This is a genomic window from Microbulbifer agarilyticus, assembly GCF_020171345.1.
Classification (GTDB): domain Bacteria; phylum Pseudomonadota; class Gammaproteobacteria; order Pseudomonadales; family Cellvibrionaceae; genus Microbulbifer; species Microbulbifer agarilyticus_D.
Genome location: NZ_JAIUZM010000002.1, coordinates 749,727 through 792,738, shown reverse-complemented (window position 1 = coordinate 792,738; position 43,012 = coordinate 749,727). Strand labels below are relative to the sequence as shown.

40 protein-coding genes and 1 riboswitch (1 of these 41 running past the window's edge) are annotated in these 43,012 nt (G+C 54.2%); of the genes, 19 read left to right on the top strand and 21 right to left on the bottom strand.

Annotated elements, in window-relative coordinates:
* Positions 1-267: 267 nt before the first annotated feature.
* From LCM31_RS10480 to LCM31_RS10435, 10 genes are all read left to right on the top strand, one after another.
* The gene (locus LCM31_RS10480; RefSeq protein WP_224869828.1) at positions 268-642 is read left to right on the top strand and encodes a hypothetical protein; all 375 of its coding nucleotides are present in this window, start codon (positions 268-270) and stop codon (positions 640-642) included.
* A 161-nt stretch (positions 643-803) separates the two neighbouring features.
* Positions 804-1,184, top strand: a complete 381-nt coding sequence (locus LCM31_RS10475; protein ID WP_224869826.1) for a hypothetical protein — start codon at positions 804-806, stop codon at positions 1,182-1,184.
* Between the two features lie 156 nt (positions 1,185-1,340).
* Positions 1,341-1,709, top strand: coding sequence for a DUF6559 family protein (locus LCM31_RS10470; RefSeq protein WP_224869825.1), 369 nt, complete (start codon positions 1,341-1,343; stop codon positions 1,707-1,709).
* Positions 1,710-1,722: 13 nt separating this feature from the next.
* Complete coding sequence (locus tag LCM31_RS10465; protein WP_224869823.1) at positions 1,723-2,520, top strand: alpha/beta fold hydrolase; 798 nt, start codon at positions 1,723-1,725, stop codon at positions 2,518-2,520.
* A 504-nt stretch (positions 2,521-3,024) separates the two neighbouring features.
* Positions 3,025-3,354 carry a transposase gene (locus LCM31_RS10460; protein WP_224869821.1) on the top strand — a complete coding sequence of 110 codons (330 nt, stop codon included), beginning with the start codon at positions 3,025-3,027 and terminating at the stop codon, positions 3,352-3,354.
* Positions 3,315-4,193, top strand: a complete 879-nt coding sequence (locus LCM31_RS16445) for an IS3 family transposase (RefSeq protein ID WP_224869858.1) — start codon at positions 3,315-3,317, stop codon at positions 4,191-4,193. The genes LCM31_RS10460 and LCM31_RS16445 overlap by 40 nt, the downstream gene beginning before the upstream one ends.
* Before the next feature lie 147 nt (positions 4,194-4,340).
* Complete coding sequence (locus LCM31_RS10450) at positions 4,341-5,258, top strand: prolyl oligopeptidase family serine peptidase (RefSeq protein WP_224869819.1); 918 nt, start codon at positions 4,341-4,343, stop codon at positions 5,256-5,258.
* Positions 5,259-5,353: 95 nt separating this feature from the next.
* The gene (locus LCM31_RS10445) at positions 5,354-5,656 is read left to right on the top strand and encodes a hypothetical protein (RefSeq protein WP_224869817.1); all 303 of its coding nucleotides are present in this window, start codon (positions 5,354-5,356) and stop codon (positions 5,654-5,656) included.
* A 230-nt stretch (positions 5,657-5,886) separates the two neighbouring features.
* Positions 5,887-7,503, top strand: coding sequence for a DUF1254 domain-containing protein (locus LCM31_RS10440; RefSeq protein ID WP_224869815.1), 1,617 nt, complete (start codon positions 5,887-5,889; stop codon positions 7,501-7,503).
* 150 nt (positions 7,504-7,653) lie between these two features.
* Positions 7,654-8,898, top strand: a complete 1,245-nt coding sequence (locus LCM31_RS10435; RefSeq protein WP_224869813.1) for a tyrosine-type recombinase/integrase — start codon at positions 7,654-7,656, stop codon at positions 8,896-8,898.
* Positions 8,899-8,924: 26 nt separating this feature from the next.
* Here LCM31_RS10435 and LCM31_RS10430 read toward each other — a convergent pair whose 3' ends face one another.
* From LCM31_RS10430 to LCM31_RS10345, 18 genes are all read right to left on the bottom strand, one after another.
* Entirely contained in the window at positions 8,925-9,830 is a 906-nt protein-coding gene (locus LCM31_RS10430) for a cobalamin-binding protein (RefSeq protein ID WP_224869811.1), read from the bottom strand.
* Positions 9,811-11,286: a cobyric acid synthase gene (locus tag LCM31_RS10425; protein ID WP_224869809.1), complete on the bottom strand. Its 1,476-nt coding sequence runs from the start codon at positions 11,284-11,286 to the stop codon at positions 9,811-9,813. Before LCM31_RS10425 ends, LCM31_RS10430 begins: the two co-directional genes overlap by 20 nt.
* Positions 11,287-11,301: 15 nt before the next feature.
* Positions 11,302-11,916, bottom strand: a complete 615-nt coding sequence (gene cobO / locus LCM31_RS10420; protein WP_224869807.1) for a cob(I)yrinic acid a,c-diamide adenosyltransferase — start codon at positions 11,914-11,916, stop codon at positions 11,302-11,304.
* A 30-nt stretch (positions 11,917-11,946) separates the two neighbouring features.
* Positions 11,947-13,785 (bottom strand): TonB-dependent receptor plug domain-containing protein, encoded by a 1,839-nt coding sequence (locus LCM31_RS10415; RefSeq protein WP_224869805.1) that lies wholly within the window; start codon positions 13,783-13,785, stop codon positions 11,947-11,949.
* Between the two features lie 118 nt (positions 13,786-13,903).
* Positions 13,904-14,046, bottom strand: a riboswitch (cobalamin riboswitch).
* 91 nt (positions 14,047-14,137) lie between these two features.
* Positions 14,138-14,665, bottom strand: coding sequence for a hypothetical protein (locus LCM31_RS10410; RefSeq protein WP_224869803.1), 528 nt, complete (start codon positions 14,663-14,665; stop codon positions 14,138-14,140).
* On the bottom strand, positions 14,662-15,507 hold the full coding sequence (locus LCM31_RS10405; protein WP_224869802.1) for a DUF2092 domain-containing protein: 846 nt from the start codon (positions 15,505-15,507) through the stop codon (positions 14,662-14,664). The genes LCM31_RS10410 and LCM31_RS10405 overlap by 4 nt, the downstream gene beginning before the upstream one ends.
* Before the next feature lie 184 nt (positions 15,508-15,691).
* Positions 15,692-16,699 carry a hydrolase gene (locus LCM31_RS10400; protein ID WP_224869800.1) on the bottom strand — a complete coding sequence of 336 codons (1,008 nt, stop codon included), beginning with the start codon at positions 16,697-16,699 and terminating at the stop codon, positions 15,692-15,694.
* A gap of 88 nt (positions 16,700-16,787) precedes the next feature.
* Positions 16,788-17,285, bottom strand: coding sequence for a DUF411 domain-containing protein (locus tag LCM31_RS10395; protein ID WP_224869798.1), 498 nt, complete (start codon positions 17,283-17,285; stop codon positions 16,788-16,790).
* Between the two features lies 1 nt (position 17,286).
* Positions 17,287-18,240 carry an L-histidine N(alpha)-methyltransferase gene (gene egtD, locus LCM31_RS10390; protein WP_224869796.1) on the bottom strand — a complete coding sequence of 318 codons (954 nt, stop codon included), beginning with the start codon at positions 18,238-18,240 and terminating at the stop codon, positions 17,287-17,289.
* Complete coding sequence (egtB, locus tag LCM31_RS10385; protein WP_224869794.1) at positions 18,237-19,646, bottom strand: ergothioneine biosynthesis protein EgtB; 1,410 nt, start codon at positions 19,644-19,646, stop codon at positions 18,237-18,239. The genes egtD and egtB overlap by 4 nt, the downstream gene beginning before the upstream one ends.
* Before the next feature lie 181 nt (positions 19,647-19,827).
* Complete coding sequence (locus tag LCM31_RS10380; RefSeq protein ID WP_224869792.1) at positions 19,828-22,407, bottom strand: TonB-dependent receptor; 2,580 nt, start codon at positions 22,405-22,407, stop codon at positions 19,828-19,830.
* Between the two features lie 574 nt (positions 22,408-22,981).
* Positions 22,982-23,245 (bottom strand): hypothetical protein, encoded by a 264-nt coding sequence (locus tag LCM31_RS10375; RefSeq protein WP_077403487.1) that lies wholly within the window; start codon positions 23,243-23,245, stop codon positions 22,982-22,984.
* A 112-nt stretch (positions 23,246-23,357) separates the two neighbouring features.
* Positions 23,358-24,737 (bottom strand): siroheme synthase CysG, encoded by a 1,380-nt coding sequence (cysG, locus tag LCM31_RS10370; protein ID WP_224869790.1) that lies wholly within the window; start codon positions 24,735-24,737, stop codon positions 23,358-23,360.
* 18 nt (positions 24,738-24,755) lie between these two features.
* On the bottom strand, positions 24,756-26,030 hold the full coding sequence (serS, locus tag LCM31_RS10365; RefSeq protein ID WP_224869788.1) for a serine--tRNA ligase: 1,275 nt from the start codon (positions 26,028-26,030) through the stop codon (positions 24,756-24,758).
* Positions 26,031-26,048: 18 nt separating this feature from the next.
* Positions 26,049-26,423 (bottom strand): fluoride efflux transporter CrcB, encoded by a 375-nt coding sequence (gene crcB, locus LCM31_RS10360; protein WP_224869786.1) that lies wholly within the window; start codon positions 26,421-26,423, stop codon positions 26,049-26,051.
* An 88-nt stretch (positions 26,424-26,511) separates the two neighbouring features.
* Positions 26,512-27,861 carry a replication-associated recombination protein A gene (locus LCM31_RS10355; protein ID WP_224869784.1) on the bottom strand — a complete coding sequence of 450 codons (1,350 nt, stop codon included), beginning with the start codon at positions 27,859-27,861 and terminating at the stop codon, positions 26,512-26,514.
* The gene (gene lolA / locus LCM31_RS10350) at positions 27,854-28,471 is read right to left on the bottom strand and encodes an outer membrane lipoprotein chaperone LolA (RefSeq protein WP_222246573.1); all 618 of its coding nucleotides are present in this window, start codon (positions 28,469-28,471) and stop codon (positions 27,854-27,856) included. Before lolA ends, LCM31_RS10355 begins: the two co-directional genes overlap by 8 nt.
* 100 nt (positions 28,472-28,571) lie before the next feature.
* Positions 28,572-30,896, bottom strand: a complete 2,325-nt coding sequence (locus LCM31_RS10345) for a DNA translocase FtsK (protein WP_224869782.1) — start codon at positions 30,894-30,896, stop codon at positions 28,572-28,574.
* A gap of 568 nt (positions 30,897-31,464) precedes the next feature.
* On the opposite strand from LCM31_RS10345, the gene trxB reads away from it, so the two are divergent.
* The 4 genes from trxB to infA all read left to right on the top strand — a co-directional run bounded on the left by trxB (position 31,465) and on the right by infA (position 34,589).
* A complete protein-coding gene (gene trxB / locus LCM31_RS10340) occupies positions 31,465-32,406 on the top strand; it encodes a thioredoxin-disulfide reductase (RefSeq protein WP_222228234.1) in 942 nt (313 codons plus the stop codon).
* A gap of 105 nt (positions 32,407-32,511) precedes the next feature.
* Entirely contained in the window at positions 32,512-33,237 is a 726-nt protein-coding gene (gene aat, locus LCM31_RS10335; RefSeq protein ID WP_224869780.1) for a leucyl/phenylalanyl-tRNA--protein transferase, read from the top strand.
* Positions 33,238-33,432: 195 nt separating this feature from the next.
* On the top strand, positions 33,433-34,152 hold the full coding sequence (locus LCM31_RS10330; RefSeq protein WP_224869778.1) for an arginyltransferase: 720 nt from the start codon (positions 33,433-33,435) through the stop codon (positions 34,150-34,152).
* Positions 34,153-34,370: 218 nt separating this feature from the next.
* Positions 34,371-34,589 (top strand): translation initiation factor IF-1, encoded by a 219-nt coding sequence (gene infA, locus LCM31_RS10325; protein ID WP_010130378.1) that lies wholly within the window; start codon positions 34,371-34,373, stop codon positions 34,587-34,589.
* 84 nt (positions 34,590-34,673) lie between these two features.
* On the opposite strand, the gene clpA is transcribed toward infA, so the two are convergent.
* Both clpA and clpS read right to left on the bottom strand, forming a co-directional pair.
* Entirely contained in the window at positions 34,674-36,959 is a 2,286-nt protein-coding gene (gene clpA, locus LCM31_RS10320; RefSeq protein ID WP_224869776.1) for an ATP-dependent Clp protease ATP-binding subunit ClpA, read from the bottom strand.
* A gap of 131 nt (positions 36,960-37,090) precedes the next feature.
* Positions 37,091-37,486, bottom strand: coding sequence for an ATP-dependent Clp protease adapter ClpS (gene clpS / locus LCM31_RS10315; protein WP_224869774.1), 396 nt, complete (start codon positions 37,484-37,486; stop codon positions 37,091-37,093).
* Between the two features lie 347 nt (positions 37,487-37,833).
* On the opposite strand from clpS, the gene cspD reads away from it, so the two are divergent.
* On the top strand, positions 37,834-38,121 hold the full coding sequence (gene cspD, locus LCM31_RS10310) for a cold shock domain-containing protein CspD (protein ID WP_318247442.1): 288 nt from the start codon (positions 37,834-37,836) through the stop codon (positions 38,119-38,121).
* A 229-nt stretch (positions 38,122-38,350) separates the two neighbouring features.
* On the opposite strand, the gene icd is transcribed toward cspD, so the two are convergent.
* Positions 38,351-39,601: an NADP-dependent isocitrate dehydrogenase gene (icd, locus tag LCM31_RS10305; protein ID WP_224869772.1), complete on the bottom strand. Its 1,251-nt coding sequence runs from the start codon at positions 39,599-39,601 to the stop codon at positions 38,351-38,353.
* A gap of 276 nt (positions 39,602-39,877) precedes the next feature.
* Here icd and LCM31_RS10300 point away from each other — a divergent pair, with 276 nt between their 5' ends.
* The 4 genes from LCM31_RS10300 to purB form a co-directional block, all read left to right on the top strand.
* Positions 39,878-40,564, top strand: coding sequence for a pseudouridine synthase (locus tag LCM31_RS10300; RefSeq protein WP_224869770.1), 687 nt, complete (start codon positions 39,878-39,880; stop codon positions 40,562-40,564).
* Positions 40,565-40,776: 212 nt separating this feature from the next.
* Entirely contained in the window at positions 40,777-41,982 is a 1,206-nt protein-coding gene (gene mnmA, locus LCM31_RS10295; protein WP_318247441.1) for a tRNA 2-thiouridine(34) synthase MnmA, read from the top strand.
* Positions 41,979-42,614, top strand: a complete 636-nt coding sequence (gene hflD, locus LCM31_RS10290; RefSeq protein ID WP_224869768.1) for a high frequency lysogenization protein HflD — start codon at positions 41,979-41,981, stop codon at positions 42,612-42,614. Before mnmA ends, hflD begins: the two co-directional genes overlap by 4 nt.
* Positions 42,615-42,683: 69 nt before the next feature.
* On the top strand, positions 42,684-43,012 hold the 5' portion of the coding sequence (purB, locus tag LCM31_RS10285; RefSeq protein ID WP_224869766.1) for an adenylosuccinate lyase. Its footprint extends 1,045 nt past the window's final position; 329 of the gene's 1,374 nt are visible here — the first part of the coding sequence; it begins with the start codon at positions 42,684-42,686; its stop codon lies off the right edge, out of view.

Genomic DNA, 43,012 nt, shown 5'->3' with positions numbered 1-43,012 from the left:
CCGGCCAGGCAGCGAACTGTGATAAACAAGGCCTTCGGTGGCCGCCGAAGGTGGGTCTCAATTTACCCGTTAGCGAGAAGGGCGTAAAACGCCAAAATACGATAAGAACAACCATACAAAGCCAGGCAATGAAGCTACGGGCCTGTGGCCCTCCGCGGGACAGCTTACCTTGTGCACCTTTTGCGCAGGTCGCTGCGCTCCCATTTTCGCGCAAAACGCGCACAAGGTAAGCTGCCCCTGCTGGCGGCGTTATGGAAGATACCAATAATGAAGATGCTGATAATAATTTTTTCGACGCTCGCAGCTGCATGTAGTGGTATAACATTCAGTACAAATTTAGGCCCGTATGCTGAAAATAGAGTGAAAGGTACTGTTGTAAAAGAGTACTCGCCCGCTCAAATTGCTAAGTATGATGCCGTGATGCTGGGCTTTGTTGAGGCTTCATATTGTCAAGAGCGTATAGATCAACCAAAGCCGAACAAGCGTGGATTGGTAAAAGATCTAAAAGTAAGGACACACAGTTTGGGCGGGAATGGTGTCGTTGTAGAGGCTTGCAGTAAAGTAGCAAGCGGAATGTGCAATCAGTATATGGAGTGCCGTGGTGTTGCTTACTCCGTTCCTCAGCGACAGAGTAAACCATAACAAAGCGCTGCAGGTGACGGCTTACTTTGTACACTTTATTGGGCTGTCGCTACGCTCGCATTCTCGCCCAAAAAGTGCACAAAGTAAGCCGCCCCTGAGCGCGCCGTTATGCATAAATATACCAAAACAATAATGTTCAATTTCTTATGAGGAAAATTTGAATGAGCTATGAAGTAATAAAACTTGCCAGCGATAAGCTTACGTATCGAGAGAAAATGAAGCTCGCTCAGTATCTTATTCAGGCTGCTATAAAAGAAGAAGAAACCTTGCGTCCTACTGAAAGGTCAGTTGACACCTCAGAAAGCAAGCAGAGTAAGGTGTCAGAAAACAACAAAGATCTTAGTGGCAAAGAACTCATTTTGTATGCTAAAGAGCGGTTGGCAAAGTCAAAACCAGCTAAAACTCAGTCTTTAAATAATTTCATTGCTGCAATGTTTCAGTTTCAAGGCGGCATAGAAGAATCAAAAATTGAAAACATAGTTAAAGGCCTTGAGAAAGATGGGTTTTTATCCATAAATGGCACTAAAGTCAGCTATGCATAACAAACACAGGCAGTAAAGCTATGGCCCTACGGGCCTCTGCGGGACGTCTTACCTTATGCACGTTTTGCGCGGTCGCTACGCTCCCATTTTCGCGCAAAACGCGCATAAGGTAAGCCGCCCCTGCTGTGGGCGTTAAATGGCCAAAAGGAATTAGCAATGCAATTTATCCGAAAGATAAAACGAAATAGAGCAATAAAATCGTATTTACGTAAATTGCCAAGATTGCTAGCGAAAGACTATGGGAAGTCTAAAAGATATCGCCCGAAACAGGTGAGGGCTACGATTGAGCGAAATGGGCTGCCAGTCATTTACACCTGCTACGCAATTGCAATTTTTTGCTCAAAGAAGGACTTTGATGAGTTTCACAATGAAATTGGCGAGGCATGTGACTATGGAGTAATGCGTGGTGAAGTGGGAAATCTTCACTTTTATGGAAATTCGAACTTTAGCAGCAATGATGTAGCATCTGTTGGTTCGGATTTTGGTAGTGGTTCCCATAGTATGGATGCTGGCGGCATAGATTGATGCATTTAACAAGGTGCGGCAGACCGACGTCTTACTTTATGCACTTTTTGCGCAGTCGCTTCGCTCCTATTTTTGCGCAAAAAATTTACAAAGTAAGCCGCCGCTGCGCACGGCGTTACGTGATGGTAGCCAACCATTGAAAATTGTATTTCTACCAGGAATGGATGGAACAGGTTTGCTCTTCAAAGGGCTAATTCAGAATATTCCTAAAGAAATAGACCGCGAAGTGGTTTGCCTCAATGAAATAGAGGGCGAGAGCTACCACCAGCAAGCTGAAGAGGTAGCTGAACACATTGGATCTTCAAGCGTTGTGTTGGTTGCTGAATCATACTCCGGAAGAATTGCGTATGAACTATGCAATATCCTTGGCCGCAGAGTTTCGAGGGTGGTTTTTATAGCTAGCTTTATTTCCTGCCCCGGAAGGCTTGGAAGACTTGCTGCACTACTGCCGGAGTTGTTTCTTAAGCCAAATTTTTTTCCAGATTGGCTTATGAAAACGCTATGTTTTGACGGTCGTGGTAATAGGGTGCTAATAGAGCAAGTTCGCCAAGCCATTACAGAGGTTGAGCCAAGTGTGTTAAAACGACGTTTATTGAATATTGCCGAACTTGATAGGCCTAAAGGTCATCTATCAACTGAGGCCGTGTATATTCGACCGACAAATGATCGCTTGGTTGGATATGATGCGATCAAAGTTTTGGGTAATGTTTATCCGAAGTTAAGTATTGAATCTTTAGAAGGTGGGCATTTCATTGCTCAAACGGCCCCGGAACGATGTGCGAGAGTCATAGTCCGTGCCATAACCACGTAACAAGGTGCTGCAGGGGACGTCTTACCTCATGCACCTTTTGCGCAGTCGCTGCGCTCCTATTTTCGCGCAAAAGGCGCACGAGGTAAGCCGTCCCTGAGCACGGCGTTATGAGTACGTACTGACGGCATGCTAGTTATTGGAATAATTTGTTTTGCTTTGGGGTTTGGGTTGTTTCTGTTTGCCACGGTTTCAGGCAGGAGCCTCTTAAAGGCTGTAAAGAACGAACGTCCGGATCTTCACAAAAAGTATTTTTCGCTTTTCAACCGTTCCTACTATTATTGGGGGCTGATATTTGGCAATGCGGAACTTGAGCGAGAGGATCTACCAAAGGAAGTGTTAGCGTCTAAAAGACGAGTAAAAAGAAGGTATGAAACATCATTCATATTCTTTTTTCTCTTCGTTGCGCTGCTACTCCTGGAGGTACTCATAACAAGCGCAAGCAGTTGACTCGGAACCTAACCCGCTTTTGCACACACCTCCACCTAACTGGAATGGAGGTGTCTTATGGCACGAAGAAAGCACTACAACCGCTACGACGACGATTTTAAAGCAACAGCAGTTTCGCTAACCGATATCCCCGGTGTACTAGCCAAACATGTGGCTGAAGCTCTCGATATCCATGAAGTGATGCTTTATCGTTGGTGCATGGAGATGCGACGGGGGCAGATCATGGCTAAGAAGAAAAACATCCACATAGATCCTGAGGTAAAGTCGGAGCTGAAACGTCTCAGGAAGTTGGAGCGGGAGCATAGCCTGCTTCAAGAAGAGTATGCCCTTTTAAAAAAAGCCATCCAATTCTCTTTGCGACAAAAAGGGAAATCTTCGAGTTCATAAATCAAAATCGAGAGAAACATAGCATCGCCATGATGTGCCGTATCTATGGCGTCATTCGAGATGGTTACAATTCTTGGCGTCGACGTGGTGTATGTGAGCGTCGCCAAGAAGATAGCGAGCTATTTATACATATAAGATCAATTTTTAACCGGCATGATGGCTGCTACGGCAGTCCCAAGATCACCCAAGAGCTAAAAAAGAAAGGTATTAACGTAGGTCAAAAACGGGTGGCTAGGATCATGCGAAATCATGGTCTCAGGGCCGTAAAATCGCGGATCTACACAGCTAGGCCAGGTACCTACAGGCATGTTTACGGGATCACATGTAAGATAGAGGGGATTAAGCTGACGCGACCGAACCAGCTGTGGGTGGGTGATGTTACCTATATAAAACTCAGGGATGGCAGCTGGCAGTATTTGTCGGTGATCATGGATCGCTACAGCAGGAAGGTCGTCTCTTGGTCCCTTAGTGATAGAAGGGATGTCTCACTGACACTAGCTAGTATCGATCGGGCGGTGAGAAACCGTGGGCATCATTCGGAGCTGATCTTTCACTCTGACCGTGGCAGTGAGTACTTGTCGGGCCAATATCGTGAGCGATTGCGTCGATATGGAATCTGTCAGAGTATGAATCGGGTGAAGAATATGAATGACAATGCATTCATTGAATCATTCTTTCATCAATTCAAGACAGAGCGTATTAAGCGCCAGGTGTTCGATTCTGCACAACAGTTAAGATCGACAGTGGTCGAATATATGCGCTACTACAATAATCAGAGATCGCACTCGTCAATAGGGTATATTTCACCTGAAGAATTTGAGTGTAAAATCAAATGCTAACAACTAGGTGTGTGCAAAAGCGGGTTAAGTCCCAAAGGGGTTCAATAGCCGCTGGGGTTCGGATTAGATCGTGCATAGATAGCTGAACTGTTTCACAGAAAAGAGTCAAAAATATTAGATTTCTTACAAGTCAAAACGGAGAATCGCATGCGCATTCTTTCAGTCCTTATCTGCACCTGTCTTGCTGCACTTCTTGTGAACAATGCCAACGCCCAGTCCCGGGTTGATAGAAATGTCGTATTCGGTATGCATTCCGGATTGGCGCTATTGATGGATATACACTACCCTGACTCGCCTAACGGTAAAGGTGTCGTATTCATCATGGGTAATGGTTGGCATCAGGAACTGTCATATGATGCTAAGCCGCTGAGGGAAGCGGCGATGTTTCCGGAATTCGGTGCACCGGCTTTGGTTGATGCGGGCTATACGGTGTTTGCAATTAGTCATCGCGCGGCACCACGTTTCCATTACCCTGCAGCCGTCGAAGATGTCAGGCGCGCTATGCGTTTTATCCGCCGTAACAGTGAGCAGTATAGGGTTGACCCCGATCGTCTCGGGGCCGCGGGCATGTCGTCAGGTGCTTACCTTGCCCATATGCTCGGAACCCTCGACGAGGATAGTGCCATCGATGGACGCCGTCTGCACAATGAAAGCTCAAGGGCACAGGCTGTAGTGGCACTCGCGGGACCGGGTGATTTACTTTCATTCGCTGGTTCCCCCGAAGGTGCCCGCCATGTGGTTGCCTCATTTTTAGGCGCGGTGTACTGGCAGAAGATGAGGCCAGATTCCGCTGAAGGTAAGCTCTACCGTGAAGCGTCTCCGGTAGGACATGTCACAGTGGATGATGCTCCCGTGCTATTGGTCCATGGTACAAAGGACAACGTGGTGCCATACGGCCAGAGCGAAGCTATGTACCGTGCCCTCCAGGAGGCGGGGGTGGAATCACGGCTGATCACAATACCGGATGCTGGCCATGATCTGGGTCTGTTCCAAGAAGCACCGCCCATAAATGTCTCACAGGAGATGATCGATTGGTTTGACCGTCATCTGAAGAGCGGCGGCTAGCGGAAAGAGTGATGGTATGATGGAATGGGTCAGTCGCATAGATCATGCCAATTTCTTTGCGTTGGGCGTTATGTAATCGACGAGGAGGGAGGGGAATGAGTCAGCAGGCGTTACTGGAATATTTCATATCGAATCAGTGGGTCACGATTCCGGCATTTGTCATTTTCGTTGTTGGAATTACTTTGTGCTGGTTTGGGGGTTTGATGGCTGCGCTCACAGCAATAGGAAACCAGCGCTGGCTCTGGGGGCTGGTTACCATCTTTCTAGGGCCCGTTACCGGAATACCTTACTCCCTCCTGTACCGTGAGGCAGAATATCCACGATCCCTGATGATGCGAGGGCTATTGATCATACTCGCTGCGGCAGTAATCTTTGGTCTGGGCTGGTTGGTTTCGTAGCAAGGCCTGGATCGAGCGCTGTTTCTTGGCATCCAGTAGATGTGGGAGTTCGCTCTGTTGTTCAGCTATGTAGATCTAGCTGCCACTATTGACTTCATATCGCATTTTCTAGGCATTTTGCCCTCACACGAAAGCCCACCAATTGAAGCCTCTTTTTCGAGCTGGGGTCGATTAGTACGCTAGTTGTCGGTTCATATACACCCATTCAGCCTAGTATTGACTTGTGATACATGATTATTTTGCCCGGTGGCGGCCGGGTTGAAGGGTGGTTAAAGTACATGCGTGCGACTTCTTATTCCATTTTGATCGTTTTGTGCCTGTTTTTGATCGAGGCGATGGCAACGGAGCCCGTTAGACCTGGCTACAATACACCTATCCCTGAGAACATATTGACGCCAGAGCGCGTGGAAACATCAATCGGTGTACTCGAGTTTCAAGATGGCAGGCCGACGCCAGAAACCGCTGAAAAGCTCTACAACCACCTAGATTTTATCCGCGGAACCGAAGTGTTCCTCAACTTCATTCCTATGGCATCGCTGCAGGCACTTTATCTTGGCCACCAATCGGTTGGTGTGGATGCCATGAACAAAGTTGGAGTCATGACAAAGCTCATGGACTCTACACCATTATTTCTAACCGGTAATACTGACACTGTTTACGCTTCGGCTTTCTTCGATCTGAAGAAGGCGGGTCCCGTGGTGGTTGAGATACCCCCGGGGATCGGCCCGAGTACCGTGAATGATGCCTTCTTCCGCTTTGTAGTCGACATGGGTGCGCCAGGGCTAGATAAGGGGCAGGGCGGTCGCTACCTGATACTTCCGCCGGATTACCAGGGGGAGCTTGATCCGCCGGAGGGTGGGTATGCCGCTAAGGTGGATGGGGAGGAATACTTCGTTGCCAAATCCACGAGCTACGTCAATTGGCTGATCGCTCGGGGATTTCTTGTCGATGGTAAAACGGATGCAGCGGTTCGAAGCTATGAAGAGGGGCTCCGTATCTATCCATACGCGCAAAGAAAGCGGCCCCAAAAAATGGAGTTTATTTCCTTATCTGAGATTCCGTTTAACACGATCCACGCAAATAATTATGATTTTTATGAAGAAATTGACGACGTGATTCAGCGTGAGCCGATCTCGATGCTGGACCCAGAATTACGCGGACTTGCGTCCTCGATTGGTATCGAAAAAGGTATACCTTTTCGTCCAGATGATCGCATGCGGAAGATATTGACAGACGCTGTTGCCATCGGAAACGGTACGGCAAGGGCGATCATGTTTGACAACCGATATGAGAAGGCACGTGTTTACGATGACCGGCAATGGTACAGCGCTTTTGTTGGTGGGAATTATCAATGGTTGCGCGGTGAGAAGGGTGAAGGTGGGCGCAACCTTGATGCTCGCACAGTTTTCTTCTATCAGGCCACGGTGAATACGCCAGCAATGGTGCTTAAGATTCCAGGTGCAGGCTCACAGTACGCAATTGGATATCGCGATTCGAAGGGCGCGTTTCTCGATGGAGGTCGCCACTACAAACTAAAAGTACCCAAGAATGTTCCCGCCAAAGATTTCTGGTCAGTTGTGATTTATGACCCGCAAACCCGATCTGAGTTACAAACCGATCAGGCCTTTCCTTCAAAGAACAATAAACGAGACAACCTAAAGACGAACCCTGACGGATCGGTTGATCTCTACTTTGGCCCCAAGCCGCCCACGGGCTCGAAAACGAACTGGATACAAACAGTGCCCGGCAAAGGTTGGTTTGCGATTCTTAGGCTCTACGGTCCCACTGAAGGATGGTTTTCGAAGGAGTGGAAGCCCGGCGATTTTGAGGTTTTAGATATCGAATGATTTCTGGGGCTGCGGCCGTGGTACGGAGAATTGGTTAAGCTGGGGGTCCTTATACCGTATTTTAATTCCGATACCCTTTAGTATTCGACATAGCGTATTTAAGGCCTTAGAATGGTTTCTTTACTGAAATCCGGACTTTCAGGCGTATCTATGGCTATCCCACAACCCGTCCCGCTGTATCCCACATACAGTGAGCTTAAGGATCTGAGCTTTAACGATTATCCCGATCTACATACGTTTCTCCAGAATGGCGAATCCTGGTGGCGGCCGCACTGGCTCTGGGGCCAGGAGTTTCTCAGTTATACCGGCCGCAACAAGTCTGAACATACCTACACACGTTTCCGTAACGAAACCGAGCGTTTTCTCCTGTGGCTGTTCCTGGTTAAGGGCCTGCCCATGGAGCGGCTACGTAAGGCAGACATTCTGGAGTACGCAGATTTCTGCTGGCAGCCACCGGTTGATTGGATCTGTCTGGCAAATCACGACAAGTTTCAGTTCAACAATGGTCGCTTTGTAGCCAATCCTGCCTGGGCTCCATTTAAGCTGAAAGTGCCGAAAAGTCTCGAAAACACCAATTCTGAGCCGGATAAGCGCAAATACAAGCCATCCCAACAGACCTTAACAGCGACCTTTACCGGGATTGTCGCGTTCTATAAGTACTTAATGAATGAGGAGCATCTGTACGGTAATCCCGCGCAGATTGCCAAGCGCGATTGCCGACATTTCATCAAGGACGCACAGGTTAAGGAAGTCCGTCGGTTAACCGAAGCGCAGTGGCAATACGTGTTCGATGTCGCGTTGACCATGGCCGATGAAGATCCGATCTATGAGCGCAGCTTGTTTGTAATCTGTGCCTTAAAGACACTGTTTTTGCGGATTTCCGAGCTGTCTGAGCGTGCGCAATGGAGTCCGGTCATGAGCCATTTTTGGCAGGATTCAGACGCCAACTGGTGGCTAAAGATCTTCGGAAAAGGCCGTAAATTACGCGATATCACAGTGCCAGATAGCTTTATCCCGTTCCTCAAGCGTTACCGCGCATACCGCGGCATGAGCCCTTTTCCCTCCACGGGCGAAAATCAGCCGATCGTGGAGAAGATTCGCGGTCAGGGCGGCATGACGTCCAGACAACTTACCCGTGTGGTGCAACAGGTTTTCGACCGTGCCTATGAAGAAATGCGGCAGGCTGAGGGAGAAGATCATGCGTACAAGCTGAAAGAGGCTTCCAGCCACTGGTTGCGGCATACCGGCGCAAGTATGGAGGTGGAGCGCGGCCGCGCGCTAAAAGATCTTTCAGAGGATTTGGGTCACTCGAGTATGGCGATCACCGACACGGTCTATGTCCACACGGAAAGTCGAGTTCGCGCGAAAAGTGGTAAGCAGCGGGATGTGAAATAGATGCGAGTGGCTTAATTATCAGCTGGTCACATAGTTCTATCGCGGGCTTGATCGAGCTGGTCACAGACCAGCTGCATACCATCCAGAACGCGCATTGTGTGGCGTTGGATGATATCTGGTGGTACATGGTAGAGATTGTTGTTTTTGACCGCGGTGAGTCCCGGGTAACGTCTCCAATCATCCAGTGATTGGGGGCGTGTTTCGCCGAGACCACTGGCGATAATGACTTCGGGATCTCGATCCAGTACCGATTCAACACTGATTTGAGGCGCGAGTACGGCGGCGTCGGCGTAGGCATTGCGGCCGCCGCAAGCCTCGATGATATCACTGATCAAATGGTCGCCATTTAGTGTCTGTAACGGCTTGTGCCAAACCTGATATAGCACGCTTACATTTTGTTTATCTTTGCTGCCGCGCATCAGATTTTGCAGGCGCCGGGTCCAATCATTTGCCGCTCGGTTTGCAACGCTGCTGGTGCCGGCGATTTCGCCAAAGGTGCGAACGTTACCCGCAATATCTTGCAGGGACTTTGTTTCGGTGACGAACACCGTGAAGCCGAGTTCTCTCAGCTTTTCTATTTTGCGGCTGCCTGTCCCTGACGACCAGGCGATAATAAGGTCAGGCTTTAGAACAAGCAGCGCTTCGTAATTGATGATTTGATGGTTGCCGATTTCGGGTAGCTGACGCGCAGCTTCGGGATAATCGCTGCCGATTGCGGCGATGAGCTTATCCCCTGCTCCCGCGCTGTAAATGTTTTCGACAATACTTGGCGCCAGCGCAATGATTCGCTCTGCTGGCTGCTTCAGTTCCAACCACACGCCATCAGCGCCTTGCACACGTATTGACGCATTTGCCAGCTCAGTGCCGGAAACGGTGCTTGCGATAGCGAGGATCCAGGCAGTAATTACAAGTTTAAAAAGTGTGCGCTGCATATTCCTTGAGCCAATCTTTGCACATGTGCTCTTCGACCATATCTGCGAGACGGTCGAGTTGGTGTTGCCGATGCTTGGTTAGATCCACCGCAACACTGGACTCCAGTCCCGCCCAGTGCAAAATGGTTTGCTGGATTTTTGGCAGGTCGAACAGGCCGTGGATGTAAGTAGCAAGAATCTGATTGTCGGCACTGACGGCCCCTTCTGCCCTCATCCCGCTTTCATCTCGAATAAATATGGCCGGGTTGTTCAGAGCATTCCCATGGGAAATGCCGCAATGGATTTCATATCCCTGTACAGGAATGTCCGTCGAATTACCCTTCAGGGCGAGTACACCGGAAACATTCTTCAGGGCTTTTTGTGGGGTAAGCGTCGTCGTGTAGTCGAGATAACCGAAGCCTGCTTGCGTGCCAGGCAAATCTTCGACACCTTTTGGATCGCATACGTTGCGACCAAGCATTTGCAGTCCGCCACAAATACCAATCAGTTTGCCACCATAGCGCAGGTGGCGATCAAGCTGAGATTGCCAGTCGTTTTCTTTCAGGTGGTTTAAGTCTGCGCGCACATTTTTACTGCCCGGCAGGATAACCAGGTCACTCGCGGGCAGTGGCTCGCGGACGCTCACAAACTGCAGATCAACCTCTGGATGCAAACGCAGCGTGTCAAAGTCGGTGTGATTGCTGATGCGAGGCAATACCGGTACAACCACCTTCAATTTCGGTGTGTGACGCGCTTGCTGGGTGCTAATCGCGTCTTCTGCATCGAGATACAAATCATGCAGATATGGAAGTACGCCGAGTACCGGTTTGCCGGTCCGTTCTTCCAGCCAATCCAGGCCCGACTGTAACAACGCCAAGTCACCCCGAAACCGGTTGATGACGAATCCCACGACCCGGTCACGTTCAGATTGGGAAAGTAATTCGAGTGTGCCTACGAGGTGCGCGAATACGCCACCGCGATCGATGTCGGCAATGAGTACCACCGGACAATCGACGGCCTCGGCGAAGCCCATGTTGGCGATATCGTTGTCGCGAAGGTTGATCTCCGCGGGGCTCCCGGCGCCCTCAACGAGGACCAAATCGTACTCATTCGTGAGCCTTGCGAAGGACTCCAGTACCGCATTTTTTGCGGTCGTTTTGTATTGGTGGTAATCCAGGGCCTGCATATTGCCGAGCACCTTGCCCTGGATAATCACCTGCGCGCCGGTATCCGATGCGGGCTTCAGTAATACCGGGTTCATATCTGTATGCGGATCGACCCCGCAGGCCTGAGCCTGCAATGCTTGCGCGCGACCAATCTCGCCGCCGTCAGCGGTAACCGCACTGTTTAAAGCCATGTTTTGCGGCTTGAAGGGGGCAACCCGAACACCTCGGCGTGCAAAAAGGCGGCCGAGCGCACCGACCAGGGTGCTCTTACCTGCGTCTGAAGTTGTCCCTTGGATCATTAAAGCGGGCATGGTCAATATGCTGTGTTAGTAGTCGACGCCCTGTCGCGCCTTAATTCCAGCCTTGAACGCGTGCTTGATGTCTTTTACTTCGGACACCGTATCCATAATTTCCTGCAGCGCGCTGCCACCGCCGCGCCCGGTAACGACCACGCTTTGTTCGGTGGGTCTGTGTGTGAGGGCGTTGAGTACCAGATCCTGATCCAGATATTTGTATCCCAGCATATAGGTCAGTTCGTCGAGGACAACCAAGTCATAACTCGGGTCTTGCAATAGTTCCGCTGCTACCGCCCAAGTTTTTTCCGCTTCCGCCATGTCGCCGGTGCGGTCCTGGGTATTCCAGGTAAAGCCCGTGCCCATCTGGTACAAGGTAACCTCCGGGCAGTGATTTTTCAGGTATAGCTCCTCGCCAGAGAGCTGAGCGCCTTTGATAAACTGCACTACGCCGACTTTGTGTCCGTAGCCGAGTGCGCGGATGACCATGCCGAAAGCAGAGCTCGACTTGCCTTTGCCATTGCCGGTCAGCAGGATCGACACACCCCGCTCGGTACTGGCGGCAGCAATGTTCGCGTCTACCTTGGCTTTTTGCTTTTGCATGGCTTTCTTATGCCGTGCATTTTTGTCTTGCTGTTGTTCCGACATGGTCATCTCTATCAAGTTGTCGCGGTGTGATCAGTAACGCAGCTCAACACCGGCGTAGGCAGCACGTTCTGCGGTATTGAAGCCTGCGGCCTCCACGTAGTCTTCGTCCAGCAAATTTTCTGCACGGACATAGAAGGTGGCGGCATTGTTGAGTTGGTAACGCAAACTGGCATCGACTACTTGGTAGTCATCCATCTCCGAGCCATCAATATCGTTCGCATCGATACTCGTGCGGGTGTTCAGTGCGAGACTCAGGGCCTCCATGGGCGTATAGGTCACCCCGAGGTTTGCCATGTGTTTAGGACGGCGTGGTCGCGCGATATCGTCTGTCGTTTCTGCGTCGGTGTAGGTGTAGTTTGCAGAGAGCGATAAGGCTTCACTCAACGTCACCGCTCCGATCAGCTCCACGCCGCGGGATTCACTGCGGCCACCCTGGCGGTAGCTATAGTCTGCGAGGTTAAACCAGATTTCGTCTTCCACGATTTGATCGAACACAACAAACTCAAGATGCAGTGCATCTTGATAGAAGTACTCAGCGCCCACATCAAGTCCGCGGCTTTCTTCGGGCGCGAGTGCCGGGAGGTTCGGATAGTAATTGCGGTTGTAGTTGATCTCCGAAAGGCTGGGCGCACGGAAACCCGTACCATAGCTCGCTTTTAGTTTGAACGACCCCTCGCCGATCTCGTCGAAAACGTAGGCTGCACTTGCGCGGAAACTATTGTGACTACCAAAGTCTGAATTATCGTCGTGGCGCAGGCCGAGGGTCACAAATGCCTGTTCGGAAAGGCTGCCTTGATATTCGGAGTACGCCGCCCATTGATCACGGGACAGGTCTAAGGACGTTTCTTCTCGACGCTCTAGCCCGTAAACAACGCCGTGGTTGCCGGTAATGTCTGCGCTACCATTCAGATTCAGTTGCTCGCGATCGCCTTCGACCTCGTAAGACGCTGCGCCCTCAGTGAAATAGGTGCGGCTGAGATCAGAATGGGTATAAGCGAGCTCGTGCTGAGTATTTTCGGTGTTGTGAGCCAGGCTGAGGCGCTGGTTTTTCTGCTTATATTCCGACGAGCAGTCATCGACCTGCGGCGACCAGCCACAGCGATCGTACTCAGAGGTTGCATCTGTATCCCGTACCACGGCTTCGACACGCCACTGCTCAGAAAAATCGAATCCAACACGTGAATGCACGGTACCGTTGTTGTAGCCGTCGTCATCTTTCAGTATCACGTCACCCGTACTGGTGTTGAAACCATCGGTATAGGCCTTTGCTGCTGATACATAAAAGTCTGCGCGCCCGATAGCGCCACCGCTGCTCAGGTTGTAGCGATGAGAGTCGTAACTTCCCGCTTCCGCGCCCGCATTAAATTCGACTGCGCCATTGTCTTTGCGCGTTGAAATGTCCAGGACACCACCGGCATCTGCACCGTACAGCATACCTTGTGGGCCACGCAGTAACTCTACTCTGGCCAGGTTGCTGCTAAGAATATGTTCTACATGGGCGCCGCCTTGGGTGCTTGTAGGGTCGGATATGTCGATACCGTCAATGCGTACCAGGGTGCGGAAGCCGGATTCTCCGCGAACCTGTAGCGAGGTGGTTTTACCCATGCCGCCAGTATTGGAAACGGAAACCGAAGGTACGCTGCGCAGAATTTCAGACAAAGAGGAATAGCCGCGCGCCTTGATTTGCTCTTCATCAAGGGTAGTTACCGAGGTCGCTACATGGCGCAATGGCGTAGCCTGGCGCGAGCTGACGACGATCACCGTTTCCAGATTCGGAATCGAGGCGGCTTCTTTTTCGTCAGAAGATTGTGCGAGCGCGGGTGCGCTGCTGGCGGCCAATATGGCCGAGGAAAGTAAGATCTTATTCAAGTTCAACCCCTAAGGACAAAAGTACATGGGATCGAGGGAGGAATAGCAAAACACCACGCCTGGGCGTGGGAAAGGGTCTTGCAGGATGGTAGCCCTCCGCTCCATCGTAGTTCGATTAGAGGCCGGTATCGGGCTGACCACTCCTAACGAAAAATGTAGAAGCGGATCACCGTTGCGGGGGCAGCGCCGGAATTCCGGACTTCCCGTTTAACCTTCCCAACCTGCTGGCGTGTGGCCGAAGAGACAAGTAGAAGGCACCTCAGATCGCGGGTGCGACGTTAGGGGAAAGGGACTGTGAAGTCAATGGCCGGTCGAGCGGCGCGCGGTATCCCTCAGCCCAACCAACAGGAGGTCAGCGGGGCGGTGCAACCACTTCATAGACAATCTGCGAGCCGGCATACTTTGGTCGATACCAGGTATTGCTGCAGTTCTCATAGGTCACGCCGTTCACGCTGACTGCGGCACAGGACTCCGGTAGTGTGTAGGTCCAGGCTCCCACCGCTGCTGTGGCTGCGGCACCTGCCGCCGCGCCGGCCCAATAGCCGGGCCAGTATGGATGGCGTGGATGATGATGCCCTCCTCCACCATGGTGCCCGCCACCACCATGTTCTGGAATTGGCCGCAGGCGCTCCTCTGGTCGGAGCTCTCGCCTGAGGCCAGGTCTGGGGCCGTGGTATGCCGTACCGTCACGGAGCCCGGGCTCCGGGCGAAATCCTCCGCGGAAATGCGGAGCGATATTCATAAAGCCACCGCCAAAATGCATACCGCCCGCGTGAAAGCCTGGGCGGGCCCCAGCGTCCGGGGCAATGCTCAACAAGCCGGCGAGGATTGCTCCACTGGCGATGCCCCCATGTATGAATCGCTTCAATGTGCGCGTCATTGGCCGGCCTCCGGTGCAGGTTGCATCTTGTTGAACGTGATGGGCTTCAGGTCGCTGGACAGGTGTGGTGAAAACATCGTGTCATTGAACGAGCTCGCATCGCGCCAGCGCACTTCGGCCGTAAACTGGGGCTTTTCCGGTAGGTGGTTATTGGTGGTAATGAGCTTCATCGGTAGGCGCTTTTCACCGGTCGTGATCCAGATTTCCCAATCCAGACCGCCGCTATGTAACGCCCAGTGCTCCACGGGTTTGCCATCCAACGTGGTTTCGCCCACGCGTTTCGCTTTCTTGAGGTCAATGTTGCGCGCTTCTGGCGTCCCCCACTCGAGTAAGTCCACGACAGGTATCTCGATGCCGTAATCTTTTGCCGTGCTGATCAGTACCTCGCGGGTACTCGCCGATGCGGGCAGTTGCCCGTAGTAGCCATCTTTTTTTGCGATGACTGTGAATTGATTGCCATCGTGGTAGAACTGGCGCTCCATGGTGTCCGTCTTCAAATCCACGAACAAGTGGTCCGGGCGTTCGAAGCGTACCGATGCGGTGCCGTTGACGGCCATCTTTTTGCCTTTCCCGGTGATCACATCAGTGACCATTTTGAGGTCGTAGGCGAGCTTCTGCTGGCTGGCGAGGGTTTTCCCCATTGCATTGAGCGCTTCATAGGCAGCCTTAATCGATGCCTGATCGCTTTGTGCGGCATTTTCTGCCTGCGACGCGTGCCGGCCAATTGCAGCGAATACGGAAGGTGTAGCTGCGGCACCAATGCCTGTGATGAGTGCAGCTCCCAGGGCAAGAGTTAAAAGTCGATGCCCTGACCGTCGAGCGCACTTGGTCCGGTTTCTCATTAGCTACTCCTGTCCGGTACAGCCCGGGAAAGTGCAAATCGAAATTCGATACACCTAACAGAATAGCTAGTAGATTCGGGCGCCGAGGGAAATTGCTGCTTTACGTCAACGAAATTTTGCGCCGACCGTGTGACCGTGCGCAAAATGGTTGCAATCGAACGTGTTCACATAGCGAAACTGAATATCAGGCAGCCAATTGTGCACGCAAGAATCCTGGAATGGCGTCTTCAAGCCAGTAACGCGGCTGCCATAGGCTTCCACTGATAAAACCCACGTGCCCTCCCCGCTTGCTGATTCCCAACGTGACAGAACTGCTCACGTCTGTGGCAGCAGGAATGGCTTTGGGTGAAACGAACGGATCGTCCACCGCGTGGATCAGATAGGTCGGACGCGCGATATTGATAAGATGGGGGCGGCTGGACGCACGATCATAGTAGTCGTCTACATCTCGAAATCCGTGCAGGGGCGCGGTGAAATGATCGTCGAAATACCGAAAATTACTGAATGCACGAGGGGCATCCAGTTGCGGCATTCTTTGTGCGATCGCTGGGTCCTGCGCTTTACGCTTCAGGCTTTTCTTGAGGCTGTCCAGCAAGTGCTTCTGGTAAATCCGTGAGAAACCGGTATCCATGCGCTTGCTCGACAGATGCAGGTCCAGTGGCGCCGACACCGAGACCGCGGCCTTAAGTGGGCTGGTCTCGCCGTCTTCACCCAACCACTTAAGTAATACATTCCCGCCCAGAGAATAGCCCACGGCCATCAGAGGGGTATTTGCGTAGTGCTCTGCCAGTTTGCCGGCAACCCAGCGAGGGTCTTCGGTATCACCGCTGTGGTAGGCGCGCGGTAAAAGGTTTGGGATACCACCACAACCACGGAAATGCATCACCGCCACCTGAAAGCCAGCAGACAGCAGTGCTGGCATCAGCCCCTGAATGTAAGACGATTCTACAGAGCCTTCCAGCCCATGGAGCACCAGTACGATCGGTTGCGTTGGGTCATCTCTCAAGCGCGCGGGCGTATGCAGGCCAATGCGGTCGCCATCCGGCGTTGCCAGCCATTGCAACTGGGTGCGAATCCAGGGCTTGGGGCGGTTAAAGACCGGAAAGATCGTTTGCAGGTGGCAATTTGCCAGCCCCGTTGCGGGCTTAAATGGCTGTGACGTTGGGTGGTCTGAAATGGAGGCGGTATTCAAAATGCGTGCAGCCCTGATACGGTTTTGCGTAATGGCTGCAAGCGTATCGGCTGGCGCGTATGGAATCCAGTCTGCGTAGCAGAATTGGCTAACTCGCCTCCGGCGCGGTTACTTTTTCGTAAAAGCGATATTCACCGTCGGGCAGTATTGCGTAGACCACGTAGGGCTCAAAATCTTTACCGCGATACATTCCTGGGCTGCCTTTGGGCATTCCCGGTACGGCAAGACCAATGCTGCCTTTGGGTGGATTGGCGAGGAATTGACGGATCAGGCGTGCAGGGACATGCCCTTCAAACACGTACTGGTTGTTCCAGACACCGGTATGGCAGCCTTGCATGGTGGCGGGTACACCCCATCGCTGCTTCACGCTCGCCGTATCCAGGCCATTTTCGCTGGCAACGGAAAACGCATTGTTTTCCAGGTGGGTAATCCAGTCGTTACAACACAGGCAGAACGGTGACTTATAGACCGTAATGCTGTTGGCATCACCCCGTGGGGCTTGGCCTTCTGGTGTACTAGCTGTATTGCTGCAACCAGCGAGTAGCAGCGTAATGAGTGCAAATGGCAGGAGCTTGAGTGGAATCACTTTATTCGATCTCGGCATAGAAAATGGCGTAATGTTGTTTGTTATCGGTCCAGTGCTGCCGCGGTGTAAAACCGGCGCTGTTTAGCTGTGCCTCTAACCCCGCGAGGGTGTATTTATGGCTGTTTTCCGTGTGGATGGTTTCACCCTCATCAAATCGGAATGTGTGGCCGCAAATCTCCACACTTTGCTGTTCGAGACTGACTAAATGCATTTCTACCCGTTGGCGTCGGCTGTGATAAAACGCGCGGTGGGCGAAATTGTCGACGTTGAAAGATCCATCCAATTCACGATTGATACGATGAAGGAGGTTTTTGTTGAATGCTTCGGTGACGTGCTCGCTGTCGTGGTAGGCGCGCTCAAGCACAATGGAGTCTTTAACCAGATCCGCTCCCAGTAACAGCCCGTCCCCCGGGCGCAGTCGAGCGGCAAACAAATCGAGCAGTTCCGAGGCAGACTGCGGTGTGAAGTTGCCAATCGTGGAGCCTGGAAAGAACACCACTTTACGACCGGTCGTATTTGGTAAATGCTGCCAGATAAATGCGCTGGTAAAGTCGCCAACGGCCGGCACGACGTCCAAGTCGGGGAGCTTATTCTGCATGCGCTCTCGCGCCGCGAGTAAAATCTCAGGAGAGATATCCATCGGCAAATAGGCACTGGGCGCATCCATTTGTTGCAGAAGCGGTTCCGCTTTCTCGCAGTTACCCGCACCCGGCTCAATCAGAACAACATTCTCCCCAAGCTGTGCCGCAATATCATCGAGTTGCTCCGTGAAGATCTGTGCTTCGGTGCGCGTTAGATAGTAGTCATCAAGATCACAGATTTGTTCAAAGATGCGGGACCCCGCTTCATCGTAAAGATACTTACAGGGTAAGGTTTTCTGCGCTGCGGACAGACCACTCAACACATCTTGCTCGAATGCTTCTACTGCTGCGATTTGCTGTGCTGCCATATTCATAGGTCATCTCCCGCTAAGCGGATACCGGTAAACTGCCAGGCTTGGTGAGGATAAAAGAAGTTGCGGTAGCTGATACGAATATGGCTACGTGGTGTTACGCAGGAACCGCCACGCAATACCATCTGATTGCACATAAATTTACCGTTGTACTCCCCTACCGCGTCGGCACTGGCCTTAAACCCTGGATAAGGCTGATACGCGCTACTGGTCCATTGCCAGACATTGCCGAGCAGTTGGGCACCCTGCGCCGTAGAACTGTCTGATGCGTTTAGATCATCATGTTCGGGCTGCGGATGAAAATGACCGGAATCGAGCATGTTGCCAGCGGCTGTGGCACTTTTTTGGCAGTGTAGCCACGCGGCTATTTCCCACTCGAACTCGGTGGGCAGGCGGAAACCGGCCCATGTGGCAAATGCATCGGCCTCGTAGAAGTTCACATGGCAGACGGGCGCATCCGGGTTGATAGGCTGTGATCCGGACAGCGTGAATTCATACCAAGCACCTTCGACCTCCCGCCAATACAGTGGTGCCCTCATGCCGCTCTGGTTCACATGCGCCCAACCGTCCGAAAGCCACAGGCGCGACTGTTGGTAGCCGCCCTCGTTCATGAACGCCAGATACTCAGCATTTGTGACGAGACGAGAAGCGATACGAAACGCCGGCTGATAGCGTTGATGCGCGGGCCCTTCGTTATCGAATGAAAAGACTTTGCCATCGCTGCCAAGGGTATAGGTATCTTCCGGCACCCTCAGCCAGCTGAGTTCTGCAAGACCGTCGCGATCTTCTATCGGCATTTCCTGGTGTAGTTCACCATGCCCCTGCTTATAAGCGGGGGCCATAGGATTTATGGATAGGGCGTGCTTGATGTCGGTAAGCAGCAGTTCCTGGTGCTGCTGCTCATGATTGAGTCCGAGAACGAGCAAATTCGCGAGGTCGCTGTCGACTTCTTCCTCGGTAAGCCAGCGTTCTATTTCTCTGTCGATATGTTGGCGGTAGGAAAAGACCTGATCGAGCGATGGCCTGGAGAGAAGTCCCCGTTGCGGCCGCGCAAACGGCGTCCCGAGAGCGTTGTAATAGGAGTTGAACAGGTGGTGAAAGTCGGGATGAAAACAGTCGTAGTCGGGGCAATGGGGCTGCAGAATGAAGGTTTCAAAAAACCAGCTGGTGTGTGCCAAATGCCATTTACCAGGGCTTGCATCTGGCATTGACTGAATCTGGAGGTCTTCGGCAGACAGTGGCTCCACGATACGTTCAGTCTGCTGACGAACGCCCTGATATTTGATCAGCAGCGCATTGCGCTCATTCAAGCTCAAGGGGTGGGGTTCGTCCGAACACCAGTAGAGCGTCGATTGGTTACCGGCTGTGTCTTCGTATACTGCTGGGTCCAACTCTGAAATCAGGTTCATTCCTTGTCCCGAGAACGGCATCGAGTGCTTTGATCATACAAGTATTTACGTCGAATCCCATGGCAGAGGCCTGTTTCAGGAAGAGTCGGGCGCCACTTATTGCAGAGCAAAAAAAAGGGCCGGCAAAGCCGACCCTTTTTCGCAGGCGCTAGGCGCCTTGTGTCACGACTGACTTGTGCGATTAGAAGCGCACAGTGAAGTCGGCACCGTACATGCGCGGCATGTAACGCCAGGCCGGGCTTGCACCGATGGCTGCACCGGTACCGCCGTAGCCGCCAGCGATCTCTTCGTCAGTGACGTTCTGTACCCACAGAGCAGCAGAGTACTGATCAGAGGCGCTGTTCCAGCCGGCACGCAGGTTCATCAGCTGGTAATCCGGAATTACACGAGCCGGATCGCTGATGGAACCAACACGCTCGTCGGTCCAGTTGTAGTCACCACGGATGGACACGTCGCCACCTGCAGCCAGTTCCCAAGTGTATTCAGCCATGATGTTGAACTTGTTCTCAGGAGTGCCTACACGAGGCTGGCCAACACGCGAGTTTTCCTCTTCGGTTTCACCGATAGACTCGATGATCTGGTAGCGAGTGTACTCGGTATCCAGGTAAGAGTAGTTACCAGCGATGAACAGGTTGTCGGTTGCAGCCCACTGAACTTCGAACTCAGCGCCCTGACCTTCTGCATCGGCGTTACGCAGGTAGTAGTTCGGGATCGGTGCGCCAACGAGATCCAACTGCTGCAGGTTCTTGTAGTCGTAGGCGAATACAGAAGCGTTGAAGCGCACCGCGTTGTCGAACAGGCTGCTCTTCAGGCCGATTTCCAGGTTGGTAACGTCTTCCTGATCAAAGGAAGGGTCGATGCCGTCGGCAACAGTGAAGCTGTTGAAACCACCCGCCTTGAAGCCATCGGCCAAAGAGACGAAGGTCATTACATCATCGTTCCAGCGGTAATCAAGAACGAGTCGGCCGGAAAGGTCGCTCCAGGAATCGCTCAGGGATTCGTTGAGGTCCGGGTTACCACTGTTGTTAAACGCGATACCAAAGCGCGAGGAAGGTAGTACGCCTTCAGGGATAGATGGAACGCCGATCTGGGTCAGTACGCTGCCATCTGGGGCCATCACGTCAACCATGCCGCCAGTCAGCGCCAGAGGCAACTCGTTCTGGTAGGAGCTAGTCAGGGTGAAGTCTTTCTCGTCTGCGGTGTAGCGAACACCTACAGTCAGGTCCAGCTTGTCGGTCAGGCTCCAGGTCGCGTCGCCGTATACGGCGGCCGAACGGTAGTCACCAGTGTTGAATACGGATTCATCCCACTGGGTGTCGGCCATTACCCAAGGGGCGATACCGGCCATCAGCTGAGCGGCCATCTGCTCGCGGTTCAGCATGCTGGCAGTGATAGTAGGCGGTACACCCAGGCTTTGAATCAACTGGTCAGCCTGACCAGACTGAACCATCAGATCGTATACAAAGGTAGATACAGCCGCGCCTTCAAGGCCACCAGCGATCATCTGCTGACGAGTCTGGTATGCGATGTCTTCCAGCTGGGTGGTGGTGAAGCCTGCACCCGCGTAGGCAGCTTGAACGCCTTCGTAAACGGCGAAGGATTCCAGGGAGCCGGCGGTGAAGTATGCGTCGGTGGTGTGCTCCAGCTCTTCACGAGAGAAGGAAGCACCCAGAGTCCACTTCAGGGTGTCGGAAGCGCCGTTCAGACGGAACTCCTGCGAGAACTGAGTCTGATCATCGAAGTTGGCAGAACCAAACTTGTAATCTGGGTCAGCAGTACCGTCCTCATCCTGCTGCAGGTGGGCTTCGAAGCCACGATACGCAGTGATAGAGGTGAAGGTAAAGTTCTCGAAATCGTGCACGATGGACAGAGAGGTGCCCCAGGAATCACGATCTTCGATGGTCGGGGTGTCCAGCGCGAAATCACCGAATACATCGGTGCCGCCGTCAGCCGCCTGCAGAGACGGTACGATGGAGCTACGCAGCGCGCTGCCCTGGTCCATGATGCCGTAGTCTGCGCGGAACAGTACCTCGGTATCCGGAGTCGGTTCCCACAGCAGGGATGCGCGGTAAGTCTGGGTATCGATGTTACCCACTTCGAAATCGTTCGCCAGGTTGTCAGCGAAGGAGTCACGACGGTTGGTGGACGCGGTGAAACGGCCATACAGGTTGTCGCTCAGCTGCTTGTTGAACAGCAGGTCGCTGGAAACACGGCCGTAGTTACCTGCTGTCATGTTCAGTTCAGCAGTATCTTCGGCCTGAGGCTTGGTAGAAATAATGTGGATGGCACCACCGGTAGCGTTACGGCCGAACAGAGTGCCCTGCGGGCCCTTCAGTACTTCGACACGCTCGATGTCTGCCAGCGGGATTTCAGCACCAGCGCCACGGCCGGTGTAAACACCGTCTACGTAAACGGCTACTGCAGGGTCGGAACCTACAGTGAAGTCACCGGTTTCGATACCACGTACGCTGTAGGTCGGCTGCAGCGGGGTATCGTTGTTCATCTCTACGCCCGGGGTGAATTTACCCAGGTCGGTCAGATTTTTGACACCCATGGCTTTCATGCTGTCACCGGTGAATGCGGAGATAGCAATAGGCACGTCTTGCAGGTTCTCTGCACGTTTCTGGGCGGTTACAACTACTTCTTCGATTTCGGCGGCGTAGGCAGCGCTACTCAGAGCCGTGGTAACGGCAATCGCAGCTGAAAGCGTCGAAAGTGTAAAGGAACGGTTTTTTCCGGACTGGTCGGCGTTGTACATCATCGCGTCCTCGCGTTTTAGTTATTGGTAAAGCGTGATGGAAAATGGTTGTTATTGATAGTTATGTTGGGCCATCTTACGTGGCCCTCGGTCCTATTAAAAGCTTGTGATGACCTTTTTATCGTGACTGGTCAGTTTTTTGGGCAGGAAGTGTGATCTAGTGCGCCAAATTGGCGCATTATTCTTTAAATGAGCCGATATTGTGACTGAGACGGAGAAGCCAGTACTGTGAATCCGCCCGGCATAGGCCGTGAAGCGCAGCGCTCTGTGGTTGGTACGGTTTTACCACATTGCGTCTTATGTCCCAAAATAACAACTCTAAGTTACCCCGAAATATTCTGGGATCATTCAGTCAAATCTTTGGAGTCTCGTTCGCAGCATGAGCCTGCTCACTGCGTAGCCTTCTCTATTTGATGCTGTTACTCGGTGATGGGTGTGCCAAGGCCTGCTGATGCGACGCGGTCGTTCCGCCGGTGAAGTAGGCGCTGGTTGGTGGTGACATTCGAATAACGGCATCCGCAAAGGCCCCGAGGTGTTATGCACCCCGGGGTTTTTTATTGCCTGCTATTCGGCTTCGCTATGCGGTCTCGTCGAGAATTGCGAACGAGAGGAAAGATGTGAAGAGGACCAGTCCAAGGACAAACGGCAGCAGTGGAAAGCAGATCATCAGTAACGATGCGGCAATCCAGATGTTCTTCACCCAGTTGCGCTTAATCTGATAGGAGCGGGAATAGCGCCGCAAATGACTGTCGCTTTCGTCAGGCAAGGCAATCTCACTCTCCCGAGGAAAAAAGCTCCGCACCAGAAGAGTGCAGTAAAAACGCAGCAGCATCCACAACATAGAACCACCATTGGCAAACATCTCTCTAAGTATAGATAGGCGTTTGTTAGTGGGTGGTGGAGTGGATGCCTGGCCTGCTTATTCGTACCCGGCTCTTCCGGGTGCTGGCCTGTTACTGGTACCAGCCGAGGCTTTCCCGCAAAGTGACAACGCCACCGATGATGGTAAGCGCCGGTGCGCCGACCTCGTGTTCCACGGCAAGTTGCGGCAGTGTGCCAATGGTGCCGACGATCACGCGTTGCTCTCTGGTGGTGCCTTTTTCTACCAGTGCTGCCGGTGTATCGGCATCCATACCGTGGTTGATGAGTTTCTCGGAAATGGTTGGCAGCCCGGTCAGGCCCATATAGAAGACCAGGGTCTGGTTCTTGGCGATCAGTTCATCCCAAGGGAGTACCAGATCGCCCTGCTTCAAATGACCAGTAATAAATCGTACAGACTGCGCGTGATCCCGGTGCGTCAGCGGAATTCCGGAATAGGCAGAACAGCCAATGGCCGCGGTGATACCCGGCACAACCTGGAACGGTACCTGGGCTTCTGCGAGCTTGTCGATTTCTTCGCCGCCGCGCCCGAACACGAAGGGATCCCCGCCCTTGAGGCGCAGGACCTTTTTGCCCTCTTTTGCGAGATCGACAAGAAGCTGGTTTATGTCGTCTTGAGGCACAGAATGGAACTGCTTCATTTTGCCCACGTAGATGCGCTCGGCATCCCGGCGCACCAATTCCAGCACTTCGGTAGAGACCAGTCGATCGTAAAGCACGACATCCGCCTGCTGCATCAAACGCAAGGCCCGGAAGGTGAGTAGGTCTGGATCGCCGGGGCCACCGCCAACCAGATATACCTCGCCGCTAGGCGCGGGTTTCGCTTTCCACTGCTGCAGTTCTTCGAGGATCGCCTGCTCCGCTTCGGCCTTATGGCCGCGCTCGATCTGCCCGACCACTGGCCCGTTAAATACCCAGTGCCAGAAGTCTTTGCGTTGTGGTTCAGGCAGCGCCGCTTTCACTTTGTCGCGCATGCGCCCGGCGAGCTCAGCGATCAGTCCAAGGCCTGGCGACAGTAGCGTTTCAATTTGCGCGCGCAGCATGCGCGTAAGAACGGGTGCGGACCCACCACTTGAGATACCGATCGCGAGTGGGCCGCGCTCGACAATAGAGGGAAAGGTAAAGGTGCAGTGCTCGGGTGAGTCCACCACGTTAACCGGCAGGCGACGCGCGCGGGCATCGATCGATACCTGCGCGTTCACATCTTCATCGGCGGTGGCCGCGACCACCATTTCAGCGTGGTCGAGCAGCTCCTGGCGGTAAGTCCCAACAATGTACTCACCACTGCTGGCCAACACCAGTTGGCGCAGCTCGTCGGTGATATCGGGAGCCACAACGAGCAGGCGTGCCTCCGCTTTACTGAGTAGCCGCGCTTTGCGCGTGGCGATGGCTCCGCCCCCAACAATGAGACAGGGGCGGTTTTTCAAATCAAAAGCGAGAGGCAGGTAACGCAAGGTCTTAATCCATACTGCTTAGCCGATCTTGGTTGCGCCCCGCATGTATGGGCGCAGTACTTCCGGCACCTCGATACTACCATCGGCCTGTTGGTAGTTTTCCAGTACCGCGATCAGCGTGCGGCCTACTGCCAACCCGGATCCGTTCAGGGTGTGCAGCAATTCTGGCTTGCCCGTTTCAGGGTTGCGCCAGCGTGCCTTCATACGCCGGGCCTGGAAGTCGCCCATCAGGGAGCAGGAAGAAATTTCCCGGTACTTGTCCTGAGATGGAATCCAAACTTCCAGATCATAGGTTTTGGTTGCACCAAAGCCCATATCGCCACCACACAGCACTACTTTGCGGTATGGCAGATTCAGTTTCTGCAGAACTGCTTCTGCATGACTGGTGAGCTGTTCGAGCGTGTCCATGGACTGATCTGGGCGAGCGAAACAAACCAGCTCTACTTTTTCGAACTGGTGCTGCCTGATCATGCCGCGGGTATCACGCCCGTGGGAGCCGGCTTCGGAGCGAAAGCAGTTGGTGTGGCTCACGTACTTGTGCGGCAATTGATCGGCATCGACGATCTCATCGCGGTACAGGTTGGTCAGCGGTACTTCTGCGGTTGGGATGAGGTAGAAACTACGCTCGTCCTCCAGTTTGAACAGGTCTTCCGCAAACTTGGGCAGCTGGGAAGTTCCGTACAGGGAATCGCTATTTACTATCACCGGCACATTGGCTTCTGTATAGCCGTGCTCTTCTACGTGTAGATCAAGCATGAACTGTGCCAAAGCGCGATGCAGCTTTGCTACTTCGCCGCTCATCACGGCAAAGCGTGAGCCGGTGATCTTGCTGGCTACCTCAAAGTCCAGGCCGCCGAGATTGCTGCCGAGGTCTACGTGATCGCGTACTTCAAAATCAAATGCACGCGGCTCGCCCCACTTGGCCACTTCGACGTTGTCATCTTCGTCTTTGCCTTCTGGTACGGACGCGTCCGGCAGGTTGGGGATTGCAAGCAAGATGTCGTCGAGCTCTTTTTGCAGCTCGCTCAATGCATGCTTGGCTTCGTTCAACTGTCCACCCAGGGACTCCACTTCCTTCAGCAGCGGCGCGATATCTTCACCAGCCGCTTTGGCGCGGCCAATGTTCTTGGATTTGCTGTTGCGCTCGTTCTGCAGGGACTCAGTGCGCACCTGCAATTCTTTGCGTTGTTCTTCCAGTTGTTCGAGCTTGGCTGTATCCAGTTGTACGCCGCGCTTCGCCAGCGCCGCAGCCACGTCGTCGAGTTGGGTACGAATCAGTTTTGGGTCGAGCATGATAATTTGATTACCGCGTTACAGATATTTCATTCCCAGCGTGATCGCCGCTGCGGTTGCAGCGAGGCACACCAGAAGGCTGGCCACTACATAGGCCAGCGCCGTTAAAGGCTGGCCATTGTGCCACAACAGCACAGTTTCCAGCGAGAAGGTCGAAAAGGTTGTGAGGGCGCCAAAGAGCCCCGTCATGATAAGCAGCCGCCACTCGTGTCCCAGTGCGCCGCGCTCAATGATCAAAACGTAGGCAATGCCGATCAGCAGGGAGCCCACCACATTCACAATCAGCGTGCCCAGCGGGAAGCGGTGCTCGAAGACCGGGAAGGCCCAAACGCCAACAAGGTGGCGCAATATGGCGCCCACCGCTCCTCCCAGAGCAATTGCTATCCACTGCATGACTGTAAGTCCTTGTTACTGAGCTGTCCTGGTACACGTCGAATTGGTGTGCCAGTTTGGTACGCCTGATGGCAGTTGGTGGCGGATTTTAACGCTTTTCCGATTGTGGGTATCGCTGACGGGGGCTTTTTTGATTCAGCTCGCGCAGTTTTTGCAGCTTTTCCTCGATCTTGAGCTCCATCCCACGCGGAACCGGCTCGTAATAGCGGCGCCCGGCAATAGCTTCGGGGAAGTAGCTTTCCCCTGCGGCGAACCCGTCAGGCTCGTCGTGGGCATAGCGGTACTCCGCACCGTGGGCCATTTCCTTGGCAAGCTTGGTGGGCGCATTGCGCAGGTGGACCGGGACCTCGTGACTGGGTTCGCGGCGAATATCCGCCAGCACACGTTTGTAGGCACTGTAGACTGCATTGCTCTTGGCGGCGATGGCCAGGTAAACGATGGCCTGGGCGATTGCCAGCTCCCCTTCCGGGCTTCCCAGCCGCTCTTGTACATCCCATGCGTTGAGCGCAATTTCCAGCGCGCGCGGGTCTGCATTGCCGATATCTTCACTGGCCATGCGTACCGCGCGCCGCGCAACGTACAAGGGGTCACAGCCACCATCGATCATGCGCGCGAACCAGTACAGTGCCGCATCCGGGTCGGAGCCGCGGACCGATTTGTGCAGTGCGGAGATCTGGTCATAGAAGAAGTCCCCGCCCTTATCAAAGCGCCGCACGTCCGCGGTAAGCACCTCGGCAAGCACATCTTCGTCGATTACCTGTTTGCCACCCTCTTCCCGCGAGAGATCGCAGGCAATCTCCAGTAGGTTTAATGCGCTGCGCGCATCGCCATCGGCACTCCGGGTGATCTTGTCGAGCACCTCATCAGTAATCGCGATATTGCGCTTTTGCAGCTCCTCGTCTGATTCCAGTGCGCGCCGGAGGAGACCAGCAAGCTCGTCCTGCCTGAGGCTGCGCAGCAGGTATACCCGGCACCGAGAAAGCAGTGCGTTGTTGAGTTCAAACGCGGGGTTTTCCGTGGTGGCACCAACAAATGTGACGGTGCCCTCTTCCACGTATGGCAGGAATGCGTCCTGTTGCGACTTGTTAAACCGGTGCACCTCATCCACAAACAGAATGGTGCCCCGGCCACTTTGGGCTGCATGCTGCTCGGCCTCGGCTACCGCCTGGCGAATTTCCTTAACCCCGGCCAACACGGCGGATAGCGTCGCGAAGCGCGCGTCGCATTCCTGGGCAAGCAGACGCGCAAAGGTCGTTTTGCCCACGCCAGGTGGACCCCACAGGACCATGGAGTGCAACTGGCCGCGCTCTACAGCTTCGCGCAAGGGTTTCCCCTGCCCCAATAAATGCGTCTGGCCCACATAGTGGGCCAGAGTGGTAGGCCGCATGCGTGCGGCCAGAGGCTGATGCCGGCGCGGCGACCGGAATAAGTCATTCATCGCGGATAACGTCGGTGCCCTTTGGCGGCTTGAAGTTAAAGATACTTGAGGACAGTGAAGGATTGGCTTTCAAACCATTGAATTTGATATCGGTGGTCTGGCCCATGCCATCGCGCACGGTCATTGCGGAGGGCAAGCCCTTCTTGTCAAAACGAATCACCATGGATTTAAAGGGTGCGCCAGCACGCTTTGGCGTCAGGTAGTAAGCGCCCTTCTTGTTTTGCACGTTAAACGAACCGCGAATCTCTTCGACCTTGCCGCCGAGCAACAGTGCAGGTGTTTCCTTCATGCGCTTGTCCACTGGGCGAATCGTTACCTGCTCCAGATCCGGGTCATACAGCCACAGCTTTTTGTTGTTGGTTACCAGCAGCTGTGGGAATGGCTCGCCGGTTTGCCAGCGCAGGCGCCCCGGGCGCTGCACCGAGAAGTTGCCACTGCTTTTTTGCAGTGTTTTGCCCTTCTGGTCCTTCAAAGTCTGACGAAAATTGCCAGAGATGGCGCCCAGAGGCTGCAGCAAGCGGCTCAACTCATCACTCGCATCAGCGATTGATGCGTTGCTACCAAAAGCAAAGCCCAGTGCAATCAGGAAGGTGCTCAGTGTACGTTTCATAGATGGGCTCCCAAAATCGATGCGTTCCAATTTGCGAATCTGTCCCTAAAGCCTAGTCTCTGGCATGTGAACCAGCCCTGAACCGGGAGCATAAACCCCGTTATGCGGGTGGCGGTGCCAGGACTTCGCGGTTGCCGTTGGCCTGCTGTGCCGATACGACGCCGGCGGCTTCCATGGCCTCGATCATGCGTGCGGCGCGATTGTAGCCGATGCGCAGTTGTCGCTGTACCGAAGAAATGGAGGCCTTCCGGGACTTGGTCACGAAAGCGACCGCTTCGTCATAGAGCGCATCAGTCTCGGGGTCATCCTCACCACCTTCCGTTGCCATGCCCGGTACAGGGATGCTGTTGTTGGAATCATCGACGATGCCGTCGATGTATTCGGGCTCACCGCGGCGACACCAGTCTGCTACAACTTGGTGCACCTCATGGTCATCAACAAAGGCCCCGTGCACCCTTATGGGCACCGCCGTACCCGGCGGCAGATATAGCATGTCACCGTGTCCGAGTAGCTGTTCAGCACCCCCCTGATCCAAAATGGTGCGTGAGTCGACTTTGGATGACACCTGGAAGGCCATGCGGGTGGGTACGTTGGCTTTGATCAGGCCGGTAATGACATCTACGGACGGTCGCTGGGTAGCAAGCAACAGGTGAATACCGGCGGCACGGGCTTTCTGCGCAATCCGTGCGATCAGCTGTTCCACCTTCTTGCCGACAATCATCATCATGTCGGCAAATTCGTCGATCACCACGACGATGGCTGGCAGTGGCTTCAGGTGCGGCGCGGTCTGTTCGGCTTCGGGCACACTGGACATAGGATCGGGCTGCCAGATCGGGTCTACCAGCGGCTCACCACTGGCGATGGCCTCTTTCACCTTGCGGTTGAAGCCCGCCAGGTTGCGCACGCCCATGGCTGCCATCAGCTTGTAGCGGCGCTCCATTTCACCGACACACCAGCGCAAGCCGTTGGCGGCGTCATTCATGTCGGTGATTACCGGGGTCAACAGGTGCGGAATCCCTTCGTATACCGAGAGTTCCAGCATCTTCGGGTCCACCAGAATGAGGCGAACCTCATCGGGTGTGGATTTATAGAGAAGGCTCAGCAACATCACATTGATGCCGACGGATTTACCGGATCCGGTAGTACCGGCAACCAACAGGTGCGGCATCTTGGCAAGGTCTGCAACCACCGGCTGGCCGGCGATATCGTGCCCCAGCGCGAGGGTCAGTGCAGAGCTGGACTTGTCATATACCTCCGCTCCGAGCACCTCGGTGAGTCGCACCATCTGGCGATTTTCATTGGGGATCTCGATGCCCACCACGGACTTGCCCGGGATCACTTCCACCACGCGCACGCTGATTACCGCCAGCGAACGCGCGAGGTCCTTGGCCAGGTTGGTGATACGGCTCACCTTTACACCCGGCGCAGGCTGAATCTCAAAGCGGGTGACCACCGGCCCCGGCAGGACCGATACCACCTCTGCGACCACACCAAAATCCTTCAGCTTCAGCTCAAGCAACCGCGAAAGGGCTTCGAGGGCTTCACGGCTGAAGCCGGCCTTCTTGTTGGTTTCCGCAGGATCCAGTAGCGAGAGCGCTGGCAAGGAACCGGTAACGGGACCCTTAAACAGCTCACCCTGCTTCTCCTTGGCGGCGCGGGGGCTCTGTTTGGGGGGCGGTGCGACCGCTGCAATCTTGGGCGCCTGGCGCTTGGCAGTCCGTTGCTTTTCTTCCTCGACGGCCGCTTTGCGTACCACGATGGCTTCACGCGCTACGCGCTGCTCTTCTCGCGCCTTGCGCGCGCGCGCCAGTCGCGTACCTATCCAGTTGATGGCGAACAGTACACTGCGGCCAATGTCTTCGAGCAATTGCAGCCAGGACATCCCGGTGAATACCGTCACGCCGATGGCAAACAGGGCAAGCAGCAAGATAGTTGCCCCAACGTAGCCTAGGCCGGTTTCCATAAATGAAGAGACCGCTGCGCCGATGATGCCGCCATTGGAGAACGGCATGGGTTGTTCGGCTTCGTTAAAGCACAGGGTCGATATGGCAGCACCGGCTAGCAGCAGCACGATCAGGCCTGCGACACGCAGCGCAAAAAGTGGGCCGTGGAAACGGGCGTTCTTATCGCGCAGGATTCGATAGGCACGCCAACTGATCAGTATGGGAAACAGATAGGCCATCCAGCCCAGCAGGGACAGGCAGACATCCGCTAGCCAGGCACCGGTCGGACCAATGGCGTTTTGGATATCACCGCCACTGCCGGTATGGGACCAACCGGGGTCCTGAGCGCTGTAACTGAGCAGGCTGATGCCGACGAGCAATGCGCCGGCAAGGAGTCCGATCAGGGCGCCCTCACGGACGATACGGGCGATAAGGGATTCAGGGATGGCTGCCCCGGAATCGGTTTCACTCTCAGCCTTCAATGGCCACCTCGGTCATCATGTTCTTATTAAAAGACCCACGAAATGTGTGCGCTTTATTCGGTATTGGGGTCTGTGTACTACAGCCGTCCGCCAAATGCTACCGTCGCCGGACTTCACAGATCACATTAAGAGACTATTTTACCTATATATTCAATGAGTTACGCGACAAACCTCACGCAGATCTCATGTTAAAAAAGATTTTCGCGCCAGAGTCGGCGCTGTGAGTGTTGCTGGTGATGGTAAGGCTTCGGCTCTTCTCGAACACCGGAAGTTCCCTATGCAGATTCTCCGCTCTCGTGTCAGAATTGGTGTGTCGATATGGCCATCCTATAAAGTGCGCCAATGAGATAAATAAGGCCAAACTATTTGGTAGCGGTGGTCTCATCCCCTATCATTGCCCGCGAATTTTGGGGAGCTGCACCATGCGGTCGCCTCCCCAACCGCCACCGCTGTCTTGCTGCAAGCCAGTTCACTGGTTTATGGCGCCCGTATGTGACGGGAAAATCTGCACCGGGTGACGGATCCAATAAATCAAATTTCTAAAAGCTGAAGTACTGTGAGTTCTGATATGAGCAATCATCATCGCCTGATCATTCTCGGTTCTGGCCCGGCGGGATATACCGCGGCCATCTACGCTGCCCGTGCAAACCTGAATCCGGTGGTGATCACCGGTATGCAACAGGGTGGTCAGCTGACCACCACCACCGAAGTTGAGAACTGGCCGGGTGGTGTGCATGACCTGCAAGGCCCAGACTTGATGGTGCAGATGCAGCAGCATGCTGAACGTTTCGATACCAATATCATCTTCGACCACATCGAAGAAGTGGATCTGAAGCAGCGCCCCTTTACCCTAAAGGGCAATGAGACCTATACCTGTGACGCGTTGATTATTGCTACTGGCGCGTCCGCACAATACCTGGGTCTGCCTTCTGAAGAAGCCTTCCAGGGCCGTGGCGTAAGTGCCTGTGCCACTTGTGATGGCTTCTTCTATCGCGATCAAAAAGTGATCGTGGTGGGTGGTGGTAACACCGCGGTTGAAGAAGCGCTGTATTTGTCCAACATCGCCGCGGAAGTCACTCTGGTGCACCGCCGTGACGAGCTGCGCGCAGAAAAGATTCTGCAGGATCGCCTGCTCGATAAGGCTGAGAATGGCAATATCAATCTGTGCTGGCACCACACTCTGGACGAGGTGCTGGGTGACGATAACGGTGTCACTGGTGTTCGCCTGAAGAATGTCCAGGACGGCTCCACCAAGGAGTTGGATGCGTCTGGCGTGTTTATCGCTATTGGCCACAAGCCCAATACCGGCATCTTCGAAGGTCAGCTGGAAATGAACGGCGGTTATATCGTTGTTGAGAGCGGCCTGCAGGGCAATGCGACCCAGGCTTCTGTTGCCGGTGTGTTCGCTGCGGGCGATGTGTCAGACCACATTTACCGCCAGGCCGTTACCTCTGCTGGTACTGGCTGTATGGCCGCACTGGATGCCGAGCGCTATCTCGACGCACAATAAATCCACTGGCTGATAGGCAGGCTGGGGGTAAAAGGCGGCTTAGGCCGCCTTTTTTGTCCGTTGCAATCAGGCACACCATCAATAGACATAGCAGCACCCCTCCTTATGGATGACATCCTCACGCTACTTGACCCGGACCGGGTGGAGTTTCCGGACACGTCACACGCGCTGAGCGACCCCAATGGTTTGTTAGCGGTTGGTGGGGATTTGACGCCGGACTGGCTGCTGGCTGCCTACCGCAAGGGTATCTTTCCCTGGTTCTCGGATGATCAGCCCATTCTCTGGTGGTCGCCCTCCCCGCGCTGTGTGGTGAGCCCGCAGTCGCTATCGTTCAGCCGCAGCCTGCGTAAGTTAATCCGCAAGCAACGCTTCACAGTGACCTTCGACCGGGCGTTCGAGGAAGTGATGCGTGGGTGCGCCGCGCCCAGAGCGGATGATAAGGGCACCTGGATTACCGAAGATATGCACGATGCCTATGTGGAGATGCACGAGCAGGGCCATGCACACTCGGTCGAAGTGTGGCTGGGCGATGAGTTGGTCGGCGGTCTCTATGGACTGAGCATTGGCCGTGTGTTTTTCGGTGAGTCCATGTTCCATCGCGCAACCGACGCGTCCAAGGTGGCTTTTGCCCATCTGGTCCGCCAGCTTGCCCGCTGGGGCTGTGAACTTATTGACTGCCAGGTCGCCAACCCACACTTGAATAGCCTCGGTGCCCTGGAGGTCACTCGCGAGGTCTTCGAGAAGCGTTTGGCTAGTGGTGTTTCGCAGCCGCCCTTCCCCGCTCCCTGGCCAGCAGCACCGGCTGCCGACCTTTTTAATGAGAGCCCCTAAGTCGTGCATCAGTCATTAAGTTTGAGTTTTGTGCGACCGCAAATTACCCTGCCGTTTAGAAGAATTTTGTTCGTCTGTGCTTAACGGCGAGCTCTGACTTTCCAGTTCAAGCTCTTAAATCTTTATCCCACAGGGAGGCGGCAGCGACGTGATCAACGGTTTCCTTAGTAGTCTTATCCGTCGGGTAATTTGCCGGTGAGCCAGTTCTCGCAGCTCGATTCCGTACGCCTCCTTGCGACGCTACCTCACCCCTGTGGCTACCTGGAAGATCGTGAGGCCACAACCGTGTTTGTGGACCCGCAAACACCGATTGATTCCCGGCTGTACAGCCGACTGTCTGAGCTTGGCTTCCGCCGCAGTGGCAATTACCTGTATAGGCCCCAGTGCGCGACGTGCCACGCCTGTGTACCAGCGCGCGTTCCGGTTGAGCTGTTTGTTCCCAATCGAAATCAGCGCCGTTGCTGGCGCAGAAACAAGGATCTTGACGTATTTCACCGTCGGGATATTGATACGGACGAGCAGTATGAGGTGTACGCGCGCTATATCGAAGCGCGCCATCGTGACGGCGAGATGTTTCCACCAAGCCGCGAGCAGTTTCGCAGCTTTCTGAATAATGCGTGGGGAAGCACCCGTTACCTCGAGTTCCGCGCTCGTGACCGGCTGCTGGCAACCGCGGTGACCGATGTGTTGAGTGGTGGGGTGTCTGCCATCTACACCTTCTACGACCCCGATGAAATCAAGCGCAGCCTGGGAACCTATGCAATCCTGTACCAGATTGAATGGACCCGCCGTTTGGGGTTGCCGAGCCTGTATCTGGGCTACTGGATACGCCAGTGCGCCAAAATGGCCTACAAAAATCAGTTTCAGCCACTGGAGTATTTGACCGACGGTCGCTGGACACTCAAGTCTGATTAAGGGCTGTTCCAGCCACCTCCCGCCCTGCTGCCGCCGGGTTGGCATCAATTCCCGGTTTTACTTGGCCTGCAGACACTTTTCGTGCAAAATGCACGCCCGTCGTACCGCCGGCTCCAGCTACAGTATCCATGACGGTTACACGAAAGTGCCTGTCGGAGTCTGGAATTTACATTACCTGGCGGAATAGCTAGTACAAATCAATCAAGGGTTGCTGCCGCATGGCAAAAGACGATTACATTGAAATGGAAGGCGAGGTGATCGACACCCTGCCTAACACCACCTTCCGCGTGAAACTGGAAAACGGACATGTCGTGATCGCGCACATCTCCGGAAAAATGCGCAAAAACTACATCCGCATTCTGACTGGCGACAAGGTCAAGGTAGAGCTGACTCCTTATGACCTGAGCAAAGGCCGCATCACCTACCGCGCCCGCTAATTGCTCGCCGGCAATACACCGGTATTGCACGCGCAATAAAAAAGCCACCGCAAGCGGTGGCTTTTTTGGTTTCTGAGTTTGCAATCAATGCAACGCCGGTACTGCCGTATTGATTTTGAGTTGGTCGTCCTCGACGGTGACTTCCACCTTGCCGCCCTCTTCTGACAGATCACCAAACAGCACCGCCTCCGCCAACGGCTTGCGCAGTTTCTCGCGAATGAGTCGCGCCATCGGGCGCGCCCCCATTTTTTCATCGTAACCATTGCGGGCAAGCCATTCGCGCGCTTCATCATCCACTTCCAGGGTGACCCGCGACTCGTCGAGTTGGGCCTGCAGCTCCACTACGAATTTGTCCACGACGGTTTTGACCACGCCCACATCGAGTGCGCCAAACTGGATGATGCTGTCGAGACGGTTGCGGAATTCTGGAGTGAACATCTTCTTGATTTCCTCCATGCCGTCGGTGCTGTGATCCTGATTGGCGAAGCCGATTGAGCGGCGGCTCATCAGCTCAGCACCAGCGTTGGTGGTCATAATCAGAATGACGTTGCGGAAATCGGCTTTGCGGCCGTTATTATCGGTCAGCGTGCCGTGGTCCATTACCTGCAGCAGCAGGTTAAATACTTCCGGATGGGCCTTCTCGATCTCGTCGAGCAGTACCACGCTGTGGGGGTGTTTGGTCACCGCATCGGTCAACAGGCCACCCTGGTCAAAACCCACGTATCCGGGAGGCGCACCGATCAAGCGGGATACTGTGTGACGCTCCATATATTCCGACATGTCGAAGCGAATCAGCTCGATACCCATCACCTGGGCAAGCTGGCGACACAATTCCGTTTTACCGACACCCGTGGGGCCGGCAAACAGGAAGGAGCCGATCGGTTTCTCTTCAGCGCCGAGGCCGGCCCGCGCCAGTTTGATGGACGTACTGAGTGCTTCGATCGCCAGGTCCTGGCCGAACACCACCATCTTCAGGTTCTCGTCCAGCTTCGCCAGCGCTGCTTTATCCGAAGCGGAGACGCTCTTCGCCGGGATGCGTGCCATTTTGGCAACGACATTTTCGATCTCGGTAACCGAGATGGTGTCGGTGCGCTGGTCCGCCGGCAGTAATGCCTGGTAGGCACCAGCCTCATCGATCACATCAATGGCCTTATCCGGCAGGAAGCGCTCGGTGATATGACGGTTGGCCAGTTGGGCCGCTGCCTCAAGTGCAGAGTCGGTGAAGCGCACCTTGTGGTGATCCTCGAAACACGACTTCAAGCCCTGCAGGATTTGCACGGTTTCCTCAACGGAAGGCTCGTGCACATCGATCTTCTGGAAGCGGCGGGACAGCGCGCGGTCTTTTTCGAAGATACCGCGGTATTCGTTGAACGTGGTAGAGCCGATACAGCGAAGCTGACCACTGGAAAGTAGTGGTTTGAGTAGGTTTGATGCATCCATGACGCCACCCGAGGCGGCGCCGGCACCAATAATGGTGTGGATCTCGTCGATAAACAGTACCGCGTGATCGCGCTTCTTCAGTTCAGCCAGCAAAGCTTTAAAGCGCTTCTCAAAATCCCCGCGATATTTGGTGCCCGCCAACAACGAGCCCAGGTCGAGAGAGTAGATGGTGCTTTCCTGCAATGGCTCGGGCACTTCTCCATCTACGATGCGGCGCGCTAGGCCCTCGGCAATTGCAGTTTTACCGACACCGGATTCGCCAACCAGTAGCGGATTGTTTTTACGGCGGCGGGCCAGCACCTGTGTCACCCGCTCCACTTCTGGCGCACGCCCTACCAGTGGATCAATACGGCCGAGAATGGCTTCCTGATTCAGATTGGTGGCATAGCTCTCAAGCGGGTCTGAGCCACCGGGTTCGGCAGTGGTGCCAAGTTCTTCGTCCACCTGCTCTGGAGATGGATCCGGGTTATTGTGAGTACCGTTGCCACCGGAGCTCACACGGGAAATACCATGGGTGATGTAGTTCACCACATCAATGCGGGCGACACTCTGCTGCTTCAGGTAATACACCGCCTGGCTTTCCTGCTCACAGAAAATCGCGACAAGAACGTTTGCGCCAGTGACCTCTTTTTTGCCAGAGGATTGCACATGGAAAACCGCCCGCTGCAACACGCGCTGAAAGCCGAGTGTGGGCTGGGTTTCCCGATCGGTATCGTTCTCAGGGATGAGTGGCGTGGTGGAGTCGACAAACTCCAGCAGTTCACGGCGGAGTGCACTGAGGTCGGCGCCACACGCATGCAGGACGTCCGCCGCGGATTCATTGTCCAGCAGCGCCAGCAGCAGGTGCTCAACGGTCATAAACTCATGGCGCTTCGCCCGTGCACCTTTGAACGCTAGATTGAGCGTTACCTCTAAATCCTTGCTGAGCATTTAAACCTCAAAACCTTACTGGCCAATGTCGTCCGGATTGTCACAGTGTACACCCGGCATTCCTAATGCGTTGCCGGTAAATCCGGCCGGAAAGTCTTACCAAGCCAAAGCCTGGCGCCGATTACCCTGGTTCAACCCTCCTCGCCGTGCTCACCGTCTTCGTCGGCCTCGATTTCACACAAAAGCGGATGTTCATTGTCGCGCGCAAACTGATTTACCTGCGCGGCCTTTGTTTCTGCAATATCTCGAGTATAGACACCACAGATCGCTTTTCCCTTGGTGTGAACCTGCAACATCAGTTGAGTGGCGCGCTCGCGATTCACATAAAAAAACAACTCAAGTGCTTCTACGACAAATTCCATCGGGGTGTAGTCGTCATTGAGCATGACCACCTTGTACATTGGGGGGCGCTTTAGTTGCGGACGCGCCTCAGCCAGCGCGGTATCCCCCTGCCCCTCGTGAAAATGATAGTCGTCATCATCTGCACCTTGTTCCGAGTGTAGTTTAATGATTTGCGAATTTCCCATAGTGTCAGTCAATCAATCTTGAAGAATCAGTTCACAGTCGTGACGCTATTTTTACTCAATCGAAAAATAGTCAGAACGATTATTGGATGTCCAGTCATTTTGCTTGATTCAGCAAGCGAGCATTGTAACCCCAAACCGGCCGGGACACAGTGCCGCTGGGGATATTCGCTTGACAAGACTGGAGCGGTTGGCTACAAGAGGTAGTAACCGCGCCAAGTGGTTAATTAGGCACACGTACAATAGCGGATGCAATTGTGCTCGTAAGCAAGCGCATGAAGCGCGATAACAATAACGACATCATATTTAGGCGGCCAGCAGTCGCCCCGGCAATTTAGAGGGATTTCGCCATGCCTACCGGTACCGTTAAGTGGTTCAATAATGCCAAGGGATATGGATTTATTCTTGCTGATGAAGGTGGAGAAGACCTGTTTGCACATTACTCGGCCATTCAAATGGAGGGTTACCGAACCCTGAAGGCCGGCCAGCAGGTGCAGTTCGATATTATCCAGGGTGATAAGGGCTACCATGCGGCCAATATCAGCGCTGCAGATGCGCCTCAGCCGGCGGAAGCCGCTGCGCCAGCGCCACAAGCTCAGCCTGTCCGAGAGAAAGAAACGGAAGATATGTTGGGCTAACCAGCTTGGTGTGCGGATCTGCAGTCTATCGTGATCTGTAGTCTCCGCATGTCAAAGATGAGCCGGAAGTTCCGGTCCACTCTTTCCTATATGGAAGAGTGGCCTCTTCGCTTGCCTGTATATTGGTACCCGCGTTCTACTACCAACATCCCCGTCAGAACCTCCCCTGATAGAAATTCAAAAAAAAGGCCCCGCACCTTTCGGTACGGGGCCTTTTTTTGAAGGTCTATCAGGCCATGTGCTTGATAACTTCTTCACCAAACTCGGAGCAGGACTTCAGCTCGGCACCGTCCATCAGGCGCTCGAAGTCATAGGTAACGGTCTTGGCTTCGATAGCACCTTCCATACCTTTAACAACCAGCTCGGCGGCTTCGTTCCAGCCCAGGTGACGCAGCATCATCTCGGCGGACAGAATCAGGGAGCCCGGGTTTACCTTGTCCTGACCAGCATACTTAGGCGCTGTGCCGTGGGTTGCTTCGAACAGGGCAACGTCGTCGGACAGGTTCGCACCCGGCGCAATACCGATACCGCCAACCTGTGCGGCCAGTGCGTCGGACAGGTAGTCACCGTTCAGGTTCAGGGTCGCGATCACGTCGTACTCCGCCGGGCGCAGCAGAATCTGCTGCAGCATGGCGTCTGCGATCACGTCCTTAACCACGATTTCCTTACCGGTGTTCGGGTTCTTGAAGCTGCACCATGGGCCGCCGTCGATCGGCTGAGCGCCAAACTCTTCGCGAGCCAGCTCGTAGCCCCAGTCTGCGAAGGCGCCTTCGGTGAACTTCATGATGTTGCCTTTGTGTACCAGGGTCAGGGAGTCGCGGTCCTGATCGATGGTGTACTGCAGCGCTTTGCGTACCAGGCGCTTGGTGCCCTCTTCGGATACCGGCTTAACACCGATACCTACGTTCTGCGGGAAGCGGATTTTCTTAACGCCCATCTCGTCCTGCAGGAACTTAACCACCTTGTTCGCTTCGTCGGTACCAGCTTTCCACTCGATACCCGCGTAGATGTCTTCAGAGTTTTCGCGGAAGATCACCATGTCTACCTTGTTCGGCTCTTTAACCGGAGAAGGTACACCGCTGAACCAGCGAACTGGACGCTGACATACGTACAGGTCGAGTTCCTGACGCAGGGCAACGTTCAGGGAGCGGAAGCCGCCGCCTACTGGAGTGGTCAGCGGGCCTTTGATGCTTACAACGTAATCTTTGATTGCTTCCAGAGTCTCAGCCGGGAACCAGTCGCCGCTGTAGGTTTCTGCCGCTTTCTCACCGCAGAAGATTTCCATCCATGCGATGGACTTCTCGCCGCCATAAGCGTTACTTACCGCTGCGTCGATCACTTTGCGCATTACCGGGGTAATATCCACGCCGATGCCGTCACCTTCGATGAAAGGGATGATCGGGGTGTTTGGTACGTTCAGGGTACCATCTGCATTGACTGTAACTTTTTCGCCGTTTGCCGGCACTTGGATATGACCCATTGTTAAGTTGACTCCAGTAACTCTTTGACTAAACGTCCGGCTATTTCGGGAAAAAAGGGGCAAACCTCGCCTAAATTTCCATTGCCGGTCATGGTAGCCGCCCGGTGTTTGCTTCGTTGCACCCACCAAGCTGGCTAAAAATCGGCGCGATTATACCAGCATCGGGCTGTTTTTGTAGTTTCGTTACAACCAAGGCACTATGAATAATCAATTTCTCCTCATTTTCGTGTTAAACCGCCCTGTTTCGGCCTCCTAACCGGGTGCAAAAGTATCCCAATGAGCAAACTGATCCTTTTAAACAAGCCCTTTGGCGTCCTGTGTCAGTTCACGGACCCCCAAGGCCGCCCTACGCTCGCTAGTTATATTACCCAGTCGGGCGTGTACGCGGCTGGTCGTCTCGATTACGACTCTGAAGGCCTACTTCTGCTCACCTCAGATGGTCAGCTACAGCATAGGATTGCGCACCCGAAGAACAAACTGCCGAAAACCTACTGGGCCCAGGTCGAAGGGGCTGTGACCGACCAGGCGCTGCGGGCGTTGCGCCAAGGAGTTACTTTGAAAGACGGGCGGACAGCACCGGCAAAAGCCCGCCTGATCGCCGAGCCAGACATATGGCCTCGCACACCCCCTATTCGCGAGCGGCAATCGATTCCCACCTCTTGGATTGAGCTCACCATAACCGAAGGGCGAAATCGCCAGGTTCGGCGCATGACAGCGGCCGTGGGCTTCCCCACACTGCGCCTGATTCGGCAGGCTATCGGCAGCTGGCGCCTCGATGGATTGGCGCCCGGCGAGTCGCGTACGGTGGAAGTACACCTGCCCAATATGCCGAAAGAAACTGCGAGTGGCCGAAAGTCGCGTGCCGGGGATGCGGCCCGCGATGGGAGACACTCAGCCACACGCGGTGACCGACCAACCAAACGTCCGGCTGCGCGGCGAACCAGGCGCAAGCCCGCCCGGTAACCCTGAAGGGACGATTGGTATCCTCTATTGTCTAAGTTGGGCGCCCTGTAATGCCGATTGCTCGGTAACAAACGATGGATATGCCGTGAAATTGGTCACATGCACGATTCACGGGTAAAATGCGCCCCCATTTTCACGCCTGCGGGCGTCAGTGGGGCGCGGGTGGTCTTGAAAAAGCGGCGCGCTCCCTCACTGTAACAACCCGGTATTTCATGTCAGATTCGGAAATGTCTGTGTCGTCAGCAACATCAACATCTAGCAATTCGACAAAGCGCGTCATCGTCGGTATGTCCGGTGGTGTGGATTCGTCTGTTGCGGCTTTGCTTCTTATGCAGCAGGGCTACCAGGTAGAAGGCCTGTTCATGAAGAACTGGGATGAGGACGATGGCACGGAATACTGCACCGCCAAGCAGGACCTCGCGGATGCAGAGTCTGTTTGTCAGCGCCTCGGCATCAAGCTCCATACCGCCAACTTCGCGGCCGAGTACTGGGACAATGTGTTTGAGTATTTCCTGGCGGAATACAAGGCCGGCCGCACGCCCAACCCGGACATCCTGTGTAACCGCGAAATCAAATTCAAAGTGTTTCTCGAGTATGCAGAAATGCTGGGCGCGGACGCTATCGCAACCGGACACTACACGCGCCGTATCGATAAAGACGGCCATACCTATCTCGGTAAAGGGCTGGACCCGAATAAAGACCAAAGCTACTTCCTGCACGCAGTGGGTGAAGCCGAGTTTGCCAAATCACTCTTTCCGCTGGGCGAACTGGAGAAACCGGAAGTCCGCCGCATCGCCGAGGAAAATGGTTTCATTACACACAGCAAGAAAGACAGCACCGGTATCTGCTTTATTGGCGAGCGCCGTTTTAAGGACTTCCTCGAGCAGTATCTGCCTGCGCAGCCTGGGGAGATGCAAACCCCTGACGGTGAAGTAATGGGCCAACACGCCGGCCTGATGTATCACACAATCGGCCAGCGCCAGGGCCTGGGTATTGGCGGCGTTAAAGGCGCTGGCGACCAGCCGTGGTATGTCGTTGGCAAGGATCTAGAACGCAACGTGCTGCTGGTGGCACAGGGCAAACACCACCCCCTGCTCTACTCTACCGGGCTTGAAGCAACGCAGGCTCACTGGATTAATGGAGCACCCCCTGCACAGCGGTTCCGCGCGGCGGCAAAGACACGCTACCGTCAGGATGACCAGGATTGCGAAGTGATTGTTGGTGAGGATGGCGAGCTGGTGATTAGTTTTGACACGCCTCAGCGCGCCGTTACCCCTGGCCAGTCTGTGGTGTTTTATCAGGGTGATATTTGTCTGGGTGGCGCGGTGATCGACCGTGCCACCGGCATCGGCGAAGTGGATGTCGATGCAGCGCGCGGCACGACAATATCCGCGAAGGTTGTAGGGAGCAACTCTTGAGCAATTGGCGAGATCAAGCGCTGGCACTTGCCGGTGTGTTCCAGGCGGCGATTCTCGTCGAGCGTCTGGCCAAAACCGGAACCGCCCCTGCAGAGCAGATGGAAACTGCGGTTTACAGCTTGTTCCAGCAAAACCCGGAAACCACAGAAGATGTGTTTGGCGGCGTGGAAAAACTACTGCCTGGCTTGCGCGCAGCACGCCAATTGATCGCGAGCCGCAACCACCCGGAATACACGGATTGCCTGCGCTATGTGCTATCAATTTTGTATCTACAACGCCAGCTCGCCAAAAAACCGGATCTTCTGTCCATCATTGGGAGCCGGCTGGAAAAAGCCCAGTTACAGACGGACCACTTTGGTGTGGATCACGAGAACGTCTATGCCAATCTGGCAAGTATCTACAGTGATACCCTAAGCACCTTCCGTTTTCGCATTCAGGTATTGGGTGATTTCAACTACCTGCAGCAACAACGTATCGCCAACCAGATTCGTACCATGCTATTTGCCGGTGTGCGCTCCGCCATGCTCTGGCGTCAGCTGGGTGGCCGCCGCCTCCACTTGCTATTCCAACGCAAGAAGCTGATCGCGGCAATGGATGCACTGATATCCAAGTACGAGTCCCTGGAACACTAATTTCACACAACTTTTTCATTTGTACGCCGGGCTCGTATCCCGGCGATTGCTCATTATCGGAGAGACACAATGACTGTCGAGCTATCCGCACTGACCGCGGTTTCCCCCATTGACGGACGCTATGAAAGCAAAACTGCTCCACTGCGCGACATTTTCAGTGAGTACGGCCTGATCCGTGCGCGCGTTGAGGTAGAAGTGCGCTGGCTGCAACAGCTGGCACGTCATGAGGAAATTGGCGAGGTAAAACCTTTCTCCGCTGATAGCAACCAGATTCTGGATGACATCGTAGCCAAGTTCTCCATCGACGATGCCCAGCGTATCAAGGATATCGAGCGCACAACCAACCATGACGTGAAAGCCGTCGAGTACTTCCTGAAGGAAAAAGTACAAGATCACGC

Excerpts from the sequence above, each read along its gene's own strand:
- infA (WP_010130378.1), top strand. The coding sequence starts at position 34,371 with ATGGCAAAAGACGATTACATTGAAATGGAAGGCGAGGTGATCGACACC.
- LCM31_RS10475 (WP_224869826.1), top strand. The coding sequence starts at position 804 with ATGAGCTATGAAGTAATAAAACTTGCCAGCGATAAGCTTACGTATCGA.
- serS (WP_224869788.1), bottom strand. The coding sequence starts at position 26,030 with ATGCTCGACCCAAAACTGATTCGTACCCAACTCGACGACGTGGCTGCG.
- LCM31_RS10450 (WP_224869819.1), top strand. The coding sequence starts at position 4,341 with ATGCGCATTCTTTCAGTCCTTATCTGCACCTGTCTTGCTGCACTTCTT.
- LCM31_RS10435 (WP_224869813.1), top strand. The coding sequence starts at position 7,654 with ATGGCTATCCCACAACCCGTCCCGCTGTATCCCACATACAGTGAGCTT.
- cspD (WP_318247442.1), top strand. The coding sequence starts at position 37,834 with ATGCCTACCGGTACCGTTAAGTGGTTCAATAATGCCAAGGGATATGGA.
- egtD (WP_224869796.1), bottom strand. The coding sequence starts at position 18,240 with ATGAATATGGCAGCACAGCAAATCGCAGCAGTAGAAGCATTCGAGCAA.
- LCM31_RS10470 (WP_224869825.1), top strand. The coding sequence starts at position 1,341 with ATGCAATTTATCCGAAAGATAAAACGAAATAGAGCAATAAAATCGTAT.
- egtB (WP_224869794.1), bottom strand. The coding sequence starts at position 19,646 with ATGAACCTGATTTCAGAGTTGGACCCAGCAGTATACGAAGACACAGCC.
- cobO (WP_224869807.1), bottom strand. The coding sequence starts at position 11,916 with ATGTCGGAACAACAGCAAGACAAAAATGCACGGCATAAGAAAGCCATG.
- LCM31_RS10405 (WP_224869802.1), bottom strand. The coding sequence starts at position 15,507 with ATGAGAAACCGGACCAAGTGCGCTCGACGGTCAGGGCATCGACTTTTA.
- clpA (WP_224869776.1), bottom strand. The coding sequence starts at position 36,959 with ATGCTCAGCAAGGATTTAGAGGTAACGCTCAATCTAGCGTTCAAAGGT.
- LCM31_RS10300 (WP_224869770.1), top strand. The coding sequence starts at position 39,878 with ATGAGCAAACTGATCCTTTTAAACAAGCCCTTTGGCGTCCTGTGTCAG.
- LCM31_RS10425 (WP_224869809.1), bottom strand. The coding sequence starts at position 11,286 with ATGCCCGCTTTAATGATCCAAGGGACAACTTCAGACGCAGGTAAGAGC.
- trxB (WP_222228234.1), top strand. The coding sequence starts at position 31,465 with ATGAGCAATCATCATCGCCTGATCATTCTCGGTTCTGGCCCGGCGGGA.
- crcB (WP_224869786.1), bottom strand. The coding sequence starts at position 26,423 with ATGCAGTGGATAGCAATTGCTCTGGGAGGAGCGGTGGGCGCCATATTG.
- LCM31_RS10480 (WP_224869828.1), top strand. The coding sequence starts at position 268 with ATGAAGATGCTGATAATAATTTTTTCGACGCTCGCAGCTGCATGTAGT.
- mnmA (WP_318247441.1), top strand. The coding sequence starts at position 40,777 with ATGTCAGATTCGGAAATGTCTGTGTCGTCAGCAACATCAACATCTAGC.
- LCM31_RS10430 (WP_224869811.1), bottom strand. The coding sequence starts at position 9,830 with ATGCAGCGCACACTTTTTAAACTTGTAATTACTGCCTGGATCCTCGCT.
- LCM31_RS10380 (WP_224869792.1), bottom strand. The coding sequence starts at position 22,407 with ATGATGTACAACGCCGACCAGTCCGGAAAAAACCGTTCCTTTACACTT.
- LCM31_RS10375 (WP_077403487.1), bottom strand. The coding sequence starts at position 23,245 with ATGTTGTGGATGCTGCTGCGTTTTTACTGCACTCTTCTGGTGCGGAGC.
- aat (WP_224869780.1), top strand. The coding sequence starts at position 32,512 with ATGGATGACATCCTCACGCTACTTGACCCGGACCGGGTGGAGTTTCCG.
- LCM31_RS10460 (WP_224869821.1), top strand. The coding sequence starts at position 3,025 with ATGGCACGAAGAAAGCACTACAACCGCTACGACGACGATTTTAAAGCA.
- LCM31_RS10410 (WP_224869803.1), bottom strand. The coding sequence starts at position 14,665 with ATGACGCGCACATTGAAGCGATTCATACATGGGGGCATCGCCAGTGGA.
- LCM31_RS10440 (WP_224869815.1), top strand. The coding sequence starts at position 5,887 with ATGATTATTTTGCCCGGTGGCGGCCGGGTTGAAGGGTGGTTAAAGTAC.
- clpS (WP_224869774.1), bottom strand. The coding sequence starts at position 37,486 with ATGGGAAATTCGCAAATCATTAAACTACACTCGGAACAAGGTGCAGAT.
- lolA (WP_222246573.1), bottom strand. The coding sequence starts at position 28,471 with ATGAAACGTACACTGAGCACCTTCCTGATTGCACTGGGCTTTGCTTTT.
- LCM31_RS10445 (WP_224869817.1), top strand. The coding sequence starts at position 5,354 with ATGAGTCAGCAGGCGTTACTGGAATATTTCATATCGAATCAGTGGGTC.
- icd (WP_224869772.1), bottom strand. The coding sequence starts at position 39,601 with ATGGGTCATATCCAAGTGCCGGCAAACGGCGAAAAAGTTACAGTCAAT.
- LCM31_RS10355 (WP_224869784.1), bottom strand. The coding sequence starts at position 27,861 with ATGAATGACTTATTCCGGTCGCCGCGCCGGCATCAGCCTCTGGCCGCA.